This is a genomic window from Streptomyces sp. PU-14G, assembly GCF_041028275.1.
GTDB lineage: Bacteria > Actinomycetota > Actinomycetes > Streptomycetales > Streptomycetaceae > Streptomyces.
In genome coordinates, this window is record NZ_JASKYT010000018.1 from 1 (window position 1) to 41,387 (window position 41,387).

Here is a 41,387-nt window from a genome sequence, read left to right on the forward strand (position 1 = left end):
GCCCCGGCCCAGCCCGCCCCCGCGGCGCAGGCCCCGGCGGCTCCGGCTCCCGCGCCGGAGAACGACGGCGCCTACGTGACGCCGCTGGTGCGCAAGCTGGCGGCCGAGCAGGGCGTGGACCTCACCTCGGTGCGCGGCACCGGTGTGGGCGGCCGCATCCGCAAGCAGGACGTCATCGAGGCGGCCGAGTCGCAGAAGGCACAGCAGGCCCAGCAGGCACAGGCCCCGGCCGCTGCCGCCTCGGCGGCGCCGAAGTCGCCGAAGCTGGAGGCTTCGCCGCTGCGCGGCCAGACCGTGAAGATGCCGCGCATCCGCAAGGTCATCGCCGAGAACATGATGAAGGCGCTGCACAACCAGGCGCAGCTGTCCACGGTCGTCGAGGTGGACGTCACCCGCATCATGAAGCTGCGGGCGGCGGCGAAGAGCTCCTTCGCCGCGCGGGAGGGCGTCAAGCTCTCCCCGATGCCGTTCTTCGTGCAGGCGGCGGCCGAGGCGCTGAAGGCCCACCCGGCCGTCAACGCCCGCCTCAACGACGACGGCACCGTCACCTACCACGACGTCGAGAACATCGGCATCGCGGTGGACTCCGAGAAGGGCCTGATGGTCCCGGTCATCAAGGAGGCCGGGAACCTCAACCTGGCGGGCATCGCCCGCAAGACCGCCGAGCTGGCCAAGAAGGTCCGCGAGGGCGGTCTGGGTCCGGACGACATGTCCGGCGGCACGTTCACGATCAGCAACACCGGCTCGCGGGGTGCGCTCTTCGACACCATCATCGTGAACTACCCGCAGGTCGCGGAGCTGGGCATCGGTGCGACGGTCCGCCGTCCGATGGTCATCGACCACCCGGAGCTGGGTGAGACCATCGCGATCCGCGACATGGTCTACCTGACCCTCTCCTACGACCACCAGCTCGTGGACGGCGCCGACGCCGCCCGCTACCTGGGCGACGTCAAGGCCCGCCTGGAGGCCGGCGAGTTCGAGGGCGAGCTGGGGCTGTAACCCCTCCGACAGCCACCTGCTGCCAACGGTGCCCCCGCCACGCGTGTGGCGGGGGCACTGCTGTATCGGCCTTGTATCGCCCGTATCGACGGCCGGAGCGCTTACTCGATGTCCGACCTGAGATAGACGCGGGTGGTGCCTGGTTTGAATTCGTGGGTGTAGAGGTCGACGCAGTGGCGGAGGTGTTCGCCTTCGGGTCCGTTTCGGGATTCGGCTGGGAGGGCTGCCTCGTCCGGGCAGAGGGAGATGCGGCGCACGCCTTTGGTGAGGGTTTCCGGCTCGGGGAGGTCGAGTCGGGCGAAGGGGGCCGTGGGGCGGTAGTTTTTCTGCTTGGGGTGGGTGTTTCGGAGCAATGTGTCGCCCGACGGCTTGAGCCGGTCCACGTAGTTCCGCGCCTCGGTGTCGGGAAGCGTGAAGGCCAGCAGCGCGGTGTCGTAGCGAGAGCCCGTCTTGTACGCGGCGCGCTTGTCCTTCGCCTCCTCGGGGATGCGCAGCCCCACCTCACGGCTGAGCGAGGCTGAGGTCACGCCCTCCTTCCAGCAGCACTTTTTCTCCTTCTTGTCCTGCTCTGAGACTGCCGCGTCGGACAGCGACCACAGCGCCAGGACCAGGGCCGTCACACCGGCGACCACAGTGCCGCCGACAACGACCGCCACGCGCGAAGCACCTGTCATGGAGCCTCCTGTGTGAAGACCAGGTGGTGAGCGTGATATCGAGTTCGTCGCCCATCGAGAGGTGCCGCGTGGACAGCTCCTTCGCGGCGGAGGCGGTCGAGCCCATGTCCCCTTTGCCGCGGCCGGCGTTCGCGATGTCGGCCTTCTTGTGGAGTGCCCCGTGCAGCTTGAAGGCCTCGTGGCCGACGGCACCCAGGTCGTCCTGGTGCACCACAAGGCCCGGCGCCTCCGATGCGGGGTCGCTGCCCGCGCCGTCGGGGGGCGGCGGGGCGTGGTCGAGTTGCACAGCGGGCCCGTCTGACGCGTGCCTCGCCTTCAGTCGCGTCCATTCCTGCTCGAACGACACGCTGCCCCCTCCGCCTCAGCTGGCCGTGCGCGCCTTGCGACCAGGCCTCCACCCAGGGCCGCATTGTATTCGGCGGATCACCATTTGTTCGGGAATTCGAGTGACCGAAGCCTCACCGTACGCAGTGGCACCGCGTGCCTGCCCACGCCGTATCGTCTAGGGGCCCCACCCCCTCGTTGCGAGGAGCATTCTCATGACGCCGCCCGTCGTCCAGTCGCTGCGCGAGCAGATCCGGGAGCACATCGTCGACGGGATCGTCAGCGGGCGCTGGAAGCCGGGTGAGCGGATCGTGGAGCGGCGGATCGCGGTGGAGCTGGAGGTGAGCCAGACGCCCGTGCGGGAGGCGCTGCGCGAGCTGGAGGCGCTGCGGCTGATCGAGTCGGCGCAGAACAAGGGTGCGCGGGTGCGGGACCTGTCGCCCGCCGACCTGGAGGAGATCTACCCCGTGCGGGCCGGTCTGGAGCAGATCGCCGTGGAGCTGGCGGTGCCGGTCCTGGCCAAGGACGTGACGGCGCTGCGGTCGCACGTGGAGGCGCTGTACGAGGCGGACCGGTGCGGGGACGGTGAGGCGCAGGTGCGGCACACGGTGTCTTTCCACCGGGAGCTGGTGCGGGCGGCGGGCAACAGCGTTCTGCTGCACACCTGGGAGGGGCTGGGCATCGAGGTGTGGACGGCGCTGTCGATCCGGTGGCTGGGGACGGTGCAGCAGTCGTACGCCGAGGAGCACGAGGCCGTGCTGGCCGCGATCGAGCGGCGCGATCCGGGCATCGGCCCGCTGGTGAAGGAGCACGTGCTGGGGTGTGCGCCGGCGCCTCGTTAGCATCCGCTGCTGGCGGCAGCCCGCCGTGGGGGGCGCGCCCGTCGCCCGCGTACGGGTGCGCCGGGGCTGGTGGGGGCACCTCCCGGCCGGAGTCCCCCAGCCTCCGGCCGGGCGGTACCCCCAGGGGGAGCAGTTCCCCGCGCCCCTCCAGGGGTCTGGCATTCGGTGCCTGGTTTCGAGGCACGGAATGCCAATTTCGGGTCGTGGGCGGTTTTTACCTTCCGATCCTTTGATCGATCATCGATCACAGGCGTAGAGTCCCTGTGTTGGGTGCCCCCTGTCCTGCCCGTTCAGGGTTACCACGCCCACTCGCACAACCGCCCTCCCGACCCGTTTGGAGGGGCCTACACGTCCGGAAGGTGGCCACCATGCCCGACCCCGTACGCCCGCCGCATCCGAGCGAGCTCGACCAGCTCCCGGACCGTGATCCGCAGGAGACCGGCGAATGGCGTGAGTCGCTCGACGCCGTCTCCTCGCACGCGGGCGGCGAACGAGCCGCGTACCTGGTGCGTCGCACCGTCGAGCACGCCCAGCACAGCGGCCTGGCCGTGCCAGGGCTGCTGGAGACGGAGTACGTCAACACCATCCCCACCTCGGCCGAGCCGGCCTTCCCCGGCGACGAGGCGATGGAGTCCCGCATCACCGCGTGGAACCGCTGGAACGCCGCCGCCATGGTCACCCGCGGCAGCCGCTACGGCCTCGGCGGCCACATCGCGACGTTCGCGTCGGCTGCGTGGCTCTACGAGACCGGCTTCGAGCACTTCTTCAAGGGCAAGGAGGGTGCGGACGGCGGCTCGGGCGACCAGCTCTACGTCCAGGGCCACGCCTCCCCCGGCGTCTACGCCCGCGCCTTCCTCGACGGGCGGCTCACCGAGGACCACCTCGACCGCTTCCGCCAGGAGTCCGGCGGTGACGGGCTGCCGTCCTACCCGCACCCGCGCCGCCTGCCGTGGCTGTGGGAGTTCCCCACCGTCTCCATGGGCCTGGGCCCGATCTCCGCGATCTACCAGGCACGCTTCAACAACTACCTCACCAACCGGGGCATCAAGGACACCTCCGCCTCGCATGTGTGGGCCTTCCTCGGCGACGGCGAGATGGACGAACCCGAGTCGACCGCAGCCCTCGCCCTGGCCGGGCGCGAGCAGCTGGACAACCTCACCTTCGTCATCAACTGCAACCTCCAGCGCCTCGACGGCCCCGTCCGCGCGAACTTCAAGATCGTCCAAGAGCTGGAGGCCCAGTTCCGCGCCGCCGGATGGAACGTCATCAAGTCCCTGTGGGGCTCCGCGTGGGACGAGGTCTTCGCGCTGGACACCACGGGAGCGCTCACCCGCAGGCTGCGCGAGGTGCCGGACGCCCAGTTCCAGACGTACGCCACCCGGGACGCGGCCTACATCCGCGAGCACTTCTTCGGCGCCTCCCCCGCGCTGGCCGAGATCGGCAAGCTGCTGGGCGACGACAAGATCACCGAGCTGTTCAAGACCTCGCGCGCCGGACACGAGCCGCGCAAGGTGTACGCGGCGTACAAGGCGGCCGTCGAGCACAAGGGCGCGCCGACGGTGATCCTGGCGCAGACGGTCAAGGGCTGGACCCTGGGCCCGGGCTTCGAGTCCCGCAACGCCAACCACCAGATGAAGAAGCTCACCGGCAAGGAGTTCCGCGCCATGCGGGACCTGCTGGAGCTCCCGATTCCGGACAGCAAGCTGGACGACGAGCTGGTGCCCTACGTGCACCCGGGCGCCGACTCCCCCGAGGTCCGCTACCTCCAGGAGCGCCGCGCCGAGCTGGGCGGCCCCGCGCCGGCCCGCCGCGTCCACGCGGTCGGTCTGCCCGCGCCCGCCGACAAGCCGTTCGACGCGCTGAAGAAGGGCTCGGGCTCGCAGGAGATCGCCACCACCATGGCGTTCGTCCGGCTGGTCAAGGACCTGATGCGGGACAAGGAGACCGGCAAGCGCTGGGTGCCGATCGTCCCCGACGAGGCCCGCACCTTCGGCATGGAGTCGCTCTTCCCCTCCGCCGGCATCTACTCGCCGCTGGGGCAGACCTACGACCCGGTCGACCGCGACCAGCTCCTGTACTACAAGGAGGCCGCCGACGGTCAGATCCTCAACGAGGGGATCACCGAGGCCGGTTCGCTGGCGGACTTCACCGCGGCGGCGACGTCGTACGCGACGCACAGCGAGCCGATGATCCCGTTCTACATCTTCTACTCGATGTTCGGGTTCCAGCGGACCGCCGACCAGTTCTGGGCGCTCGCCGACCAGCTCGGCCGCGGCTTCGTCATCGGCGCCACGGCCGGCCGTACGACGATGACCGGCGAAGGCCTCCAGCACGCCGACGGCCACTCCCACCTGCTGGCCTCCACCAACCCGGCGGCGCTCTCCTACGACCCGGCGTTCGCCTACGAGGTCGGCGTCATCGTCAAGGAGGGCCTGCGCCGGATGTACGGTCCGGAAGCGGACCAGCAGGAGGACGTCTTCTACTACCTGACGGTCTACAACGAGACCAAGGTCCAGCCGCCGATGCCGGAGGGCGACGGCGTGGAGGAAGGCATCCTCAAGGGGCTCTACCGCTTCCGCGAGGCGGAGGGCGCGCCCAAGGACGCCCCGCGCATCCAGCTGCTCTCCTCCGGCACCGCGATCCACTGGGCTCTCGACGCGCAGAAGATCCTCGCCGAGGAGTGGGGTGTGGCCGCCGACGTGTGGTCGGCGCCGTCCTGGACCGAGCTGCGGCGTGAGGCCATGGAGTGCGACGCGGCGGCGCTGCGCGGCGAGGAGCGCGTGCCGTACGTGACCCGCGTTCTGGAGGGTGCGCCCGGCCCGGTGCTGGCCGTCAGCGACTGGATGCGGGCCGTGCCCGACCAGATCAGCCAGTGGGTCGAGCAGGACTGGTCCTCCCTCGGCACCGACGGCTTCGGCCTCTCCGACACCCGGGAGGGCGCCCGCCGCCACTTCGGTGTCGACCCGGAGTCCGTCGTCGTCGCCGCGCTGTCGCGTCTCGCCCGCCGCGGCGAGGTCAAGTCGGAGGACGTCCGCAAGGCGGCCGAGAAGTACGGGCTGGCGTAAGGGTCGTCCTGACGCCGCCGCCCGGAAGGGGCCTCCGCCGCCGGCGGGGGCCCCTTCGGCTGTCCGGTGCCCCGAGCCCGTCCGCGGGCCGGGGCGGGGGCTGTCCGGCCGATGTGCGGGCGGGTGCGCCGGTGCGGGTACCGTGGGAAGCGGAACCTCGTTCCGGCGGCGGTACGGCCGACGTGCCGCGTGCCGCGTGCCGCGTGCCGCGTGCCGCGTGCCGGGAAAGCATGCCGGACCGGGAACGCATGCCGGACCGGGGACGGACGCCGGGCCGGGAACGCATGCCGGGTCGGGAGACGCCTGCCGGTCCCCAGGGGTGGCGGGCCGGTGGGTTACAGGGCGGAGGGAGCAGCGCGGTGGACGACGGCGAGGAGCGCACGGGGCGGGCGGCGGCCCGGTCGAAGCGGGCGGACGCCCGGCGCAACGAGGAGATGCTGCTCGAAGCCGCCGCCGCGGTCTTCGTCGCGTCGGGGGTGGAGGCGCCGGTCCGCGACATCGCGGCGAAGGCCGGTGTCGGGATGGGCACGATGTACCGCCACTTCCCGACGCGCGCCGACCTCATCATCGCCGTCTACCGCCACCAGGTCGAAGCGTGCGCCGAGGCGGGTCCGGCGCTGCTGGCCTCCGGCGCGACCCCGCACGCCGCGCTCGGGCAGTGGATCGACCTGTTCGTGGACTTCCTGGTCACCAAGCACGGACTCGCCGCCGTGCTGCAGTCCGACAACGCCGGATTCGAGACGCTGCACGCCTACTTCCTCGACCGCCTCGTACCCGTGTGCGCCCAGCTGCTCGACGCCGCGGCCGAGTCCGGCGAGATCCGGGCGGACGTGGAGGCCTACGCGCTGATGCGCGGCGTCGGCAACCTCTGCGTCGGCGCGTCCTGCGACCCCCGCTACGACGCACGCCGCCTGGTCGAGATCCTCGTCGCGGGACTCCGCACGACGCCGTGACGCCGTGACGCCGTGACCTTGGTGCGAAGGGCCCGCCGCGGTCGCCGCGGCGGGCCCTTCGCGCTGCGTTGCTCTCGGTGCTACTCCGGGTCCGGGTGCCGCCGCAGACGCAGCACGGCGGCGATCAGGCCACCCCACACGATGAGCATGGCGGCGACCATCATCACCACGGCTCCTGCCGACATCAGCGCACCTCCTCCCGCTCGGCTCGCGGCGCGTTGCGCCAGGGGACAAGGGCGATCAGGACGCCGATCACCAGCGCACCGCCGGCGACCCCCCACCCTGCCCAGGCCAGGAAGGAGGTGGGGTATCCGCCGTAGTTCTCGTCGAACTCGGCGCGCAGGCTGTCGACCATCATCCAGCCGAGCACCAGCGGGGTGATCACCCCGAGGCAGACGCGCCACCACAGGCCGAGCCGGATCGCGGAGGTCTCGTCGGCGTGCGCCTGGAAGACCGGCAGCCGCCGCAGTACCCAGCCCATGACGACGAGGAAGACGAGCGCGGCCAGTGCGATGCCGTACTGGTTGATGAAGTGGTCGGCCGAGTCGAGCAGTGCCAGGCCCGCGTCCGTCGGGAACAGGAGCAGCGAGACGAGGGCGACCAGGCCGCCGACGCCCCACACGGCGGGCAGCCGCCGCATGCCGGTGCGGTCCTGCACCGCGGAGATGATCACCTGCACGATGCTGACCAGCGAGGTGATGCCCGCGATGGCCAGGGACGCGAAGAAGAGGAAGCCGAAGAGGCCGCCCATCGGCATCTGGGAGATCACGGCGGGGAAGGCGATGAAGGCCAGGCCGACTCCGTCGGTGACGACCTCGCCGACGGCGACGCCGTTGGCCTGCGCCATGAAGCCGAGGGTGGCGAACACCCCGATACCGGCGAGGATCTCGAAGGAGCTGTTGGCGAAGCCGGCCACCAGCGCCGAGCCCGTCAGGTCGGAGCGGCGCCCCAGGTAGGAGGCGTAGGTGACCATGATGCCGAAGCCGATGGACAGGGAGAAGAAGATCTGCCCGTAGGCGGCGACCCAGACGCTTCCGTCGGTGAGCGCTCCCCAGTCGGGTGAGAAGAGCGCGTCGAGGCCCTCGGCGGCACCGTCCAGGGTGACGGCCCGGATCACCAGGACGACGAAGAAGAGCACCAGCAGGGGGATGAAGATCTGGTTGGAGCGCTCGATACCGCGGCGGACGCCCAGGGCCAGGATGATCAGGACGACGAGCCACACGGCCAGCAGCGGCCAGAAGACGCCACCGACCCAGCTGGTGGGCAGCCCCGGCTCGGATGCCGAGTGGAGGAAATCCGCGGAGAAGAACGCCTCGGGGTCCTTGCCCCAGTCCTTGCCGAAGGAGAACCCCGCATACCGTAGGGCCCAGGCGACGATCACGGCGTAGTAGCTGGCGATGACGAAGCAGATGGCGACCTGCCACCAGCCGATGACGGAGGCGGGCTTGGATATCTGCCGGAAGGCGACGGGCGGTGACTTCCGGTACTTCCTGCCCACCGAGTATTCGAGGATGAGCAGGGGGAGGCCGGCGGTGAGCAGCGCGACGAGATACGGCAGGAGGAAGGCCCCGCCACCGTTCTTGTACGCCTCCGCGGGGAAGCGCCAGATGTTGCCCAGTCCGATGGCGGAGCCGATGGCGGCCATCAGAAATCCGGTCCGCGAGCCCCACTGTTCGCGAGTTTGCTGAGACATGACCGATTCCTTGTTCGCTGTATAACTGGCGGAACGTTAACAGCGGGACAAAGACGGCGGGGAGGGGTATTCACCATGCGGGCGGCGCGGCTGATCAAAATGGTGCTGTTGCTCCAGGCGCGCAGGGAGATGACCGGCGGCGAGCTGGCCGCCGAGCTGGAGGTCTCCGAACGCACGGTCGCCCGTGACGTGCTCGCCCTGTCCGAGGCGGGCGTGCCGGTGTACGCGGACCGGGGCCGGGCGGGAGGCTACCGGCTGGTCGGCGGCTACCGCACGCGGCTGACGGGGATGGGCCGCAGCGAGGCGGAGGCGCTGTTCCTGTCGGGGGTGCCCTCGGCGCTGCGGGACCTGGGGCTGGACGACGCGGCTTCGGCGGCGCGGCTGAAGGTCTCGGCCGCGCTCGATCCCGCGCTGCGGGACGTGCACGAGGGGTCGTCGCAGCGCTTCCATCTGGACGCGCCCGGCTGGTGGCAGGCGCCGGGGACGCCGCCGCTGCTGCCCGCGCTGGCCGACGCCGTCTGGTCGGACCGGCGGGCCGCGGTCCGGTACGCCGGGAAGAAGGGCGAGGTCGAACGGGAGCTGGAACCGTACGGCCTGGTCCTGAAGGCGGGCCAGTGGTACCTGGCGGCCCGGGTGCCCGCCGACGAGGGTGCCCCCGGCCGGGACCCGTGGCGGGTGTACCGCGTCGACAGGTTCACCGGTGTCGCCGTCCACGACACGGTGTTCGAGAGGGCGGCCGATTTCGATCTGGCCGACTTCTGGACGGAGCGCGCGGCGGCCTTCGCACGCTCCATCCTGCGTACCCGGGTGACGCTCCGGCTCACCGAGGCGGGGGCCGGGCGGCTGCGGTACGTCACCGACCGGGCAGCGGCGGACGAGGCGTTGGCAAAGGGCACCGTCGACGGGAACGGGGACAGAATCGTCTCGCTGCGGGTGGAGAACGAGGAGGTGGGCTACAGCCAGCTCCTCACGCTGGGCCCCGAGTGCGAGGTGCTGGCGCCGCCGCGGCTGCGCGCCCGCCTCGCGGAGGCGGCACGGCGCACGGCGGCGCTCTACGGGGAGAAGCCTTCTCCGGTCCCCGGTCAGCGGTAGCCGGTCACGTCCGCCGGTTTGCCCGCGAACTGGACCTCGGCGATGTAGCGCCAGGCGTCCGGTGCGGAGCCGTCCACGTCGGTGAAGCCGTAGACCTGGGCGAGTCCCCCGCTGGAGAGGGACTGCCCGTTCCAGCGCGCCACGTCGGGGTCGGCGGCGAGGGCGGCCACGGCGCGGCCGACGAAGGTCGGGGTCTCGGAGATGGCGAAGTGCGGGTCGGTGGCGCAGCCGTCGCGCCAGTTCTCCTCCGTCACGTGGAAGTGAGTGTCGAGCATCGCCTCCGAGCGCAGCCAGCCCGGGGTCAGGCACACCGCGGTGGTGCCGTACTCCGCCGTCTCCTGGGCGAGCGCCCGGGCCATGCGCAGGGGCGCGGCCTTGGCCAGGTCGTAGTAGACGGGTTCGCGGTAGTTCTGGTTGGACTCTTCGGTGCCGTCGGTGACCTCGATCAGCAGCCCGCCCGGCCGCCGGGTGAGCAGCGGCAGGGCGTGGGTGCTGGTGATCAGGTGGCTGTCGATGCCGAGCCGCAGGACACGGAGTCCGTCGGCCAGGTCGTGTTCCCACAGCTTCTTGTCGAAGCCGACGAGGTGGTCGCCGCCCCACAGGTCGTTGACGAGGATGTCGAGCCTGCCCTGCTCACGGTCGATGCGGGCGACCAGGTCGCGCACCTGTTCGGGGTCGAGGTGGTCGACGGCGACGGCGATGCCCGTGCCGCCTCCTTCCTCGCGGCCCGCCTCGGTCGCCAGTTCGGCGGTCTCCTCGATCGTCTCGCCCGTCCTGCCGACTTCGCTGGCCCGCGCCCGGGTGGTCCGCCCCGTCGCGTAGACGGTGGCCCCCGCGCGGCACAGCTCGACCGCCATGGCCCGCCCCGCGCCCCTGGTAGCGCCCGCGACGAGGGCGGCCTTTCCGGCCAGCGGCCCGCGAGAAGCGTTGGATTCGTGCACCTGTTCCTCCTGGAAGTCCGGGTGTCGCGCGGTACGACGGGGAACACGCTCGCAGCGATACCGGACACCTTCCGTCGGGTATGCGAACCGCGCGCCGGACGCCGTGGCACGGGCCGGGTAACGACACAGCCGCATCTGGAGCACTCCGCGTGCGCGGCGGGCGCGCAGGCTCGATGCTGGGGGCGTGATGGACGAGACGGAGTTCTGGGCGCTGATCGACTCCACACGCCGGGAGGCGGACGGCGACCCCGAGGAACAGGCCGACCTGCTCGTCGAGCGGCTCACCCAGCTCGACCCCGACGCCGTGACCTACTTCGCCCGCCACTTCGAGTCCCGCTACAGCCGCGCCTACCAGTGGGACCTGTGGGCCGCCGCGTGGATCCTGCTCGACGGGGCGAGCGACGACGTGTTCGACGGGTTCCGCTGCTGGCTGATCGGTCAGGGCCGGGAGGTCTTCGAGGGCGCCGCGCACGACGCGGACGCCCTCGCCGGGCTGCTGGCCGACTTCGACGAGGAACTGGACGGGGACGGCGAGGAACTGGGCTTCGCCGGCGACGAGGCGTACGAGCGACTGACCGGCACCGTCCTGCCCGAACTGGGCCTGCCCGAGGCACCGGCCGACCCCGCCGGCGTCCCCCTCGACCTGGAGGACCCCACCGCGCTGGCCGAACGCCTGCCGAGGCTGTGGGACCGCTTCCGGGGCGAGTGACGGGGGGCGGCAGGCGGCCCCCGGGCGGGCGCATGCGCCAGGATGGGCGCATGCGAATCGCGGTCACCGGTTCCACCGGACTCATCGGCACTGCGCTCACCCGGTCGCTGCGCGCCGAAGGGCACGACGTCCTCCGGCTCGTACGGCGGCCCGCCTCCGCCGCCGACGAGGTCACCTGGCATCCGCAGGACGGCCACGTCGACACCGCCTCACTCGTCGGCTGCGAAGCCGTCGTCCACCTCGCCGGCGCGGGCGTCGGCGACCGCCGCTGGACGGAGGCGTACAAGCGCGAACTGCGCGACAGCCGCGTGCGGGGCACCCGCACGCTGGCCACCGCCCTCGCCGCGTTGGCGGACCCGCCGCGCACCCTGCTGCTCTCCACCGCGATCGGGTACTACGGCGACACCGGGGACCGCGCCGTCGACGAGACGGCCGGGCCCGGCGACGGCTTCCTCGCCGACCTGTGCCAGGACTGGGAAGCCGCGGCCAGGCCTGCCCAGGAAGCGGGCATCCGCACCGTGCCGGCGCGCACCGGCCTGGTCGTCGCCCGCGGTGGCGGCGCGTGGGGTCGGCTCTTTCCCCTCTTCCGCGCCGGGCTCGGCGGGCGCCTCGGCACCGGACGCCAGTACTGGAGCCACATCGCCCTCCACGACCACGTGGCGGCCCTCCGCTTCCTCCTCGACCGCGCCGACGTGTCCGGGCCCGTCAACCTGACGGCTCCCCGGCCCGCCACCAATCGGGAGGTCACCGCCGCCATGGGACGCGTACTGCGCCGCCCCACCCCCTTCGCGGTGCCCGCTCCCGCCCTGCGGCTCGCGCTCGGCGAGTTCGCCGGGGACGTGCTCGGCAGCCAGCGGGTGCTGCCGCGCAGGCTGCTCGACGCCGGGTTCCGGTTCGCCTTCCCCGACATCACCGCGGCCATCAGGGCGGCGCTCTGAACCTCCCGTCCCGGAGGGGCGCCCGCGGTCATGCATCCGGGCGCCCCCTGCGCGACGTACCGCACACGCTGTTCCCACACCAACCCTCGAACACGGGTATGAGCCACGCGCACCGGGGCATCAGGCAATGAGCAACCGGACCCGCACGCCGTCGACGTCGGGAGGGACAGTGCCGATCAGCAGCGCACAGACGAACCGCGCAGGCACGGGTGGTGGGCATCAGGCGGATGCCGTCGGCCGGGAGCAGACCGCTGACGTGGTCGTCGTGGGTGCCGGCCTGGCCGGGCTGGCGGCGGCCTACCGGCTGACCCGCGCGGGGCTGCGCGTCGTCGTACTGGAGGCGGCTCCCCGGGTCGGTGGACGGCTGCGGACCGACGCGGTCGACGGCTACCGGCTCGACCGCGCGCCCGGAGTACTGAACCTGGCCCAGGACGGTGCGGCCTTCGCCGGTCTGCCCCCGCTGGACGCGCTGACGCTGCGCCCGTTCGCGCCGGGCGCGCTGCTGCACTGCCAGGACAGGACGCACCGGGTCACGGCGCGGCCCTCGCCCCGTGGCACCGGCCGCATGCCGCAGGGCGAGGGGCCGGGACGTCCACGCGTCCCGCAGGGGTCCGACGGTCCGCTCTGCGCGGCCCGTACCGCGCGCCTCGACCGGCGCACGAGGGGCGCAGGGAGCGCGCGAGGCGCGCTGTCCACCGCCCGCGCGCTGACCGGCGCGCGCAGCCGCGCCGACATGTCCGACGCGTTCGGGCTGGCCCGGCTGCGCGGGGCGCTGAGCCGCTTCGCCTCGACCCCCGCGCAGGGGCTGCTGCTGCGCCCCGAACTGACGGCGGAAGAGGCGTTGTCGACGCGCGGGTCGCCGTCCCGGGCAGCGCAGACGCTGATGCGCCCCCTGCTGACGGCGCTGCTGTCCGACCCGGAGCTGACGACCTCCAGCCGGGTCGCCGACCTGACGCTGCACGGCTTCGTCCGCGGCGGTCTGGGCGTACCCGCCGGTGGTCAGGCCACGGTCTGCGAGCTGCTGGCGGCAGCGCTGCCACCGGGCACGGTCCGCACAGGTGTGAGGGTCACCTCGGTGAGCACGCACGCCGTCGCGACCGAGCGGCACGGCACGTATGCCTGCGAGGCGGCGCTGGTGGCCACCGGCGCCCGCTCGGCCGCCGGGCTGCTGCCGGGGCTGCGGGTGCCGGACTTCCACCCGGTGACGGTGCTGCACCACGCGGTCGAGGAGCTGTTGCCGACCGGCGCGGCGGGCGCCTCCTTCACGGTGTGCGCGGAGCGCAGGGGCGGGGCGCGGAGCGGGGTGGAGGGAGCCGGACCCGAGAGCGATCCGGTCAGCCACACCTGGGTGGCGTCGGCCGTGGACCCCTCACGTGCCGGTCCGGGCCGCACGCTCGTCACCTCCGTGGTGCTGGGCGAGCGGTCGGCCGACCCTTCGGCGGCGTTGGACAAGGCGGCCCGCGCGCAGTTGGCGGGTGTCCACGGCACGTCCACGGACCGGTGGGAGCTGTTGGCGGCGTACCACGATCCCGAGGCGGTCGTGGCGATGCCGGCGCCGCACGATCCCCGGCGCCCCGTGCGGGTGCTGTCGGGGCTCTACGTGTGCGGGGAGCACCGGGACACCAGTACGCCGCGCGGGGCGGTCGGTTCGGCGGAGCGCGCGACGGCGCAGATACTGCGCGACTTCCACCTGTCGAGTGCGCCGGTGGGGGCGGCGGCGGAGGACACCGCCGCTTAATCGAACAAGAGTCCCGAACTCCAGGGTGACCAGCGGGTTTTGTCAGTGGGGGCGGGTAGAATTCAAGGAGTTGCCAGGGAGCGCACCGACGCATCGAAGGAGCCGTCGATGACTGCTGTCCGTACCCGTACCTCCCGTTCCCACACCCGTCCCGCCGGCCGCCCGCGACACCAGCAGCCGCAGCTGCCGGCCATGTCCACGCTGCCGACCCTGCCGAAGAAGCCGCTGCCGGCAGGGCGGCCGCGCGCGTGGTACGTGGCGCACAACCGCCAACTGAAGGCCATGCGCATCGCCATAGCCCTGCTCGACACCGGCGTCTACACCGCCGAGCAGGCGTGCGACCACACCATCCACGCGACGGCGCAGCGCATCGGCGTGCACCCGCCGTCGCCGGTCACCTGCCGCCTGGTCCGCTCACTGCTGCCCTGACACCGCTCCCCCCGGCCCCTCCCCGGGGCCGGGGAGGGGCCGACCACTGCCCGCCGTCCGCGGGGGCGCAGGTGGAGGTGGACGCGCCCCGGAGGGGCGCGGGGAACTGCGCGGCACGCCGCAACCCACCCGCGGACCGCACACCACGGGCACTGGCACCCCCTCTGCGGAAGCACAAGCCGCAGGAAAAGCTCTAGCGCAGCGCCAGCCGGGCCGCTGAGGTACCCAGTCCCGCGGGGCCGTCGAACGGCCAGCCCGGCGCGTAGTGCCGCCGCAGGTCGCTCTCGGTGTAGCGGCGGCAGTCGCGGTGCCACACGAGGATGCCCGACATCCAGTTCTCCAGCTCCCGCACGTACCCGTCGAGCGCCGCACGGCCGTCCTCGTCCAGGGCGAAGTCGTCGTAGAGCACGGGGAACTCATGGGCGGCCACGTGCTGGAACTGCCTGATGCGGGAGGTCATCAGGTCGTCGACGATGCGCAGCGCCGTCGGGTAGTCGCAGTCGAAGAAGTCGCGGACGACGAGCAGCCCGTTGTGGATCTCCCCCTCGTACTCGATCTCCTTCTGGTACGAGAAGACGTCGTTGAGCAGGCAGGCGTAGTCGGCCGCCGCGTTCTCCAGCGACTTCATGGGTCCGCTGCGGTAGATCTCCTCCGGGATGCTGTCCGGATGGGCCAGCCGGCACAGGCTCATCGTCAGGTCGGAGCCGAAGGTCCTGCGCCGCATCTCGACGTAGTCGACGGGGTCGGGGATGCGGTTGGCCGCCTGGTTGTCCAGCTCCCACAGCCAGCTTTCCGCCATGGTCTCGATGGCCGCGCGGAAGCGGCGGCGCTTGGCCACGGACATCGGGCCCGCCGTGCGCGCCCACAGGTCGGCCAGCGAACGCTCCAGCGGACCGGCGGGCGGCGGGAGCGGCTCTCCCTCGACGGGCATGAACAGCGACAGGCGCTCGGTGCACACCTTGGCGCCCGCCAGGTCGCGGGTGCGGCCGAAGCGGACCGGGTAGTAGTCGTCGCCCCACGTGCCCCAGGCCAGCCAGGCGGAGGAGAGGTCGAGTTGGGCCCGGGTGGCGTCGGGGTGGATACCGGCGGCGCACAGCGGCAGGTCGTTGTCGCGGATCAGCTCCTCGTCCCACACCCGGCCCCCCGGCACGTCCGGCTGCGGGTCCAGCAGCCCCATCGCGCGGGCCCAGGTGACGACCCGCTCGCGGGCCCCGTCCAGGTGGGGGCTGAGCTGGGGCGTGAAGGGCATCTCGAAGGCGGGCAGCACCGAGGGGCCCGTGCGCTCGTGCGGGACGTGGGTGAAGGAGCGGACGCGCTGCGGGGCGGTACGCGCGATGCCGGCGAGGATGTCCGTCGCCGAGGTGCCCAGCCCCGCGGGGAGGAACGGCAGGCGGGCGGCTGCCGGGCCCGTGTCCCCGGCGGTGGCCGCCCCGCCGTTCATGTAGCGGCTGGAGCGCATGTGCCACTCGTGGCCGCCGGACTGCCAGTCCTGGAGTCCCTTGACGTACGCGGCGACGGCGGCCTGGTCCGCCGGGTCGAGGCCCTTGTCGGCGCAGAGCGCGGGCAGTTCGGTCAGTGCGGTGTGCTCGAACTGCTGGAGACGGGAGGTCAGCAGGTCGTTGACCGCCTCGGCCGACTCCTGGGTGGTGCAGTCCAGGAACGTCTCCAGCACGAGGACGCCGTTGGACAGCTCGCCCTCGTCCCCGATCTCGCGCTCGTAGGAGAACAGGTCGTTGCGCAGGTGGACGGCGTCGGAGAACGTGTCGCGCAGCACGCACAGGGGGCGGGAGCCGGCGACGGCGGCGGGCACCTCGGCGTGCGCGGCGAACTCCACGAGCCCGGCCGACCAGGGGGCGCCGCCGACCTTGCGGCGCATCTCGATGTACTCGACCGGGTTCGGCACCCGGCCGATGTTGATGTTGGACAGCTCCCACAGCGACTCGTTGAGCAGGTTCTCGGTGCTCACGGCGAACCGGGCGCGCCAGTCACGGGACATCGACGGCACGGTGCGGGCCCACAGGTCGGCCAGCCCGGCCTCGACCGGGTTGGTGGGCTCGGGCACCGCCGCGGTGCCGTCCAGCGGCATGAACAGCGGGAGCCTGTCCAGATACGCCTTGCCGCCCGCGCGGTCCTGAGTGCGCTTGAACATCTCCAGGAAGTGGTCGTCGAAGAAGAAGACCCACACGTACCAGTCGGTGACCAGCGCCAGGTCGTCCTCGCTCGCGTCGGGGTGCGTGTAGGCGCACAGCAGCGCGTAGTCGTGCGCTTCCAGGTCCGCGGTGTCCCATACCCCGGAGCCCTCCAGCATCCCCTGCCGCGCCGCCCACTCGCGGGTGTGGGCCCGTGCCGCTTCGAGGTGCGGGTTGAGGCGGGCCGGGTACGGCACGTAGAAGTCGGGCAGTTCGAAGGGTTGCGACAACGTCCGGTCCCCCAGGTACGCGAGTGGCTGGCGGACTTGGCCTACCCGGGGCGAAGCGATGAACATCCTTTTTCACCCGGACGTGGGACACGGCGCGGACAGTGCCGTGACGAGGCTGTCGAACAAAACCCGTGGTGAGCACGGAGGTTGGGCTGTTAGGTTCACGAACGTGGCGAAGCTGAATCAGATCATCGCAGTCGAGAAGGGCGTCAAGTCCAAGGTGGCCCAGGACCTGGCGCAGGCGCAGCACGGGCTGGGAAAGCCGCAGATGCTCGCCGGTATCTCGCGTACGTACCAGCCCAAGGACGAAGAGGGCGAGCAGCTTCCGCCGGAGTCGACGCGGGTGCAGGTCAAGGCCGAGGATGTGCTGAAGGAAACGGCGAAGATCCTCACGCGGCTGTTCGACGTGACGGCGACGAAGGACTGGTCGAACCTCACGGCCCGCGCGGACATCGTCGTCGACGGGCGCACCGTGCTCGCCGAGGTGCCGGTCTCCTACCTGCTGTTCCTGGAGAAGCAGCTCGGTGAACTGGGCACCTTCCTGCGCAGGCTGCCCGTGCTGGACGGCGCGGAGGCCTGGGAGCAGGACCCGTCCACGGACTGGTGGAAGACCGAGCAGGTCCGTACGGTCCGCACCAAGAAGGTGCCGCGCAACCACGTCAAGGCGGAGGCCACCGAGAAGCACCCGGCCCAGGTCGAGGTCTACTACGAGGACATCCCCGTCGGGTACTGGACGACGGTCAAGTACTCCGGCGCCCTTCCCGCGCGGCGCGTCAACGAGCTGCTGGAGCGGCTGGAGAAGCTCTCCGCCGCGGTGAAGTTCGCCCGCGAGGAGGCCAACGCCACGGAGGTGACCGACCAGCGCGTCGGAGACGCCGTCTTCGGCTACCTCTTCTCCTGAGCACTTCTCCCGAGCACTTCTCCTGACCGCGTCGGTGCGCCGAGCGCGCACCGACACCCACCGACTCCCCGGGCAAAGATTCAGACTCTTGCCGCCCGGGGTGCGCCAGGAGCGCAAAGCTGAAACTGAAGCTGATGTGTGAACCCCCGGCGGCACTGCCACAGTCAGGCCCCGGTCAGTCTCAACCTCTCGCTCCACGCTCAGCATCGCCGTTCATCGTCCGGCAACCGGGGCGGTGACGACCTCGAGACGCCGGTTCGAACCCGGCCGGCCGTTCTTCGTGCGGCCGTGGTGGAGTGGCTCCACGCGAGGACATCGCCGAACGATCCGCCCATCAACCGCTGGGGACGTGCGAACGAACGGCACCCAGGACCCCGGGGCCGGGCAAAGCCCCGGGGTCCCTTTTGCCACTTCTCCTCCTTTCCCCCCTAGCGCCCCCTAACGCCCCCTTACTCCGCCCCGCTGGCCGCGTGGTACGTTGCAGCCGCCAGTCAAACCCTTGAACGGGTCAGGGAATCCGGTGCGAATCCGGAGCTGACGCGCAGCGGTGTGGGACTGGGGTGTGCACGAGGCCACTGGGGCGCGGTCCCTGGGAAGGCGCACACTCCGACAGTCCCGAGTCCGAAAACCTGCTGGCACCCGCACTCCGGGACCTCGGAGGCGGTGGCACGCCGGGCTCCGCGACTGAGCCTTATGACGGAGAAGGACACAGCTGGCCATGCGCCGAACGCGCCGTGGGGCCCTGCGGGCCGCGGTTCTCGCCCTCGCCCTCACCCTCCTGCCGGCCGTCACGGGCTGCGGGACGACGCCCTCGCCGGGGGCCGCCTCGGGCAAGGCCGAAGCGGGCTATCCGCGCACGCTGCACAACTGCGGGCACGAGGTCACCCTGGAGCACCGCCCGCGGCGTGCCGTCTCGCTCGACCAGGGATCGACCGAGATCCTGCTGGCCCTCGGCCTCGCGGACCGCATGGCGGGCACCGGCACCTGGACCGACCCGGTGATGAAGGGGCTGGAGAAGGAGAACGCGAAGGTGGAGCGGCTGGCCGACGGCTACCCGGCCATGGAGAAGGTGCTCGCCGGCGAGCCCGACCTGGTGACCGCCTCGTTCGCCGCCACCCTCGACAAGGGCGGCGTCGCCCCGCGCGGGAAGTTCACCGACCTGGGCGTGCCCACCTACCTCTCCCCCGCCGACTGCGCCAAGAAGTCCGGGACGAACGGCGACGGAGCGCGCCGCGAGCCGCTGACCATGGACACGGTCTACGGCGAGGTCCGCGACCTGGCGAAGGCGTTCGGTGTCGAGGAGCGCGGCGAGAAGCTGGTCGCCGAGCTCCGGGCCAGGATGACGAAGGCCACCGAGGGCGTGGACGCGCACGGCACCTCCGTCCTGTACTGGTTCGCCAACTCCGAGTCCCCGTACGTGGCCGGCTGCTGCGGGGCGCCCGGCGTCATCACGCGGGCGGTCGGGGCCGAGAACGCCTTCGCCGGCACCCACAACGAGTGGCCGCAGGTCGGCTGGGAGACCGTGGCCGACCGCGATCCGGACGTCATCGTCCTGGGCGACCTGACCCGCAAGAACCAGACCGCCGAGACGGCGAAGGCGAAGATCGAGAAGCTGGAGTCCGACCCGGTCACCCGCCACATGACGGCGGTGCGCCACAAGCGGTACGTCCTGCTGCCCGGCGCGGCGATGAACCCCTCGATCCGCACCGTCGAAGGGGTGGAGAAGGTCGCACGCGGTCTGCGGAACCTCCACCTCACGGAGCCCGCGAAGTGACCGCAGGGCCAATCCCGCGGTCGGCCGCGCCGGGTGCGCGGCGCTCCCGGCGGTGGACGCTCGCGCTGCGCAGCGGGCGGGGCACCGCCCTCGTGTGCGCCCTCGGGGCGGCGGTCTGTGCGCTGTCGGTCGCGCTGGTCATCACCGTCGGGCAGGCGGGGATCGGCGTGGCCGACGTGTGGCGCGTCGTCGTCGAGCGACTGGGCGGGGCGGACGCCGGGCTGAGCCCGATCCGCGAGGGCATCGTGTGGGAACTGCGGCTGCCCCGCGCGCTGCTGGCCGCCGTGTGCGGTGCCGGTCTCGGGCTGTGCGGTGCGGTGCTCCAGTCGCTGCTGCGCAACCCGCTCGCCGACCCGTTCGTGCTGGGCGTCTCCTCCGGCGCCTCCACCGGCGCGGTGAGCGTGGTCGTCCTCGGCGTGGGCGGCGGCGCGCTCTCCCTGTCGGCGGGTGCCTTCGTCGGCGCCGCGCTCTCCTTCGCGCTGGTGCTGCTGCTCGCGCACACCTCGGGCGGTACGACGGACCGCGTGCTCCTGTCGGGCATCGCCGCCATGCAGCTCTTCTCGGCGCTGACCTCACTGATCGTCTTCCTCTCCGCCGACGCCGAGCAGACCCGCGGTGTGCTGTTCTGGCTGCTGGGCTCGCTCGGTTCCGCGAGCTGGGTGGAGGTCGCGGTGGGCGCCGGGGCGCTGGCGCTCGCCCTGGCGGTGTGCCTGGCGCGGGCCCACGCGCTGGACGCCTTCGCCTTCGGGCCCGAGGCGGCGGCGGCGCTGGGCGTGCGGGTGCGGCGGATGCGGCTGGCGCTGCTGCTGGTGACGGCACTGCTGACGGCCGTCCTGGTCAGTTCGGCCGGCGCCATCGGCTTCGTCGGGCTGGTGCTGCCGCACGCGGCGCGCGCCCTGACCGGGCCCGCGCACCGGCGGCTGCTGCCCGTCACCGCGCTGCTGGGCGCCCTGTTCCTGGTGTGGGTGGACACCGCGGCGCGCACCCTGCTGGCCCCGCGCGAGCTGCCCGTCGGGGTGGCGACCTCGCTGCTGGGCGTGCCGGCGTTCGTGCTCATCCTGCACCGGGGGCGGCGCGGCCGGAGCGCCCACGGCACAGCGGGGGCGGGCCTGTGAGTCTGAGCGCGCGGAACGTGACGTGGCGGGCCGGCGGGCGGCTCGTCGTCGACGGGGTGAGCCTGGATCCGCGTCCCGGCCAGACGGTGGGGCTGCTGGGCCCCAACGGGTCGGGCAAGTCGACGCTGCTGCGGCTGCTGGCCGGCATCAGGGCCACCGCCTCGGGAGTGGTCACCCTCGACGGCAGGCCGCTGCGCGAGGTGGGCCGCCGGGCCGTGGCACGGCGGGTGGCGGTGGTCGAGCAGCACGCCGAGACCGGTGTCGAGCTGACCGTCGAGGACGTCGTGCGGCTGGGCCGTATCCCGCACCGCGGCGCCTGGGCGGGGCCCGGGGCCGAGGACGAGGCGGCCGTACGGGAAGCGGTCGAGCACACCCGGCTGACCGACCGGCTCGACCAGCCCTGGCACAGCCTCTCGGGCGGCGAGCGGCAGCGGGTGCAGATCGCCCGCGCGCTGGCCCAGCGGCCGAGCGAACTCCTGCTGGACGAGCCTACCAACCACCTGGACGTGCGGCACCAGTTGGAGCTGCTGGCCCTCGTCGCCCGCAGCCCGGTCACCAGTGTGGTCGCGCTGCACGATCTGAACCTGGCGGCGATGTTCTGCGACCACCTGGTGGTGCTGCGCCAGGGGCGGGCGGTGGCGGCGGGGCCGCCGGGCCGGGTGCTGACCCAGGAACTGGTCGCCCGGGTGTACGGGGTGCGCTCGGTGGTGACCGCCGAAGGCCCGGGCGGGCGGCCCTCGGTGCGGTTCCTGCCCGAGGACGAGACGGAACCTGGGCAGACAGCCGAGGAGGCCTCATGATCCGGACCAGGCGGGTGGGTGCGGCACGCGCCGCGACCAGGCGGGTGGGCGCGGCATGTGCCGCGACCAGGCGGGCCGGTGCGGGACGCGCGGCGCGCGTACTGCTCACCGCGCTGCTGCTGATACCGCTGGCCGCGTGCGGGAGCGGCACCCGTGCCGGCGGCGCCACGGGCAAGGGCTCTCCCGCGGGGTTCCCTTACACGGTCACCAACTGCGGCGTGAAGACGACCTTCACGGCGCCGCCGGAGCGGGCCGTGACCATGAACCAGCACGTCACCGAGATCCTGCTCGCCCTCGGCCTGCAGGACAGGATGGCCGGCACCGCCTACCTGGACGACGAGATCCTCCCCCGCTACCGCAAGGCGTACAACGACGTGGAGGTGCTGGCCGGCAAGTACCCCTCCAAGGAGGTGCTGCTGGCCGCCAACCCCGACTTCGTCTACGGCGGTTACGCCAGCGCCTTCGACAAGACGGAGGGCCGCGACCGTACGGCGCTCGAAGAGGGCGGCGTCCCCACGCGCCTCAACCTGGAGTCGTGCACCGAGCACGCGGACATCGCGACCCTCCACAGGGAGATCCGCCAGGTGGCCCGCGTCTTCGGCGTGCCCGAGCGCGGCGAGGCCCTCATCGAAGCGCAGGACGAGCAGTTGGCCGCCACCGCGAAGCGGCTGGAGGGCACCGAGAAGACGCGGGCCTTCGTCTACGACAGCGGCGAGGGCTCGGCGTTCACCGCGGGCGGCGCCGGCATCGGCAACGAGATCCTGCGCCGGGCCGGCGCCCGCAACGTCTTCGCGGACGTCGACAAGCCCTTCGCCGACGTCTCCTGGGAGAAGGTCGTGCAGCGTAAGCCGGACGTCGTGGTGATCTACGACTACGGCGGGACGACCCTCGCGCAGAAGAAGAAGCGGCTGCTGCGGGACCCGGCGCTGGCCGACGTGCCCGCCATCAAGCACAAGCGGTTCGCGGTGCTGCCGCTCTCCTCCGCGGTGCTGGGCCCGCGCGTCCCCGACGCGGTGGACGACCTGGCGCGCCAACTCCACCCGCGGCGGAAGGGTGCCTGAGCCCGTGCCCCGCACCTCACCGCTGCGGCGCACCCTGGTGTGCGCCGCGCTGACCGCCGTACTGCTCGCGGGCGCCGTCGCCGGACTGGCCCTCGGCTCGGCGCGCATCCCCGTCAGCGAGGTGCTGGCGGCGCTGACGGGCCGCTCAGGCCCGGGCCCCTTCACCACGATCGTGCTGGACGTGCGGCTGCCCCGGGTGCTGCTGGCAGCCGTCGTGGGCGCCGGACTCGCCCTGGTGGGCGCGGTGTTGCAGGCACTGGTACGCAACCCGGTGGCCGACCCCTACCTGCTGGGCATCTCCTCCGGCGCCTCGACGGGCGCCGCGCTCGTCGTCGTGTTCGGGATCGGCGCGGTCTCGATGTCCGTGGGCGCGTTCGCCGGGGCGATGGTGGCGCTGCTGGTCGTGTACGCCATGGCGCGGCGCGGCGGCACGATGACGACGGGGCGGCTGGTGCTGGCCGGGGTCGCGGTGCAGTACGTGCTCTCCGCGCTGACCAGCCTGGTGCTGGTGACCTCCTCGGAGAAGGAACACCTGCGCGCCCTCCTCTTCTGGACCCTGGGCGGGCTCGGACAGGCCCGCTGGAACACCCTGGCGCTGCCCGCGCTCGTGCTGCTGGCGGGGCTGGTGCTGCTGCTGGCGCTGGCCAGGCCGCTGGACCTGCTGCTGGCCGGCGAGGAGGGCGCCACCACGCTCGGCCTGGAGGTGGGCCGCTTCCGCGCCGCCGCCTTCGTCCTGGCGTCCCTGGTGACGGCGGTGCTGGTGACGGTGAGCGGCTCCATCGGGTTCGTCGGCCTGATGGTGCCGCACGCGGCCCGGATGGCCGTCGGCGCGGCGCACCGCGCCCTGCTGCCCGTCGCGGCGCTGGGCGGCGCCGCCTTCCTGGTGCTGGCCGACCTGGCCGCCCGCACGGTCGCGGCCCCGCAGGAGATCCCCGTCGGCGTGCTGACGGCGCTGACCGGCGGCCCGTTCTTCCTGTGGCTGCTGCGCCGCTCCCAGCGCGGCGAGGGGGCGTGGGCATGACGCGGGCCTGCGCGCTGCACGCCGAGGAGGTTACCTACGAGGTGGAGCAGGGGCGTGCCCTCCTCGACAGGGTGACGCTGGAGGCGCGGCCCGGCGAGACCGTCGGGATCGTGGGCCCCAACGGCAGCGGCAAGACCACCCTGCTGCGGTGCGTGTACGGCACGCTGCGCCCCACGCGGGGCCGGATCCTGCTCGACGGCGACGACGCCGCGGCACTGCACGCCAAGGCGCGGGCCCGCAAGGTGGCGGCCGTACCGCAGGACGGTGGCGGCGGATTCGGGCTGACCGCACGGCAGGTGGTCGCGATGGGCCGCTCCCCGCACAAGCGGTTCTGGGAGGGCGACACCGCGCGGGACGCCGCCCAGGCGGGCGAGGCGCTGGAGCGGGCGGGTGCCGCCGCACTGGCCGCGCGTCCGTTCGAGTCGCTGTCCGGCGGCGAGCGGCAGCGGGTCCTGGTGGCCCGCGCGCTGGCCCAAAGCCCGGCGCTGCTCGCCTTGGACGAACCGACCAACCACCTGGACGTGCGCTACCAGTGGGAGCTGCTGTCCCTGGTACGCGACCTGCCCGCCACGGGACTCCTCGCCCTGCACGACCTCAACCTCGCCGCCTACTTCTGCGACCGGCTGTACGTGCTGGACGCCGGGCGGGTGGTGGCGGCGGGGCCGCCTGGCACCGTCCTGACGGAAGAGCTGCTCGACCGGGTGTACGGAGTCCGCGCCGAGGTGCGCGTCCACCCCCGTACCGGGGCGCCGACCGTGGTCTACCTGCCGCCGGATCTGGAGGACGCACACCGATGAGCGCCCCTGGCGGTCCCGTACCCGTCGACGAGCTGACCGCGCTGTCCGCGCTGACCGATCTCGCGTCCGCGTACGGCCCGCGCTACCACATGCTGCCGGGCGAACCGCCACAAGCCGAGGCCCGGTCGGGCGACTGGCTGCCCGCCGACCGGCTGCTGACCGGCGGCAGCACCGGCAGCACCGGCAGCAGCACCGGCGGCACCACCGGCGGCGGCGGCTCCCCCGGCGGCCACGGTGACACGTGCTCCAGCCCTCAACTGCGGCGCCTGCTCGACGCCGAGTGGCAGGGCAGCGGCCACCGCAGCGCGCACGCGGCGGCCCTCACCCTCATCGCCGTCTACGCGGGGCGGGTGACAGCGGCGGCGATGCTGGGCTGGGTACTGGACGGCGGCGTGTGGGACGTACGGCCGCACAACGTGCTGGTGCGTCCCGGCAGCCACGGCATCGCGGGGGTGCGGATACGCGAGCCGCGGCTGCTCGCGGCCCCCGCCCGGGAGCGGGCCGCCACACTGGCCGCGCTCCGCGAGGCGGTGCTGCACACCCATCTGCTGCCGCTCGCCCGCGCGCTGCACGGTGCCACCAGGGCGGGGCTGCGGCAGCTGTACGGCGGCGTCGCGCACGGCTGCGCGACGGCGCTGAGCGCGGCGGCTCCCTGCGAGAGCAGGGAACTTGCCGCCCTGTGGACGGAGTTCGTCCGCCCCCTCCCCCGGCTCGCCCGGCTCGGGGACCTCGCCGAGGTCACCCACCGCGACGGCAGCCGCCGCCTCCACTACCTCCGCAACACCTGCTGCCTCTACTACACCAGCGCCGAGGCGGTCCGCTGCGCCAGCTGCTGCCTCACCCCGCGTGCGGACCGCCTGCGGGCCTACGCGGCCCGGTGACCCCCGGGCGCCGGAGACCGCCCCGGCCCGGTGACCCCCGGGCGCCGCAGACCGCCCCGCCACGCCGCCCGGCACCTCCCCCGCACCCGGCGCTTCCGCCCGGCTCCTGCCCCACGCCCGGCACGTCCCCACCGCCCGGCTCGTCCTCAGGGCAGGTCGGTACGCCCCAGCCAGGCCGGTTTCACCGGCACCCCGTCGGTGTACCGCTCCGGCGAGGGGGCGGGCGCCGGTTCGGGCTCCGGCACGGTCCGGTCCGAGACCGCCGTCTCCTGTGGTGCGTCGGAGTCCTCGACCAGTTCCGCGACCGAGAACCGCGTGCAGAAGGACTCCCAGGACCCGGTCACCACCAGCAGGTAACCGTCCCGCTCCCTGAACAGCCGACGCCGCTTGGGGTTCCACGGGCGCGACGGCTCGTAGCGCCGCGCGCGGCTCCGCAACTCGGCCAGCGCCTCCTCGCGGGTCCCGTCGAAGTGTCCGAGCAGCTCCGGCAGCAGGTACTTGTGCTGCCCCGCCCCGCTGCTCGCCTCCCTCACAAGGCCCCATGTCGTCATGCGTTACCCTCCCGTGGCTCACGGCCAGTCCCATGGCTCACGGCCAGCCTAGGGCTGTTCCCACAGCTCGGTGCTGTGGGCCTCGACGCGCGCTGACAGGCGCGCGAGCGCCTCGTCGGCCGGCATCGGGGCCAGGCGGCGGCCGTCGCGCAGGCGCAGGGCGACGGTGCGGGCAGCGGCCTCGCGCTCCCCAACGACCGCCTGGTACGGAACGAGCCGTCCGGCGCGGATCCGGGCGGAGAGACTGCCCGCTTCCGGTCCTGCGAGCCGGGCGCGCAGCCCCGCTTCGCGGCAGCGGCGCACGAAGTCGCCGGCCTCGGGAACCTGCGCGTCGGAGACCGGCGCAGCGAGCACCTGGACGGGGGCCAGCCAAGCCGGGAAGGCACCCCCGTGCACCTCGATCAGCTGGGCGACGGCGCGCTCGACACTGCCGATGACGGCGCGGTGCACCATGACGGGGCGGTGCCGGGCGCCGTCGGCGCCGACGTAGCGCAGATCGAAGCGTTCCGGCTGGTGGAAGTCGACCTGGACGGTGGACAGAGTCGCCTCTCGGCCCGCCGCGTCCGCGACCTGCACGTCGATCTTCGGCCCGTAGAAGGCGGCCTCGCCCTCGACCGCCTCGTACGGCAGCCCGGCCCGCTCCAGCACGTCGGCCAGCACAGCGGTGGCCCGGCGCCACTTGTCGGGCGCCGCCACGTACTTGCCGCCGGGCCCCGGCAGCGAGAGGCGGTAGCGGGCGGCGGAGATGCCCAGCGCACGGTAGGCGTCGCGGATCATCTGCAGCGCGGCATGCGCCTCGTCGGCCACTTGGTCGAGAGTGCAGAAGATGTGGGCGTCGTTGAGCTGGATCGCCCTTACCCGGGTGAGCCCGCCCAGCACGCCGGACAGCTCGGAGCGGTACATGCCGCCGAGTTCGGCGAACCGCAGCGGCAGCTCGTGGTGGCTGTGCGCGCGGGAGCGGTAGAGGACGGCGTGGTGCGGGCACAGGCTGGGCCGCAGCACCACTTGTTCGCCGTCGCCCAGGTCCATGGGCGGGAACATGTCGTCGGCGTAGTGCGACCAGTGCCCGGAGATCTCGTACAGCTCGCGTTTGCCGAGCACCGGCGAGTACACGTGGTGGTATCCGGCGCGGCGCTCGGCCTCCCGGATGTACTCCTCCACGGCGTGCCGGACGGCCGCACCGTCCGGCAGCCAGTACGGCAGTCCCGCGCCGATGAGCGGATCGGTGCCGAAGAGGGCCAACTCCCGGCCGAGGCGGCGGTGGTCGTGGCGTGCGGTGTTCACCCAGGCTCCCTGATTCTTCGGGGGCCGAGCCGCCCCGTGGGGCCGCCACCACGACGAAGCCCCGGGCGCTCGGCCCGGGGCTTCGTCGTTCAGTACGTCACTCAGCGCGCCGGGGCGGGTTCCGGCGTCGTCGTCGGGGCAATGCGTGCGTCGGCACTGCGCGGGGCGCGCTTCATGCCGGTGAACGTAACACTGGGGCAGGCGGCCGGCACCTGGTTTTCCGTCGCGCCGTCAGGGCGAGGCGGGCGAGGCGGGCAGGCGGCGCCGGGCCGCCTCGAAGGTGTCGCCGATACCGGAGTTGAAGGCCAGGGCCGCGCCGGGAGCGTGTTCGCGGACCAGGTTGACGACCTGCTCGAAGAAGAGCAGCGCGGCCTCCGGCTTGCGGATGCCGCCTCCGATGACGACGACGTCCCAGTCCCGCTCGGTCAGCGCGGCGACAGCGGCGGAGACGGCGGACGCGTCGGCGGGCAGGAGCGCAACCGACGCGTCGAGCGAGTGGTCGGCGAACCGGGCCAACTCCGCGTCGAGCTCCGCCCCCAGCGCTTCGCCGTCCGTACCCGGTACCACGTGCGGGTCGAACCCGAGGATGAGCACACTTGACATGCCCACCATGGTGCACCAGCGGTGTGAGGGCCGGGGCGAGGTTTCGTGCACACGTGCGGGACAGGATGGACGGCCGTGCCGGGCGGCTGGATACGATCGCCGCACTGCCCGGGCGCCACGGCAGGTGTGTCATACGTACGGGGGATCTCGTGTTCGGAATCGTCAGGCCGTGTCAGCACCGGCTGTCCGAGGGGCTGCGGGCCGAGTGGATGGCCCACTTGTGCGGGTTGTGCCTGGCGCTGCGCGGCGACCACGGGCAGTTCGCGCGGGTGGTGACCAACTACGACGGGCTCCTCGTCTCCGTCCTCACCGACGCGCAGACGGGCCGCACCGACGCGGCCCGCCGCACCGCGGGCCCCTGCCCGCTGCGCGGCATGCGCACCGCGTCCGTCGCCCAGGGCGAGGGCGCGCGGCTGGCCGCCTCCGTCTCGCTGGTGCTGGCCTCGGCGAAGGTACGGGATCACATAGCCGACCGGAACGGTCTGCTGCGCCGCCGTCCCGTGGCCGCCGCCGCGCGTCGGATCGCGGCGGGCTGGGACAGGGCCGGCGCCCGCGCGGGCGGCACGCTCGGCTTCGACACGGCTGTCCTGGTGGACGCCGTGGACCGGCAGACCGCGGTCGAGCGCGCCGCGGGCCCCGGCACGCCGCTGACGACGGTGACCGAGCCGACCGAGACCGCCACGGCGGCGGCCTTCGCCCATACCGCGGCGCTCGCCGGCAAGCCGGGCAACGCCGCACCGCTGGCCGAGGCGGGCCGCCTCTTCGGACGCCTGGCCCACCTCCTGGACGCGGTCGAGGACCGCCTCCAGGACGCGGCCGAGGGCGCCTGGAACCCTCTGACGGCGACCGGTTCGACCGTGGCCGAGGCGCGGCGCCTGTGCGACGACGCCCTGCACGGCATCCGCCTGGCGCTGCGCGACGTGGACTTCGCCGATGCCGCGCTGGCCCACGTGCTGCTGGTGCACGAACTGCCCCGCGCGGTCGACCGCGCGTTCGGCACCACCCGGTGCGCCCACCCGGGGCCCGGCCCGGCGCCGGGCCCGTACGACGGCAGCGGCAACCCGTACCAGCAGAACCCGTACGACCCCGGACCCCACGGGCCTCACGGGCCTCACGGGCCTCACGGGCCTCACGGGCCTCACGGTCAGAATCCGTACGCGCAGAATCCGTACGACCAGACCCCCTACGGCTCCCCGGCCCGCGGCCAGGCGCCCTACGGTCAGGCCCCGCAGCACCTCAACGGCCGGCAGAACCCGTACGCGGGCGGCGGCGGCCCGGTGCCGCCCGACGGTGGCGGGGACGGCCGGGGCGGCTGGGGCGGCGGCTCGGACGGAGCCGGCGACTCGGGCGCCCCCGGCGGACATCGGGGCCGCAAGCCCCCGCGCGGCTTCTGGGCCGGCTGCGCCGCCTTCATCGGCCTGTGCTGCACCTGCAAGCTGTGCTGCGCCGACGAGTACGAGGGCCCCTGGTCCCGCAAGAAGCGCTCGGGCTGCTGCGAGAAATGCGAGTGCTGCGAATGCTGTGAGTGCTGCAGTTGCTGCGACTGCGGCCTCTGACCCACCTGGCACCCGTCACCCCCTGAGCCGGTGACGCTTCCGAACCGGCCCCCAGCGCCAGCGGCGTCTCCGTCGTGACGCTGCAAGAAGACATCAAGGAGGCGGCAAGGTTTCCGTACCCCCTGACGGGCAGCCCGTCCTCGCAGCATTCGCCGAGGACATGGGGGAGAGAATGTCCGTGCAGGACGTCGGCAAAGCAAGCTCTGCGCAAGGAGCCACCAGCACGTGGGCCACGCTGCCCGAGGGCAAGAGGGTACTGGTCGTCGTGCACACAGAGGTGTACGGCAAGCGGCTTCAGGACCTGCTGCCGCTGTTGGAGGCAGACCTGCGGTTCGAGGTGACGTTCACGGTTGCCCCGCACCCCTTCAACACGGGTGCCGCTCACTTTCTGCGAGCGCTCGGGGCCACGGTAGTCAGCTGGGAAGAAGCCGTACGAACGGAGTACGACTTGGCTTTGGCCGCCGGGTCGAAGGGGGTCGAGCAGTTGCGGGCCCCCTTGGTACGCGTCTCCCACGGAGCGGGCCACATGAAGCTTGCCCGTGTGGAAGACGTCCCCTACGGCGAGACGCGCGCTCCGGGCGGTATCACGGGAAAGGGGTTTCTGACCTGGCGAGGCAAGGTCGTGCCCAGAGCAGTCGCACTGGCCCACCGGGACGACCTCGCCGCTTTGGAGCGGTGGTGCCCGGAAGCGCTGCCCATCGCCACGGTCACCGGCGACCCGTGCTACGACCGCATTCTGCAGAGTCTGCCGCTGCGAGGTGACTATCGGGCGGCACTGGGCCTGGCACCCGGTCAGAAACTCGTCCTCGTTTCGTCCACGTGGGGGGGAAACGTCGTCGTTCAACCGGATCGGAGCCCTGCTCCCCCGGCTCCTGGCCGAGTTGCCGCGGGATGATTTCCGGGTCGCCCTACTCGTCCACCCCAACGTCTGGTCTCGTTACGGCGCCTGGCAGGTGCGCGCATGGCTTACGGGCTGCCGGGACGCCGGATTCACGGTCCTGCCCCCGGAGGCCGACTGGCGCCCGCCTCTGATAGCCGCCGACTGCATCATCGGCGACTACGGCTCCGTGACGCTTTACGGCACGATGACGGGTGCTCCGATCGTGATGACTCACTTCCCTCACCGCGACGCCAACCCAGCGTCTCCCGGCCTCGAGCTGGCGTTGACCGCGCCTGCACTCTCGGCAAGCCGCCCTCTCACCGACCAGCTCGCTTACGCGGAAAACGAGTACGTACCGGAGGAGTACGCCCGCATAGCAGCCCGGCTCTCTTCGGAGCCCGGACGCGCCGGCAAGAACTTCCGCCGCCTGCTGTACCGAGTGCTGGGCCTGGGACAGCCCGCTTTTCCTCCAGTCACGCCCCCGCTGCCCATGCCGCTCCCGCTGGACGGATCCTGGACAGCTTTCGGCTCGGCGCGAGGAGACGCCTCATGGTGACTATGGTCCGTCGGGCCACGTTCACGCCGTCGGTTGACACCTGTGTGAGCGTGGACCTCGACAGCAGGGCGGCGGAAAGAGAGCGTGAGTACGCCGACGTTCTCTACGGAACCGCGACGCATTCCCCCACCGCGCTCCTGGGACGGTATCCAGGGTGCCTGTGTGTTTCCCTTCGCTCCCCGGGTTTCGGGCATCAAGATGCGTGGTGTCACGTGATGTGCAGGAACGGAGGTCGACTCCTGCTCACCGGTCGCACCGGATTGAGACCGGAGGAACACCGTCGACTCGTCACAGCCGTGCATGCCTGGCTGACCCAGGGCCTCGCCCTCGACCGGCTGCAGGCGGTGCATCTGAGGGGTCACCCGTCTGATCGTCCGATCCTCAGCTTCCGGAGGCGCTCCTCCAGTCGCTCGGTGTCCCTCGGGCTGACAGGTCGGTAGAGGTGAAGGGATTCCAGGAAGTGTCGCGTGGCTGCGTCAGCGTCTCCGTACTCCTGTGCTGTCTGCCCAAGCATCTCCAGAACCCGCGCCTGCCAGTGCACTGAGCCCGCGGCGCGAAACTCGTCCAAGGCAGCGGCAAGCAGGCGTACAGCCTCGTCGGGCTGGCGTAAGGACGCATGAGCGTGGGCGCGGCCCAGGAAGGCCAGCGCTCGTGCGGCGTCGTACCGGTCCTGGCAAACCAGCAACTCCGCTCGGGCTCTCGCCAGACACAGCCGGGCCTCATCAGGCCGGTCGTCGGCGAGAGCCACATCTCCCAGGCAGAGGCGGGAGAGGGCTGCCCCCCTGCGGTATCCGATGGCCAGCCGGATGCCGAGGGCCTCGGTGAAGAACGTCGCAGCCAACTCCAACCGACCGGCCAGCCGGTGCGTCTGGCCCAGGCCGTGCAGCGCCTGCGCCTCCGCACGGCGGTCGCAGCGGTCGCCTGCGTCATCCCGCGCCAAAGTAAACCAGTCGAGTGCCTCGTCGAGGTGACCGGCGTTGTACAGGCCACTGCCACCCGTGGTGAGCATCCGGCTGACGCCCTGTGTGTGACCGGCATGCCGGGCTGCGGCCAGACCGAGCCGATGAGACTCGACCCACAGGTCGTAGGGCCGCGAACGCAGGAACCACGGCTGCATGGCGTCGACCAGTTGCCAGCACATGTCGCTCCACCCCCGCTCCGAGGCGAGCCGGACCAGGCGCATCAAACTCGGACCTTCCGCGTTCATCCATTCGAGAGCGGCCTCAGGGCTGTCGAAGTCACGTTTCCGGACGGGCGAAATGCTGTAGTCCCGACGCATCCGGCGATGGGTCGGAGCCAACAAGATCCGTGCAGCCGTAGCAGTCGCCAAGTACCACTCAAGGCAGCCTCGGACGACCTCCGCCGAAGTCCTCGCCCCTTCTTCCCTGTCAAACCTGCGGAGGGCGTGCAGACGGATCAGATCGTGCAACCGATATCTGGGCTCCGCAGCCGGACCTTCCCCGGCGTCCTCCACAAGGCTGGCCTCCATCAGTTCGTCCAACAACCGCGACATCTCCGTGCGGCTGACAGCGCAAGCGGCTGCGGCGGCGTCGACGCCGAAGACGTCAACAGGGAGGACGCCGAAGCGTCTGTACGTGCGCGCCACCTCGTCCGTCAAAGTGCGGTAGGAGTCATCCAACGCCGACTCCACCACCGCGTCTCCGTCCACGCGGAGCGAATCAAGACGGTGCGCGTCCGCCGTCATCGCTCCGGCCACGGCAGCCACACTGTGTCGAGGTCGGGCGGCTACACGTGCTGCGGCAACACAGACTGCCAGCGGGAAGCCGGCGCACAACGTGGCTATGAGCCGGACCGATGCGGGGTCTTGCGAGGCTCGGCAATCCCCGACACGACGGCGGAACAACTCCATCGACGCTTTGGGCCCGAGTACGTCCAACGCGCGGAACACCGCACCGTTGAGGGCGAGCCCAGTCAACTTCCTGCGGCTGACCACAGCCACCAGGCTGCCGCTCCCGCCCGGCAGCAAGGGGCGGACCTGGGCTGCGCTCAACGCATTGTCCAGCATGACCGCCAGTTGTCGGCCTGCGGTCAGGGAACGCCACAGGGCCGCCATCTCCGCCAGCTCCGCCGGCACTTGGGTGCACCCCAAAGACCTCAGGAACCTTCCCAGGACGTCGCTGGGCAACTGCCGGCCATTGAGCGAGTGTCCGCCCAGGTCCGCGTAGAGCTGACCGTCTGGGTATCCCATGGCGATGCTCGTCAGCCAGCGGGACACCAACGCCGTCTTCCCCACACCTGCTGGTCCCGTCACCGCGACGATCAGGCCGGAGTCGCCGCGGTGCTCAGTCCGGGCCCGATGCAGTGACGCAAGGTCGGTGTCCCGGTCGACGAAGTCCGCGGGTACCGGCAGCAACTGCTGCGGAACCGGCGTCCTCGGGGAGGGATCCGTCCGGACATGTACGCCACCATGTATCTCAGCAGCCTGAACCACAGTTCCGCGTAGCAGACTGCTCTCAACGACGTTCCGGGTCTCCCGGGCACACGCGCTCCGGTCACCCTGCGCGGCCACGGCGCGATCCCGCATCCAACCACTCAGAACGGAAGCGAATGCGGAGTGACGACGCGCTCGGCTGAGCAACGCCTCGGCGAATGCAATTGCACGGGACCGACTCGCCGGTTCCGATTCAAGGGCCACCATGGCCGCGAATAGGAGGTCCACCGGGCCTTCGGCTACATCGTTGATCAGTTGCGAAAGGTCACTCCAGGTGGACGGTTTTCGGACAGCCGTGGTCAAGGCATCGGTAAGATCCGAAACCGTAATCGCTCGCATCCGACCCCTCCCGTCATATCGGAACGCGGTAATCAAGGCCCTGATCAAAACGAGTGCTACCCATCCGTGTCGATGACAAGCAACAACGACACTCACGACGACGTTTTTTGGCCAGCCGGTGCGATCAAGGGAAGAGTCCTGGCCATACGCGCATTGGCCTGCCATCCTCAACCGAGGAGAAATAAGCCCGCTCTGGCATCTCCGGCAAGGGAGAACAAGTCGAACCGGCGAAGGGAACGCTGGTGGACTTCAATATCCTCATCCTCGGGCCCGTGGGCCTTCAGGTGGCCAGACACTATGACTCACTCGGGTCGGCCAAAGAACGCGCGCTGCTCGCCTCTTTGGCGATCGATGTGGGGAGGGCCGTCTCGTCGGACACCCTCGTACACCGGCTTTGGGACGAGGACCCGCCGGCCAAGCCGCATGCCAGCTTGCACGCGTACGCGGCCAGGCTGCGACGCCGTTTCCGGCAGACGTTCGACCGTCCCCTCCTCGTCCAGCACGCGCACACATACACACTGCAACTCGCGCCCGACTTCGTAGACTTCCACCGCTACCAACGCCTGACCGCGCGGGCCCGGGACACCCACGACCTGTCGACTGCTCGCAGACTGGACACGCTGCGTGAGGCGGAAGCCCTCTGGCGCGGTGAGCCCCTCGCGGGACTGACCGGCGCCTGGGCCGAGGAAGTACGGGCGAGCCTGGAGACGAGGCGGCTGGCGATCCGTATCGAAAAGGCCGCGCTGGAGCTGCAATGCGGGAAGTTCGAGGAGCCGGCGAGTGAGCTGCGACTTCTCCTTCGGCGGCAGCCGACCAACGAAACCGTCGCCGAACACCTCATGACCGCGTACTACGGCTCTGGGAGACAGGCAGACGCGTTGCGCCTGTACGTCGACTTCCGCAGAGAACTGCAAGAGCAGCTGGGCATCGACCCCGGAGAGTCCCTCAATCGCCTACATCGTTTGATCCTTCGTCGGGCTTCGATGCAGGAAATACTTGCACCAGCAACTCACCGCTCGACCCACCACCCCACTCCGCTCGACAACCTCCCCGCCCACTCGGACCTCGTAGGGCGAAACCAGGAGCTCGCCGCACTGCGCGAACCGTTCCCCGACGGCACCGTTATCGCCGTGCAAAGCGTCTCGGGCATGGCGGGGATCGGGAAGTCGCTCCTGGCTCTCCACGCCGCTCGCGCTTTAACGAACGCGTACCCGGACGGGCGTCTCTACATCGATCTTCAAGCGCACTCTGCCGACAGGCAGCCACTGGCTCCGTCCGCCGCGCTCGGGTCGCTCCTCAGATCCCTAGGTCTTGCCCCCGGCGACATCCCGCAGCGGCTGGAAGAACGGACCAGCCTGTGGCGCAGCCTGCTGCGCGAACGCCGTACCGTTGTGATCCTCGACGACGCGGCGGGCCCCGAACAGATCCGCCCGCTCCTTCCTCTCGACTCCCCGTCACTGGTGATTGTCACCAGTCGGCAGCGATTGTCCGGCATCCCGGCCGTACGCCCCCTGTTCGTCGACGTCCTTCCGCAGAAGGACGCCGTGGCGCTGTTCTCCCGGCTCGCCGGTGCCGAACGGGCCCGGGACGCAGACGGGACGGTCGACGTCGTCGAAATGTGCGGGCATCTGCCGCTGGCGATCGAATTGGCCGCCAGCCGGCTTCGCTCCCGACCCACATGGAGCACTCGGCACCTGGCGCACAAGCTGTCCCGAAGCCATAGCAAACTGGCGGAGATCCGGGACCGGGACGCCGGACTGGACCGGGCTTTCGAACTCTCCTACCGGACTTTGACACGGCAGCAGCAGGCCGCCTTCCGGCGCTTGGGCCTGCACTTCGGCCATGATTTCGGCACGCACGCGGCCGCTGCTCTCGTCGGTGAGCCGATCGCCGACGCGGAGCGGTTGCTTGAGGCGCTGCTGGACTCGAATCTGCTGACCGAACCCGCGCCGGAACGCTACCGCTTCCACGATCTGCTCGGAGAATATGCTCTCACCCTCGCCCACAGGAACAGCGAGGAAGAAACCGGCGCCGTGAGACGTCTTGTCGAGTTCTACCGCGCCGCCGCGTTGGATGCCGACACTCGAGCCCACCCCAGGCGCACCCGCCTCGCCATTCACACCGCCGCATCCTCCTCCATGCTGCCCCCGCTGTTCGACTCCCAGGAGGCGAGGAACTGGCTGCTCACCGAGGGCCCGGCTCTGATCGCAGCCGAGTATCACGCACGCACGCACGGCTCCCCTGGCACAGCCGCCGAGCTGGCGCACATACTGGCGGCATTCCTGGACAGCGAAGGGCTCTGGGACGAGGCGGAGCAGATGCATCACCATGCGGCACGCCACTGGAACGCGCAGGGCGCCAACCGGGCGGAAGCGCTGGCGCTGATCGATCTCAGCGTTACGCACGCCCACGCGGCGCGGTACGAGGCGGCTGAAGCAACGGGCCGGCGAGCTCTCTCACTCTCCCGGCAAACGCAAGACCCCGAGTGCACCGCCGAAGCCCTTCATCAGTTGGGAATACTCCACTGGCACCGTGCCGAATACCACAAAATGCTGGATGTGCAGAGGGAAGCCCTAGAAATACGCATACGGACAGGAGACCAGTGGAACCAGGCTCGAAGCACCAACAACATGGGAATCGCCCATCTGCACCTTGGCCACTACAACTCTTCCTTCCGTTTTTTCCAGGAAGCCCTCCTGGCCTTCCGTGAAATCGGTGATGTACGAGGAGAGGCGCAAGCACTCAACAACCTTGCAGACGCCCACTTGCACACGGGAGACAAAGAATCAGCACGCCGTTTCTTTTCTCGCTCGCTGGAGATCGCCATCGAGTCGGGGAGCCGATCGGAGCAGGCCATGGCCCAGCTCAATCTCGGTAGCACCCTCATCGCCCCGGCAGAGATGAGCACCATTCTAGATCTTTACGAAAAGGCTCTCAGCTCTTTCCAGAAGCTTGGAGACCGTAGAAACGAGACCATTACTCGTATCGCACTTGGCGACGTACTCGGCGAAGCCGCTCAGCACCGGGAAGCAGCCGGTCAGCACAGGCAGGCACTGACGCTGGCCCGCGACATCGGAGCCGGCCTGGAGGAGGCCCAAGCGCTCCGCGGTCTGGGCACCGCACAGCGTCACCTCAGTCGCCCGGGTAATGCCCAACGCAGCCTCGAAGAAGCGTTGGCCCTCACCCGGATGCTTCGGGCTCCGGAGGAGGAGGCCCGCACGCTGGACGCCTTGGCCGAACTGTTGGTGGCCAGAGGGCAACCAGAACAAGCGAAATCCCTGTGGGCAAATGCCATTGGCATATTCGAAGGTCTCGACGCGTCAAAGGCCGCCCGTATACGGGAAAGGCTTGCACAAACGCAACCCAACGACAAGCGAGCTTGATCGACTTAGGTGGTCTCCTTTACGCTCGGGCTCTCACTGCGACTTGCAGGAGAACACCCTCTTATCGAAAGAGCGCCTTTCGCATGCTCGACGTGCCACCACCTCAGCCCACCGTGTCCGCTGAGTTCGCCACATATCACTCCGCTCCGTGGAACCGTGTTCAGTCGTTCAGCTTCGGCGGGAAACACATAACCGTCACCACGCCTCCGTTTTCCTGGGTGTCGCGTGCCGTGTGCATGCCGTCGGGTTACCACGATGACGACGGACCTTCGAATCATCAGGACAGCGGAACATTCACCGTGACCGTGCTGCCCACGCAGATGGCGACGTAACGGGATACGCCCCAGGCAGGCTACACAACCCGTCCTTCACGGAGTGCCCGAGAAGGACGGCGGGCACTTCCGCCGGCGCACGTGCACCCTGGGCGTCCCGGCCGCGGCCCCCGTCGCCGGACCGCTCCTCACAGGCCGCCCCGTTGCGTTCGCCGGGAAACGGGGCACCCGCTCGGCAGGAGCGAAGAGGGAGGGCCCGATGGACATGTCCGTACCCGGTGTCCGAGGACGCGGCGGCGCGCGGAAGGCGACCGTGCGGGCGAAGGCGAGGGCGCGGCCCGCGTTGGGCTGGGCGGCGCGGGCCGGGTTCGTGGGGCGCGGGTTCATCTATCTGCTGGTCGGCGTGCTGGCGCTCCAGGTGGCGTTCGCCGACGGGAAGAAGGGCGGCGGGCAGGCGGACCGCGGCGGGGCGCTGCAGGAGGTGGCGGGCAGGCCGTTCGGGGCGCTCGTGCTGTGGGCGCTGGGCCTGGCGCTGGCGGGGATGGCGCTGTGGCGGCTGGCCGAGGCCGTGTGGGGCGTCACCGAACCCGAGGGGCACAAGGCACACAAGCGACTGCTGTCCGCGGCGCGGGGTGTCTTCTACGGGTTCGTCGCCTACTCGGTGCTGGCGTTCGCCGTCGGCGACCGCGGCAGCGGCAGCGGCGCGTCCGACAAGCAGTCGAAGGACGTGACGGCCGAGGTGCTGGGGCTGCCCGCCGGGCAGTGGCTGATGGGCGCGGTGGGCGCCGGCGTGGTCGTCGCCGGGGTGGTGATGGCCGGGCGGGCGGCGCTGCGTACCTACCACGACCAGCTGAGGACGGGGCAGATGCCGCGCCGTGAGCGCAGGTTCGTCGACGTGACGGGGGTCGCGGGCGGGGTGGCGCGCGGTCTGGTGTTCGCCGCCGCGGGCGTCTTCCTCCTGCGGGCCGCCTCCGCGTACGAGCCGGAGAAGGCCAGGGGCATGGACGACACCCTGCGCTCCTTCACCGAGACCCCGGCGGGGCCCTGGCTGCTGGTCGTCGTGGCGGTGGGGCTGGGCCTCTTCGGTCTCTACTCCTTCGGGGTGGCGCGCTGGCGCAGGACCTGAGCCCGCCGAGTGGTGCGACGAGGGCCCCGGGTGGCGGCGATACCGCACCCGGGGCCCTCACTCACTGCGTGGTCGGCCGCTTCGACCGCGTCAGCTCAGCGTCGCCAGCGCCTCGTTGAGGGTCTTCGACGGGCGCATGACGGCCGACGCCTTCTGCGGAGCCGGCTGGTAGTAGCCGCCGATGTCGGCGGGCGAGCCCTGGACGGCCGCCAGCTCGTCGACGATCGTCTGCTCCTGCTCGGTCAGCGTCTTGGCCAGGCCGGCGAACGCCTCGGCGAGCTGGGTGTCCTCGGACTGCCCCGCCAGCTCCTGCGCCCAGTACAGGGCGAGGTAGAAGTGGCTGCCGCGGTTGTCGAGGCCACCGATCCGGCGGGTCGGGGACTTGTTCTCGGCCAGGAACGTGCCGGTGGCCCGGTCGAGGGTGTCCGCCAGGATCCGGGCACGCGCGTTGTCCGTCTTGAGCGCCAGGTGTTCGAAGCTGACGGCCAGCGCGAGGAACTCGCCCAGGCTGTCCCAGCGCAGGTAGTTCTCCTTGACGAGCTGCTGCACGTGCTTGGGCGCCGAGCCGCCGGCACCCGTCTCGAACAGCCCGCCGCCGTTGATCAGCGGCACGACCGACAGCATCTTGGCGCTGGTGCCCAGCTCCAGGATCGGGAAGAGGTCGGTCAGGTAGTCGCGCAGCACGTTGCCGGTGACGGAGATGGTGTTCTCACCGCGGCGGATGCGCTCCAGGGAGAACGTCATCGCCTCGGCCGGGGACATGATCTCGATGCGCAGGCCCTCGGTGTCGTGCAGCGGCAGGTACTCGCGCACCTTGGCGATGAGGTTCCGGTCGTGCGCGCGGGTCTCGTCCAGCCAGAAGACCGCCGGGTCGCCGGTGGCGCGGGCGCGGGTGACGGCGAGCTTGACCCAGTCCTGGATCGGCACGTCCTTGGTCTGGCACATCCGGAAGATGTCGCCCTCGCCGACGGCCTGCTCCAGCACGAGGGTGCCCTCGCCGTCCAGCACGCGGACGGTGCCGGTCGCCGGGATCTCGAACGTCTTGTCGTGGCTGCCGTACTCCTCGGCCTTCTGCGCCATCAGACCGACGTTGGGAACGGAACCCATGGTGGCCGGGTCGAAGGCGCCGTTGGCCTTGCAGTCCTCGATGACGGCCTGGTAGATGCCCGCGTAGCTGCTGTCGGGGATGACGGCGAGGGTGTCCTGCTCCTGGTCGTCCTTGTTCCACATGTGGCCCGAGGTGCGGATCATCGCGGGCATGGAGGCGTCCACGATGACGTCGCTGGGCACGTGCAGGTTGGTGATGCCGCGGTGCGAGTCCACCATCGCCAGGTCGGGGCCCTGGGCGAGCTCGGCGTCGAACGAGGCCTTGATCTGCTCGCCCTCCGGCAGCGACTCCAGGCCCTTGAAAATACCGCCGAGGCCGTCGTTCGGAGTCAGGCCCGCGGCGGCGAGCTTGTCGCCGTAGGCGGCGAAGGTCTGCGGGAAGAAGGCCCGCACGACGTGGCCGAAGATGATCGGGTCGGAGACCTTCATCATCGTCGCCTTCAGGTGCACCGAGAACAGCACGCCCTCGGACTTGGCCCGCTCGACCTGCGCCGTGAGGAACTCGCGCAGGACCGCGACGCGCATCACCGAGGCGTCCACGACCTCACCGGCCTTGACGGGCACCGACTCGCGCAGCACCGCCTTCGAGCCGTCGTCGCCGTGCAGCTCGATGCGCAGGGCGCCGTCCTCGGCCAGTACGACGGACTTCTCCGTGGAACGGAAGTCGTCGTCGTCCATGTGGGCGACGTTGGTCTTCGAGGTGGCCTTCCACTCGCCCATGCGGTGCGGGTTGGCCTTGGCGTAGTTCTTGACCGAGGCCGGGGCGCGGCGGTCGGAGTTGCCCTCGCGCAGCACCGGGTTCACTGCGCTGCCCTTGACCTTGTCGTAGCGGGCGCGGACGTCCCGCTCCTCGTCGGTCTGCGGGTCGTCCGGGTAGTCCGGCAGCGCGTAGCCCTGTTCCTGCAGCTCGGCGATGGCCGCCTTGAGCTGCGGGATGGACGCCGAGATGTTCGGCAGCTTGATGATGTTGGCCTCGGGGGTCTTGGCCAGCTCGCCGAGCTGCGCGAGGGCGTCCTCGATGCGCTGGTTCTCCGCCAGGCGCTCGGGGAAGCTGGCGATGATCCGTCCGGCCAGGGAGATGTCGCGGGTCTCGACGGCGACACCGGCCGTCGAGGCGTAGGCCTCGACGACGGGCAGGAAGGAATAGGTCGCCAGGGCCGGGGCCTCGTCAGTGTGCGTATAAATGATGGTCGAGTCAGTCACCGCTACTCCGCTTCGCGTCTGCGCGTCTCGCGTTTACATCGTCTCGATATCAAGATATCTCCTTCTCCCCGTCGCCAGGACAGCACCCCGGCCCGCGGGCACACAACGGCCTGCACGCCGCGCGCCGCCCCGCCCACTGTGTGCCTCCGGTTGCTCACGCCATGCAGGCAGCGGAGGCCCCGGTTACCTCGCGGCACGCCATCCGCTCAATTGCCTCCCACCGTGGCCGTCTGGATCCTCTCCAGTACCTCATCGCCCTGCGGCACTCCCATCGTGCTCAGCACCTGTGCGATTCGGACACCGATGAAGCCACGCTCTTCCCCGCTCAGCTCCCGGAGTGTCCGCGCCAGCGTTCTCTCCCAGCTGTCCTCGTCGGGCATCCCGTCGGGGGCCAGGCCCTCCCCCGCTCCGCTCAGGAGCTGTGGATGGCCGACTGTCCATTCGAGGACTTCCCGGGCCTGTTCCGGCTGGTGCAGCAGCCAGAGCGCCGCCAACCCCGCCGGTCCGCCCGCGACCACCTCCCGGTAAAAGTGATACATCTCCCGGTGCGCCTCACCCCAGGCCGCCGGTGGCTCCGGGGCGCTGGCGTCGGCCGGGCCGGTTTCCTCTCCGCGGAACGCTTCCAGGAACACGTACCCGATTCCCTCCGGCAGGATCTGTTCGGCACCGTTAGGCCGTTTCTGATGGCTCTTGGTGGTGGATCGGTGTGGTGCGGGGCAGGTGTCCTGCATGGTGCGACGGCATGAGCTGAGTGATGCGCAGTGGCAGAAGATCGAGCCGTTATTGCCGGTCAATGGCAGGCCAGGTGGGCAGTGGGCCGATCACCGGAGGGTGATCAACGSGGTGCTGTTCCGTGCCCGCACGGGTGTGCCCTGGCCTGACCTGCCCGAGCCGTACCGCCCCTGGCAG

General features: G+C 71.2%; 35 protein-coding genes and 1 riboswitch. Of the genes, 24 read left to right on the forward strand and 11 right to left on the reverse strand.

Features of this window, described 5'->3' with window-relative positions; genetic code table 11:
• A partial coding sequence (gene sucB, locus AB8Z75_RS04035; RefSeq protein ID WP_369199947.1) for a 2-oxoglutarate dehydrogenase, E2 component, dihydrolipoamide succinyltransferase occupies window positions 1-999 on the forward strand: 999 nt, incomplete at its 5' end.
• Between the two features lie 101 nt (window positions 1,000-1,100).
• On the opposite strand, the gene AB8Z75_RS04040 is transcribed toward sucB, so the two are convergent.
• The gene (locus AB8Z75_RS04040; RefSeq protein WP_369199948.1) at window positions 1,101-1,655 is read right to left on the reverse strand and encodes a hypothetical protein; all 555 of its coding nucleotides are present in this window, start codon (window positions 1,653-1,655) and stop codon (window positions 1,101-1,103) included.
• A 178-nt stretch (window positions 1,656-1,833) separates the two neighbouring features.
• Between AB8Z75_RS04040 and AB8Z75_RS04045 the strand changes: the two genes are divergently transcribed.
• The 4 genes from AB8Z75_RS04045 to AB8Z75_RS04060 all read left to right on the forward strand — a co-directional run bounded on the left by AB8Z75_RS04045 (window position 1,834) and on the right by AB8Z75_RS04060 (window position 6,857).
• Complete coding sequence (locus AB8Z75_RS04045; protein ID WP_369199949.1) at window positions 1,834-1,974, forward strand: hypothetical protein; 141 nt, start codon at window positions 1,834-1,836, stop codon at window positions 1,972-1,974.
• A 238-nt stretch (window positions 1,975-2,212) separates the two neighbouring features.
• Window positions 2,213-2,839, forward strand: coding sequence for a GntR family transcriptional regulator (locus AB8Z75_RS04050; RefSeq protein ID WP_369199950.1), 627 nt, complete (start codon window positions 2,213-2,215; stop codon window positions 2,837-2,839).
• A 368-nt stretch (window positions 2,840-3,207) separates the two neighbouring features.
• Entirely contained in the window at window positions 3,208-5,904 is a 2,697-nt protein-coding gene (gene aceE, locus AB8Z75_RS04055; RefSeq protein ID WP_369199951.1) for a pyruvate dehydrogenase (acetyl-transferring), homodimeric type, read from the forward strand.
• Between the two features lie 359 nt (window positions 5,905-6,263).
• Window positions 6,264-6,857: a TetR/AcrR family transcriptional regulator gene (locus AB8Z75_RS04060; protein ID WP_369199952.1), complete on the forward strand. Its 594-nt coding sequence runs from the start codon at window positions 6,264-6,266 to the stop codon at window positions 6,855-6,857.
• An 80-nt stretch (window positions 6,858-6,937) separates the two neighbouring features.
• Here AB8Z75_RS04060 and AB8Z75_RS04065 read toward each other — a convergent pair whose 3' ends face one another.
• The gene (locus AB8Z75_RS04065) at window positions 6,938-7,042 is read right to left on the reverse strand and encodes a methionine/alanine import family NSS transporter small subunit (protein WP_369199953.1); all 105 of its coding nucleotides are present in this window, start codon (window positions 7,040-7,042) and stop codon (window positions 6,938-6,940) included.
• Window positions 7,042-8,550, reverse strand: a complete 1,509-nt coding sequence (locus AB8Z75_RS04070) for a sodium-dependent transporter (RefSeq protein WP_369199954.1) — start codon at window positions 8,548-8,550, stop codon at window positions 7,042-7,044. Before AB8Z75_RS04070 ends, AB8Z75_RS04065 begins: the two co-directional genes overlap by 1 nt.
• A 75-nt stretch (window positions 8,551-8,625) precedes the next feature.
• Between AB8Z75_RS04070 and AB8Z75_RS04075 the strand changes: the two genes are divergently transcribed.
• A complete protein-coding gene (locus tag AB8Z75_RS04075) occupies window positions 8,626-9,642 on the forward strand; it encodes a helix-turn-helix transcriptional regulator (protein WP_369199955.1) in 1,017 nt (338 codons plus the stop codon).
• Here the strand turns inward: AB8Z75_RS04075 and AB8Z75_RS04080 are convergent.
• Window positions 9,633-10,583, reverse strand: coding sequence for an SDR family oxidoreductase (locus AB8Z75_RS04080; RefSeq protein ID WP_369199956.1), 951 nt, complete (start codon window positions 10,581-10,583; stop codon window positions 9,633-9,635). The two genes, AB8Z75_RS04075 and AB8Z75_RS04080, sit on opposite strands and share 10 nt — an antisense overlap.
• A 187-nt stretch (window positions 10,584-10,770) precedes the next feature.
• Between AB8Z75_RS04080 and AB8Z75_RS04085 the strand changes: the two genes are divergently transcribed.
• From AB8Z75_RS04085 to AB8Z75_RS04100, 4 genes are all read left to right on the forward strand, one after another.
• Complete coding sequence (locus tag AB8Z75_RS04085; protein WP_369199979.1) at window positions 10,771-11,292, forward strand: DUF4240 domain-containing protein; 522 nt, start codon at window positions 10,771-10,773, stop codon at window positions 11,290-11,292.
• A gap of 50 nt (window positions 11,293-11,342) precedes the next feature.
• Window positions 11,343-12,230, forward strand: a complete 888-nt coding sequence (locus AB8Z75_RS04090) for a TIGR01777 family oxidoreductase (protein ID WP_369199957.1) — start codon at window positions 11,343-11,345, stop codon at window positions 12,228-12,230.
• A gap of 169 nt (window positions 12,231-12,399) precedes the next feature.
• Window positions 12,400-13,968, forward strand: a complete 1,569-nt coding sequence (locus tag AB8Z75_RS04095) for an FAD-dependent oxidoreductase (RefSeq protein ID WP_369199958.1) — start codon at window positions 12,400-12,402, stop codon at window positions 13,966-13,968.
• A 192-nt stretch (window positions 13,969-14,160) separates the two neighbouring features.
• Entirely contained in the window at window positions 14,161-14,397 is a 237-nt protein-coding gene (locus AB8Z75_RS04100) for a hypothetical protein (RefSeq protein WP_242757397.1), read from the forward strand.
• A gap of 193 nt (window positions 14,398-14,590) precedes the next feature.
• On the opposite strand, the gene AB8Z75_RS04105 is transcribed toward AB8Z75_RS04100, so the two are convergent.
• A complete protein-coding gene (locus tag AB8Z75_RS04105; RefSeq protein WP_369199959.1) occupies window positions 14,591-16,816 on the reverse strand; it encodes a germacradienol/geosmin synthase in 2,226 nt (741 codons plus the stop codon).
• A gap of 169 nt (window positions 16,817-16,985) precedes the next feature.
• Between AB8Z75_RS04105 and AB8Z75_RS04110 the strand changes: the two genes are divergently transcribed.
• The 8 genes from AB8Z75_RS04110 (at window position 16,986) to AB8Z75_RS04145 (ending at window position 25,166) form a co-directional block, all read left to right on the forward strand.
• Complete coding sequence (locus AB8Z75_RS04110) at window positions 16,986-17,717, forward strand: hypothetical protein (RefSeq protein ID WP_369199960.1); 732 nt, start codon at window positions 16,986-16,988, stop codon at window positions 17,715-17,717.
• Between the two features lie 471 nt (window positions 17,718-18,188).
• A riboswitch (cobalamin riboswitch) is annotated at window positions 18,189-18,369 on the forward strand.
• 66 nt (window positions 18,370-18,435) lie between these two features.
• Window positions 18,436-19,491 carry an ABC transporter substrate-binding protein gene (locus AB8Z75_RS04115; RefSeq protein ID WP_369199961.1) on the forward strand — a complete coding sequence of 352 codons (1,056 nt, stop codon included), beginning with the start codon at window positions 18,436-18,438 and terminating at the stop codon, window positions 19,489-19,491.
• Window positions 19,492-19,556: 65 nt separating this feature from the next.
• Window positions 19,557-20,606 (forward strand): FecCD family ABC transporter permease, encoded by a 1,050-nt coding sequence (locus AB8Z75_RS04120; RefSeq protein ID WP_369199980.1) that lies wholly within the window; start codon window positions 19,557-19,559, stop codon window positions 20,604-20,606.
• Window positions 20,607-20,623: 17 nt separating this feature from the next.
• On the forward strand, window positions 20,624-21,406 hold the full coding sequence (locus AB8Z75_RS04125) for an ABC transporter ATP-binding protein (RefSeq protein ID WP_369199962.1): 783 nt from the start codon (window positions 20,624-20,626) through the stop codon (window positions 21,404-21,406).
• Window positions 21,403-22,467 carry an ABC transporter substrate-binding protein gene (locus AB8Z75_RS04130; protein ID WP_369199963.1) on the forward strand — a complete coding sequence of 355 codons (1,065 nt, stop codon included), beginning with the start codon at window positions 21,403-21,405 and terminating at the stop codon, window positions 22,465-22,467. Before AB8Z75_RS04125 ends, AB8Z75_RS04130 begins: the two co-directional genes overlap by 4 nt.
• Window positions 22,468-22,471: 4 nt before the next feature.
• Entirely contained in the window at window positions 22,472-23,488 is a 1,017-nt protein-coding gene (locus AB8Z75_RS04135; protein ID WP_369199964.1) for a FecCD family ABC transporter permease, read from the forward strand.
• Complete coding sequence (locus AB8Z75_RS04140; RefSeq protein WP_369199965.1) at window positions 23,485-24,285, forward strand: ABC transporter ATP-binding protein; 801 nt, start codon at window positions 23,485-23,487, stop codon at window positions 24,283-24,285. Before AB8Z75_RS04135 ends, AB8Z75_RS04140 begins: the two co-directional genes overlap by 4 nt.
• The gene (locus AB8Z75_RS04145) at window positions 24,282-25,166 is read left to right on the forward strand and encodes a (2Fe-2S)-binding protein (RefSeq protein ID WP_369199966.1); all 885 of its coding nucleotides are present in this window, start codon (window positions 24,282-24,284) and stop codon (window positions 25,164-25,166) included. Before AB8Z75_RS04140 ends, AB8Z75_RS04145 begins: the two co-directional genes overlap by 4 nt.
• A gap of 146 nt (window positions 25,167-25,312) precedes the next feature.
• Here the strand turns inward: AB8Z75_RS04145 and AB8Z75_RS04150 are convergent, their stop codons facing one another.
• From AB8Z75_RS04150 to AB8Z75_RS04160, 3 genes are all read right to left on the reverse strand, one after another.
• A complete protein-coding gene (locus tag AB8Z75_RS04150) occupies window positions 25,313-25,717 on the reverse strand; it encodes a hypothetical protein (protein ID WP_369199967.1) in 405 nt (134 codons plus the stop codon).
• 48 nt (window positions 25,718-25,765) lie between these two features.
• Window positions 25,766-27,001 (reverse strand): threonine--tRNA ligase, encoded by a 1,236-nt coding sequence (gene thrS, locus AB8Z75_RS04155; RefSeq protein ID WP_369199968.1) that lies wholly within the window; start codon window positions 26,999-27,001, stop codon window positions 25,766-25,768.
• Window positions 27,002-27,232: 231 nt separating this feature from the next.
• On the reverse strand, window positions 27,233-27,604 hold the full coding sequence (locus AB8Z75_RS04160; RefSeq protein ID WP_369199969.1) for a hypothetical protein: 372 nt from the start codon (window positions 27,602-27,604) through the stop codon (window positions 27,233-27,235).
• Between the two features lie 149 nt (window positions 27,605-27,753).
• On the opposite strand from AB8Z75_RS04160, the gene AB8Z75_RS04165 reads away from it, so the two are divergent.
• From AB8Z75_RS04165 to AB8Z75_RS04175, 3 genes are all read left to right on the forward strand, one after another.
• A complete protein-coding gene (locus AB8Z75_RS04165; protein ID WP_369199970.1) occupies window positions 27,754-29,160 on the forward strand; it encodes a DUF5685 family protein in 1,407 nt (468 codons plus the stop codon).
• Between the two features lie 172 nt (window positions 29,161-29,332).
• Window positions 29,333-30,055 carry a hypothetical protein gene (locus AB8Z75_RS04170; protein ID WP_369199971.1) on the forward strand — a complete coding sequence of 241 codons (723 nt, stop codon included), beginning with the start codon at window positions 29,333-29,335 and terminating at the stop codon, window positions 30,053-30,055.
• A complete protein-coding gene (locus AB8Z75_RS04175; RefSeq protein WP_369199972.1) occupies window positions 30,042-30,596 on the forward strand; it encodes a hypothetical protein in 555 nt (184 codons plus the stop codon). The genes AB8Z75_RS04170 and AB8Z75_RS04175 overlap by 14 nt, the downstream gene beginning before the upstream one ends.
• Before the next feature lie 358 nt (window positions 30,597-30,954).
• Here AB8Z75_RS04175 and AB8Z75_RS04180 read toward each other — a convergent pair whose 3' ends face one another.
• A complete protein-coding gene (locus AB8Z75_RS04180; RefSeq protein WP_369199973.1) occupies window positions 30,955-33,552 on the reverse strand; it encodes an NB-ARC domain-containing protein in 2,598 nt (865 codons plus the stop codon).
• 77 nt (window positions 33,553-33,629) lie between these two features.
• Between AB8Z75_RS04180 and AB8Z75_RS04185 the strand changes: the two genes are divergently transcribed.
• Together AB8Z75_RS04185 and AB8Z75_RS04190 are read left to right on the forward strand one after the other, a co-directional pair.
• Window positions 33,630-36,770 carry a tetratricopeptide repeat protein gene (locus AB8Z75_RS04185; protein ID WP_369199974.1) on the forward strand — a complete coding sequence of 1,047 codons (3,141 nt, stop codon included), beginning with the start codon at window positions 33,630-33,632 and terminating at the stop codon, window positions 36,768-36,770.
• A 531-nt stretch (window positions 36,771-37,301) separates the two neighbouring features.
• Window positions 37,302-38,168 carry a DUF1206 domain-containing protein gene (locus AB8Z75_RS04190; protein WP_369199975.1) on the forward strand — a complete coding sequence of 289 codons (867 nt, stop codon included), beginning with the start codon at window positions 37,302-37,304 and terminating at the stop codon, window positions 38,166-38,168.
• Between the two features lie 90 nt (window positions 38,169-38,258).
• Here AB8Z75_RS04190 and AB8Z75_RS04195 read toward each other — a convergent pair whose 3' ends face one another.
• Entirely contained in the window at window positions 38,259-40,478 is a 2,220-nt protein-coding gene (locus tag AB8Z75_RS04195; RefSeq protein ID WP_369199976.1) for an NADP-dependent isocitrate dehydrogenase, read from the reverse strand.
• Between the two features lie 206 nt (window positions 40,479-40,684).
• Entirely contained in the window at window positions 40,685-41,209 is a 525-nt protein-coding gene (locus tag AB8Z75_RS04200) for a hypothetical protein (RefSeq protein WP_369199977.1), read from the reverse strand.
• Between AB8Z75_RS04200 and AB8Z75_RS04205 the strand changes: the two genes are divergently transcribed.
• A partial coding sequence (locus tag AB8Z75_RS04205; protein ID WP_369199978.1) for a transposase occupies window positions 41,208-41,387 on the forward strand: 180 nt, incomplete at its 3' end. The two genes, AB8Z75_RS04200 and AB8Z75_RS04205, sit on opposite strands and share 2 nt — an antisense overlap.

Excerpts from the sequence above, each read along its gene's own strand:
- AB8Z75_RS04050 (WP_369199950.1), top strand. The coding sequence starts at position 2,213 with ATGACGCCGCCCGTCGTCCAGTCGCTGCGCGAGCAGATCCGGGAGCAC.
- aceE (WP_369199951.1), top strand. The coding sequence starts at position 3,208 with ATGCCCGACCCCGTACGCCCGCCGCATCCGAGCGAGCTCGACCAGCTC.
- AB8Z75_RS04065 (WP_369199953.1), bottom strand. The coding sequence starts at position 7,042 with ATGTCGGCAGGAGCCGTGGTGATGATGGTCGCCGCCATGCTCATCGTG.
- AB8Z75_RS04070 (WP_369199954.1), bottom strand. The coding sequence starts at position 8,550 with ATGTCTCAGCAAACTCGCGAACAGTGGGGCTCGCGGACCGGATTTCTG.
- AB8Z75_RS04075 (WP_369199955.1), top strand. The coding sequence starts at position 8,626 with ATGCGGGCGGCGCGGCTGATCAAAATGGTGCTGTTGCTCCAGGCGCGC.
- AB8Z75_RS04085 (WP_369199979.1), top strand. The coding sequence starts at position 10,771 with ATGGACGAGACGGAGTTCTGGGCGCTGATCGACTCCACACGCCGGGAG.
- AB8Z75_RS04090 (WP_369199957.1), top strand. The coding sequence starts at position 11,343 with ATGCGAATCGCGGTCACCGGTTCCACCGGACTCATCGGCACTGCGCTC.
- AB8Z75_RS04100 (WP_242757397.1), top strand. The coding sequence starts at position 14,161 with ATGTCCACGCTGCCGACCCTGCCGAAGAAGCCGCTGCCGGCAGGGCGG.
- AB8Z75_RS04115 (WP_369199961.1), top strand. The coding sequence starts at position 18,436 with ATGCGCCGAACGCGCCGTGGGGCCCTGCGGGCCGCGGTTCTCGCCCTC.
- AB8Z75_RS04130 (WP_369199963.1), top strand. The coding sequence starts at position 21,403 with ATGATCCGGACCAGGCGGGTGGGTGCGGCACGCGCCGCGACCAGGCGG.
- AB8Z75_RS04140 (WP_369199965.1), top strand. The coding sequence starts at position 23,485 with ATGACGCGGGCCTGCGCGCTGCACGCCGAGGAGGTTACCTACGAGGTG.
- AB8Z75_RS04145 (WP_369199966.1), top strand. The coding sequence starts at position 24,282 with ATGAGCGCCCCTGGCGGTCCCGTACCCGTCGACGAGCTGACCGCGCTG.
- AB8Z75_RS04150 (WP_369199967.1), bottom strand. The coding sequence starts at position 25,717 with ATGACGACATGGGGCCTTGTGAGGGAGGCGAGCAGCGGGGCGGGGCAG.
- AB8Z75_RS04160 (WP_369199969.1), bottom strand. The coding sequence starts at position 27,604 with ATGTCAAGTGTGCTCATCCTCGGGTTCGACCCGCACGTGGTACCGGGT.
- AB8Z75_RS04170 (WP_369199971.1), top strand. The coding sequence starts at position 29,333 with ATGTCCGTGCAGGACGTCGGCAAAGCAAGCTCTGCGCAAGGAGCCACC.
- AB8Z75_RS04180 (WP_369199973.1), bottom strand. The coding sequence starts at position 33,552 with ATGGCAGGCCAATGCGCGTATGGCCAGGACTCTTCCCTTGATCGCACC.
- AB8Z75_RS04190 (WP_369199975.1), top strand. The coding sequence starts at position 37,302 with ATGGACATGTCCGTACCCGGTGTCCGAGGACGCGGCGGCGCGCGGAAG.
- AB8Z75_RS04200 (WP_369199977.1), bottom strand. The coding sequence starts at position 41,209 with ATGCAGGACACCTGCCCCGCACCACACCGATCCACCACCAAGAGCCAT.